Genomic DNA, 45,869 nt, shown 5'->3' with positions numbered 1-45,869 from the left:
GCCAATGTTCCAAGATTCCAGTTTACTGTACCTGAATCATTCATTCCTCCGTTGTCGGCTGAGACGAATGTGGTTCCTGCCGGAAGCATATCGCTTACCATCACATGAAGTGCGTCACTTGGGCCGTTATTGGATATAGTTATCGTGTAACTGATATTTTCACCCGCCAATACCGTAGCGCTTGTCGCTGTCTTGGTGATATTCAGGTCTGCTGCCGTCTCTACCGTTACATCCTCTGGATCGGATTCAATAGGTCCTCCTTCATTATTGGTACTTGAGGCTATCGCTGAATTTGAAATTATCGTTCCAGCAGTCAAATCAGGTAAAGTACTAAGTACTAATTCCAAAACTATCTCACCACCAACTTCCAAATTATCCAAATCCCAAGTGACTACCCCATTATCAAAAACACCTCCATTGCTTGCAGAAATAAAACCAGTACCGACTGGGATTTCATCTGTCACAACAAAGTTCTCGGCAAACATTAACCCTGAATTTGAAACAGTTATAGAATATGTGATGTTTTCTCCTGCAAGTACAGTTGGGCTAGAGGCTGTTTTTGTGATATTTAAAAACGATTCACAATTTTCCAATACGACAGTTACAGCCAATCTTTCTGAACTTTCACATCCAGAAACTTCATCTCTTTGACTAGCATAGTAAGTTTCCCCGTTTACTAGTGGTGTGTTTATAGGAAGAATATTTCCATTTTCAATCGCATCATACCAAACTATGTCATTTCCTACAACTTGAAGTTGAGCGATGGTTGGGTTGTCGGATACACAAAACTCCTGTACAGCCATGTCTGTGGTCGGAGGAACAATATCTCCCACAGAAACTGTCACTGCAGTTCTCTCCATACTTTCGCAACCATCCTCAATTGTTTGACTGGCATAATACGTTGCTCCATCAACTAAAGGCGTTGTTATTTCCAATAAATTACCATCTGTCGCAGCATCATACCATAAAATATTCTCTCCTTCAATATCAATAAAAGCTAAAGTAGGGTTATCTACTGCACAAAATGCTTGATCTGCATCTGCAACTGGAGGGTCTGTCGCGTCTATAATTATATGAAGTTCTCTCCTCTTTGAATCAACTTCACAACCATATCTCACTGATTGAACAAATACAACAACTTCAACAGGTCCTTTTATCAAAGCTATTTCTTCAGGAGTAATTTCTTCACTTCCATCTGCAGTAGTGTAGAATTTCACTTCTTCACAGTCCGAATCACTGATATCGATCAAATCACCCTCACAAATTTCCAATTTCCAGATTTCTTCATCTTCATCAAAAAACTCACCTGGAACTGGGCTATTGGTAATCAATTCAATTTCAAAAATCCTCAATTCTTCCAAAACACTTGCGAGACCACCATATAAAACCTGAATTCTATCAAATGGAACATCAGTTACCAATGACAGCATCCCTTCACTTCCTCCACCCAAAACTGTCAGAGACAGCAATGAAGATGAAATTGCGATTGGGTCGCCTATAGCTTCATTTCCCAAAAATCTTTGAATACTGAAACCTTCCAAGGCTGATAAATCCAAAAGTCCTGTTGGAATTCCAATTTTGACATTCAAACTGTCTCCAACAAAAGCAGGATAATTGTATGCGATTTCAAGTCGGGAAAAAATATTTACACCTACTGCATTTGAAAGAGTCGCAAAAGTATCAAAATCTCCATCAACTGCAAGTTCTGGATCAAATACACCAGTCAATCCACTGGCAACATCCAAGCCTCCTATCAATGACAAAAAGCCTGTCTGAATTTCGAATAAATTCGGTTCACAAACTGCTGCGGTGGTGCTTGTTTCATTAAAATATGCACCATAAACTCTGACGGTTTGGAGCGTATTCAAAAGTGGAAGTAAACCAACTTTTATAGCATCATAGGATATTGCCTGACCTGAAAAATTTGTAGGAGTATAGGTGAAGTTAAATTCATTGAAACCATTCAAAACAGAAACCAAGTTACCATCTGCCAATACCCTTGGTCCAACAGGTTCACCATTATCAAAGGCTTGCACATAAACACCAGCTGCCACTTGGGCAACTCCAGCAAGTTCTCTTCCAAGCTTAACTGTAACAGGATTACCAGCAGGCACCTGCACATTCCATTTAAGCATTTGGGAAGTTTCACCAGTCAATCCAAGAAGTGAAGTTCCAACAGTTTCTTCTAATAAAGAAAAAGTTGAAAGATCTCCGTCAACGGCATTAATAGGATTGGTGACGGTACCTAGTTGAATTCCCAACAAGGAACTTTCAGTAACCTCTTGACCATCGTTGGCAAATTGTGGGATAAACACCAATGGACAATCATCCAAATCAAGAACATTTACAACTATATCTACAAAATTCTCACAATTGTCACCCGTAGCGGAAGCCCTATATACAAACCTTCCTCCATTCGGGAAAGGCCCTGCCATGTCTGGTCCTGAAAAAGGAGCTCCTGACAGACCTTGATAACTAGTTGGTACCGCTGTATTATCTTCATTGAAAGCAAATGCTTCTGGCAATTGCAAACTTTCACCTACCATTACATTAAATACTTGTGATCCTTGAACAAAAACTTGTGGATTTGTATCAATATCAGCTGTAACGGCAACTCTTACAGATTCCTCTGGACAATCTGCCCTTGTAATACCTGCATAAAAAGTTGTTCTTCTACTTACATTTCCAACAAAATAATCATTGCCAGTAAATACACTTGTTCCTCCAATCGGCTGGGCGTACCAATTGACAATATCACCTGGCTGAGAAAGTACACTAAACGTAACCTCATCTGTATTGCATACCAACAAGTTGGCATCATCTTCATTTTCGAATGTTGGTCTTCCCGGAGTTTTTACAACATTATGAATTCTTATTGATTCTAAAACATCTAAGTTCAGAACTGTAGTCAACCTGATTTCAAATCTATCGAATTCACCCCCTGGCTGAATCGGTATATTTACTTGATTTCCATCTGATAATAGCCCCAATAAATCTAACTGAAGAATCCCAAGTAAATTTGTATTTAGATCACTCAACGTTTCGTTGAAAACTACATCAGAACCATTGTAGGCCACAAATCTGATATCACCCAAAAGATTGACATCCAAAAGAGAGGGGGTTCCACTGATAGTTACTTGGATTTCATCATTTGGAGCAGCATCACCCCCAAAATAAAAATACTGCGAGATTGTTCCACCAACACTCAACAGGCCAGGACTAATTGAAGAAAAAGTATTTAGGTTACCATCAATTGCATTTTCAGGATCGTTGACACCAGAACTACCCAATCCCAATAAATCAACATTTATACCTGTTGCATCGAAGGAAGTAAATTGGGCCTGACCACAAGGATCCTCCCCTTCTAAGGTGAATGCATTGTAAACATCAAGAGTAAATTCCTGAGATAAACCTATCAAAGAAATAGAATTATTGAATATTCTTATCCTATTATAGGATTGATTTGGCTTAACTGCCAAAAAGAATTCTCCATTTTGATTAGTTACCAGTCTGGCATTATCTGTATTAAACCCTCCTGCTTGAGAGCTGGTACGGGAAAGTACGATGGAATTTCCATTTCTAGCTTCTACCCTTATTTGTTGTCTTCCTAACAGTAAGGTACCTACAACATCCGCTAAAGCACCTCCCAAGCTTCCTCCAAGCAATGCACCAAGCAAATCAGAATCTCCATCAATCCTTATATAGGATGTGGTATTTGCTGCCAACATCTCTGAAAATTGAAGCTCTATCACTCCATCATAAGATCCCAGACCAAGTATAACACCCGGAGTAGCCAACAATCTTGCAAAACTCCCCGGAGTATCGTTGATTGCATTATTTGGGTTAAGAACTGTTGGTTGACCAACAGGTTTATTATTAGGACTAGTAAAAGTCACCTCGTCTGCAAGGGACTTTACGATCTGTGCATTCAGCGCATTTGAAAAAGCAAATACTGCAACAAAAAGAAATACATAGATTTTAAAATAGGGTATATTTTTAATCATATTAAAAGCGATTATTTTATGATACAGTATCAAAACTACCAAATGGGTGTAGAACAAAATATGGGCTGGGGTCTTTATGTAACCGTAAGGGATCTTTTTGTAACTTTATAAGTATTAAATTTTGCCTATATGATCATCGATCTTATGAAAAACACTCAAAAAACATATAGACATCTATATATCAGTGGTTTATTCGTTTTTCACAAAAAATTATTCTTGTAAATAGATTGCTAAAAGATGATCTTCAAAATCTTTACAAAAAAGTATAGCATAACGCAAATAATAGAACATCAGTAATAGACATAATTATTTTATATGATTATCCGCAATGACACCAGTAGGGAAATAAAGCAATTCGATCAAGCGGATAATCGTCGACTATTGACTGTCGACAGTTGACAGCATGATCTTGCCTGAATTCTAGGTGTGTACCTAATTAAATATGGATACTGGTGTGAAAGCGGATATACATATTATTTTAAATGCGTTAGTATCTATTCTATTAAAAGTAAGATTCCCATCATACAAAGAGAACAAAATCAACAAATCTAATGCACGCTTTACAACATTAATTTTGAATGATAGCGTGGCTTTTTCAATGCAGCTTTGATCTCCTTTTTGGAGCTTGTTAATTTAATAAACACATTTCAATTGTTTCATTTCAAAATTTTGAATGTAAACATTTGATTTTGATCAATTATTTGAAGAATATAAGCTCCTTTTGGTAAGTAAAAAAGATCTTCAACTACAAATTCCCTTCTTGAATCCCAATTATTTATTTTTTCGGATACAACTATTTTTCCATCAGCAGCGGTGATTTTAATAAGTACATCCGCTCCTAACTCAGCATTACTTAGGATGTGTAATTCACTCACAAAAGGGTTTGGAAAAACATTTATAACATTGTTATATTCTGCGATTTGAGATAGCTTCACCCTAAGTAAAGAAGAGTGGTATAAATGGTTCTGTTCAAAATCTTTATGGACTACCTTATAATAATTAACACTTTTAGGAAGAGAATCAATAAATTCATAACTGCTCCCTGTTGTAATGGGAAGCGTTGATATTGTATAAAAATTCAAATCCTCTTGGGCTCTAAGTAATTCAAAAAAACCATTCCCAACTTCAGAATTCCAAGAAATATGAACTTGGCTATTATTTTTGATTTGAGTCATGAAATTTGTAATTCCCTGAGGAAGAATAACAAAAACTGCTTCAAAATCAAAGGGTTTTACATCCAAACAACCTAATTCATTTGTGTAAGCCAAGAAAAACCTGTAAATATCAGGATCTCTAAAAATCCAATCATTAATGGTCAAAGCATTATTTTCATCTATTTTGTAAGTAGTCCCATCATAGTCTATCATTCCATCATAAATAGGGGTTGTCAATGCTTCATCTAAGTACCAAGAAAATTCACCTAATAAATTTGGATCATTGTAAACTGGACTTAACGTTATAGGATTTAATCCTTCATAATAGACAAAGTAATCGCCATCTCTTTTCGCTTCACCAGAAGGGTAAACATCAATCAATTCTTTATCAGGCACGTCAATCAAAGTTATAGAAATTGAAGATGCTTCAGTAGCATTAATGCATCCTTCTCTGTAGGTGTATAGCTCAATATGGTATTCTCCAGCCGGAAGATCGTTTGGTAAGCCAAAAGTTGCATCTTCACTTAGGATTTCATCTCCGATTTTCCATTCGTAGGAATCTCCTGAATAAATTACATCCTGCTGCAAAATCAAAGACTCTCCAACACAAAAAATATGACTATCTTCATCCACAATTTCAATATTTGCACTATGTTCAGTTTTAGAAATATCAAAAACTTGTAAACTTCCTAGTGCATTTAACAGCCCTGCTTCTAAGGATACTTCTATCCTATTGAAAGATCCAATTGTTGGGAAAGAAAGCTTATATACATCGGACTCACCCGGCAAGAGTGAAAGACTTAAAAAGCTTTCCAAAGAAATCATATTTTCGACTAAAGTATTATCCATAAAGGTCTTGATAGAAAACTGTTCAGTCAATAAAGAAAGATCTAATAATCCGGATGGATTTTTTAATACAACATGGATTGAATCTCCAGATCTGCTAGGATCATCAAAAAGTGCCGTCAAATGGGTTTTGTTTCCTACTGATAAAGCAGACAAAAGCTCTGCATATGTACTCAAATCTCCATCAAATGCCCGCTGAGGGTTAATTACAGGGTTCAACCCGCCCAGCAAGCCAGATGTACTTCCATAAAGATAATCCTTGACTGACTCACATACAGACAATTCATCAGATAAGTAGTATACGTCGAAAACATCGAAGCTTAGGCCTAAAGAAAGAAGTCCTGTCAGCCTAATCTCAATCCTATCATAGCTTACTGGAACTCCACTTGCATTCACAGGTGTAAAAATCACCTCAGAGATTTCTCGACCTGATAGCAAGCCTACGAGTGAACCCAAGTTAATAGATGTACTAACTACAGTCCCTCCAAGAAATGCTCTTATAGTGACACTTGAAGCTAAATCCAATAACCCTGGGGATTTTCCAACTTTTATTCTTACGGGAGTTCCTGCGACCACTGTATGATCAAAAATTGGAGCAATCCATACAGAATTTCCAAGCCCAAGACTCACATTTAAAGTTGCATATAAATTAGGATCAGAGTCGTGGGCTCTGGGCAAATTAGATACAGATCCGGCCAAAAAAGAGCTTCTTCCCCACGCTATATTTTCAGCATACACTCTTGCATTTTGGGCAAGAATTTCTCTCTGTGAAGCACATAGTGTTACAAAAATCAAGAACGTTAGATAATATTTGGAATCAATTATTTTCACAATCATCGAAGTTTGAAAAAGATCAAGCACTCGATGTCATAAATCTGCAAAATCAAACGCTTTCTACGAAGATCCTGATTTTGATCAATTAATTTTTAACAGTAAAAAACTAGAGGATTAAATCAAAACAAAAAACAAATTAATAGCCATAAAAAACAAATTAAATTGTTTAAAATAAAAATAAACAAAATTATATTTTTTTAATATAACATTTTTAGACTTTACGATAACGAAAAAACTGCTAAAGATGACAAATTTGGTAACTTAGAAGACCATTGTAACCAAAGTGCCCTCATTTTGAATCGAACTGATCATTATTTCTCCATTATTTAATAAAACAAATTTCTCTACTGTAACCAACCCAAGACCAAAACCTTCAGTATTTTGTACATTATAGGCTCTAAAAAATGGTTTAAATACATTATCAATCTCAGATTTTGGAATTCCTACTCCATGATCTTTTGTAACAAGGAAAAGTGTTTTTTGTTTACAAGTAGCTGTAAAAAAAACGGGTAAGTTTTTTCCGTATTTTAATGCATTGTCCAAAATATTCTCGATAGCCCTTTGCATTAAAACCCTATCCCACTTGATAGTGAAATCTTCTGGGATATTAGTATTATAAATCAAAGTGTTCCTAAATCTTGACTTATCTATAATTTCTTCTAAAAATTGTTTCACATTTACATCTATCAGATTGACAGGGAACTGGCCTTGATCTAACTTCTCAGATTCTAAAACCTTACCGACTAATTCATCAAGGTTTTGAACTTCATTCTCAATTTTTAAAAACTTATCCAATGTTATTTTTCTAGACTTCTGAGCATCCACATTGTTTTTTAAATAAAATTTACCCACATCAATACTCGATTTGATAATAGCCAGAGGAGTTTTAAACTCATGGGAAACAAGTGATATGAATTGAGATTTGAAGATATTGACCTCTTTTTCCTTTTTAAGCGCCTCCCTTAACTTTATTTCATGTTTAATCCTCGTTGTCGTATCTCTCCCAATAACAAAAATTTTATTTATTTCACCTTCATTGTTCATCAATAAATCTAAAGAAACATCTATCCATTTGTCCCCTAACTCCGATTTTAACATTTGTAAGCTTTGAAAATGAGATTTACCAACTTTAAACTTAGGCTGAAAAGTGTCTTCTACAAGCTTAAGAACCAATGAAAAAGTATCCTTGCCAAAAATTTTTTTTACAGAAGGTGACATATACTCAATAGATCGATCACCAGTCAAGATTAATACAATATCACTTGTTTTTTCAAGAATATTAGAAAACAAAAACTCTTTTTCTTCCTTCTGTTTTAAAATATTCTCTTTTTCATTTTTCTCCTGAATAGCTTGTACAATAACATTATAAAAAGAAATCAAGGGAGTCAACCTTTGAACTAAATCTTGCCCAAAACCATTTTTTCTATTTGCTAAACCTACCATTGCAATTGTTTGATCATCCTTGATTATCGGAATACCTAAAAAATTAAACAAGAAAGGATGTCCTGAAGGGCGGTTTATTTGTCCAAAAAGCGTTGATTCATTTATTATAATGACCTTTTTCCCCTTGATGCATTTATCAATAAAGTTGCCTGGATGGTCGAACAGAAAATTATTGGAACGATACTTCTCAAACAACTTTGAAGATTCAACAGAAATATTTGAAATTTCAGAGACTGCATCTAATTTGAGAAGAGGTTTCTCAGAATACCGACTTGTAATCTGTCCGATAAAGCCCAATTCCGCACCTGATGTTTTTAAAATAAACTCAAGTAACTTCTTGAGAGTTACTTCATCTTGTTCATTTATGAAGAAATCATTTTGGATTTGAACAAGTCCGCTTAATATTTCATTGCTTTTTTTAAGTTCATATTCAGCTCTCTTGATTAATTCAATGGGAAGTATATTAACCGATATACATTTTTTACTTTCAATTTCTATTTTTGAGAATTCAAGATCAAACCAATTTGGACTGTTTTCGCCAAGCAACATTTTTGCACGTAACTTAAATTCCCTTTCTGAACCTGAAAGCCATGCCTTCACACTCTCAAATTCCTCAAGACTATTAAAAAACATTTCCAATGGGAAATCATTGGTCATTTTTGAATAAGGAAAAGGGACCATTTCCAACAAACAGCCATTGGCTATCAATACATCTTGCAATTTATCATCGAAAACCACATAAGGATTTGTGATATTCTCAATAACTTCCAATATAGATGTATTTCTATATGCCAACTTTCTCCTACCAATTTTGAGAACAAGATAACCCTTGATCTGATTATTAACCCTATCAATCCAAAAAATGTCATTGACCTCCAGCTTTTCATTGTCTATCAAAACAAAGCATGCGTTTTTTACATCATCCCTTAAGCTTAATTGTGCCTTCTTTGAAGAAAACACATTTCCCTCTACTGTCAAAAGCTTACTTTCAAATACGCTTATGTTTGAAATAATGTCCAAAATTTCTTCACCAAAACTAAAAATCAGCCTCTGACTATACCCGATCAACTGGCCTGAATCATAATCAAAAACATAATCCTCATTTTTAAGTGAACTTGTTATTCCTTCTTCCATATTACTTTTTCGTATAAAAACTGAAAATAATGAAAATCATTTGAAATTTAATATTTACTATATTCAAGTGAAGTAAAAATAGTTTAACATTGTTAGAATTGGTATCTCTGGCACTAGGATGCAAAAATTTCACCTCAGAATTTAATTGAGCCGCGTAGTTTTTGCATTCTTCAAATCGAGTAGGAAGAGAGGGATTACTTCCCTATCTGTCCTCTCACACCACCGTACGTACCGTTCGGTATACGGCGGTTCTTTAAGTTTTGATTTTAACCTTTTGGTAGTAGTCTGACAAGAATACATACCCTGCCTGCCTAAGTCTATCTAAGGTAATTGTGGTAGCAAGAATAAAACTATTGGCAATGTGCCAATAGTTTTATTCTTGTGTTCGCCCACTCCCAAGCTTTGGATTTATTGACCCCAAGCTTGACTAGATTTAAAGGAATTTGACTTTGGATATGTACGCAACTAGGCTTTTGTCTCTGTTCACTTTCAATAACAGCTTATCCTCTATGAAACGGACAATAGAACCCACTACACGCTCCGCACTTCGCTTGCTCCTACACAAGATGACCATGTCATCTGCATAACGGACAAACTTATGACCTCTGCGCTCTAATTCCTTATCCAGTTCATTAAGCAAGATGTTTCTCTAGAGCGGGCTCAGTGGCCACCCTGTGGAATGCCAATTTCACTAGGCTCCAAGTTACCACCTACCTGCACTCCGGCATTGAGGTATTGGTGTATCAAGGATACTTACTACCCGGCCGTCTTTAATAGTGCGTGAGAGTACTTCTATCAGTTTGCTATGGTTTACCTTGTCGAAGAACTTCTCCAAGTCCAAGTCAACTGAATAACTATATCCTCACGTGATGTAATCTCTACACTTCTTGAGTGCTTGATGGGCGCTGCGATTTGGTCTGAACCCATAGCTATGGTCGCTAAACTGTGGCTCCTATAAAACTGTGAGTATTTGGGAAATGGCTTGTTGAACTACCCTATCTACTACAGCGGGTATACCTAATTGCCGTTTCTGACCGTTGTCCTTGGGTATCTCTACACTGCGAACTGGAGTGGGGCTGTATTTACCCCGCAATATGGATGTTATGAGCTCATCTTTATGAGTAACAAGATAATCCTTAAGAGATTCGACTTCCATCTTGTCAACACCTCCAGAATCTTTGTTGCGCTTAACTTGTAAGTAAGCCGCGTTTAGGTTTGATGGTGAAAGGATGTATTCTAACATGCCATAACCTAATTGATTAAAGTCCGTAACCTTGTTTTCAGTTATCCACATGAAAGTCTGCCCTCCCACAATACCTTCGGATGCCGTCCTATTCTTTTGTGGCCAGGTCTTTTCTTCAAAGATGTTCTGCTCTCTTCCTTTCATGCGGTAACATTCATTCAGTTCTCACTCCTTAAAGTTCAACCCTTCCCAAACATAGTCATTGTCTGGTACTGTGGCTTCGGCTGACTTCCCATGGCGAGCTTTACTCCGTATTTCTTACTCCGTATCCATACTTCCATGAGACCTCCCGTGGTAAGACAACTCACTTTCACTCCATGTACCCGCCTCATTTACATTCCAACGTCCGTGTAATCTTTGGATTTTGACTTGTTTTGTTGTCTTGTCCCATTCCCATTGGATATGCCTGATGAGATTCGTGTTCCTCAGGGCAGAGTTTTGCCGCCAGCTTCCTTCAGATTCCAATTCGCAGTGGACATCCTTGCTCTTGGCTAGTGGTTGGCGATTACAAACCCCCACAGTGGACTTTCATCACCTAGTTAGTTACCATGCACGGCACACAAAAAAATGCCGACTTCTCTCAAAGTCGGCATCATTGAAACACTTTTGTAAATTTAGAATCCTAAACCTACTGCCATCGCCGTAGCATTGATATTAAAATCTGAAATTTTTGTAGCTGCTCCAGTCGAAAGGTTAATAGAATAAACCCCAGTAGATGAGCCTACTTCCAATAGAGCAAAGGCCATATTAGAATCCCCACCGATGTCAAATCCATTGTCAGAAGTGAAATCAACTCCTAAGCTACCGATTGCTACCAAGCCACCATCGTTTGGAGGATCTTGTCTGTAAAGCATATTTGTTTCACTATCCAAAACAAAAAGGACAGTTGTCGTAGCATTTGCTACATTATTGGTATAAGCTGCACCATTAACCATTGGAGAACCTGGATTCAAATTACCATCTACTGCTACTACAGTTCCCAAGTCTGGATGTAACCTTAGATTTTGACCTGTATTACTTACCAATCTTATTCTATCAACAGTAGGATTAAAGTCAAATCCAAAGCTAGTTCCCATCAATAATGGTGTCAATGCTGTACCAACAGTCGCCAATTGACCGTTAGCAGTATTAACAGTCATGATTCTGCTAGCACTAGTGATTGCATACAACTGACCATTTGCAGGTCTAAAATCCAATCCTACAACAGTTTCTCCAGTCATTAATCCGCTAAAAGCAACTGCATTCATTTGTGGACTTGTAGGATCAAATCTGTAAAGCATATTATCCTCAGATGCAGCATAAGCTACAGGGTTAGTTTTGAAAGCCAAACCTATAACAGGCAAATTAAATGTCCCAACCCATTCTGCTCTCCCATTAGAAAGATTGATAGTGTAAAGTTTTGATTCATTTTCATGTCTTGTTACCGCCAAAGCTGTAGAGTTGTCAGCTATGATATCAAAATTACCCATACCCATAAAATCAACTCCCAAATCACCAATTTCCTCTAATCCACCATCATTCGGAGGATTTTGTAAATATAATTTGTTCTGTGAAAAATCGATATCAAACAATTGTGTAGAGCTTGCACCCGCCATACTATTTGTATATGCTACAGCTCCAATCATCGGATTCATGCCTCCGTTGATATCACCATCTGTAGCTACTACAGTACCCAATTCAGGATGTAACCTAAGGTTTTGTCCAGAAGCCGTTACCAATCTGATCCTGTCCACGGTTGGGTTAAAATCGATTGAAGCATTTTCTCCCATGATAGCAGGTGAAAAGGAAGATTCTCCCAATACAGTAGCATCTCCTGTATTTTCATTGATCACATACAGTCTGCTGGAAGAACCCAAAGCATAAAGCTGACCTGTAGCTGGTCTATAATCTATACTGATCAAGTTTTCACCACTTTCCAATCCATTTACACTCATCACATCCATAGGTGAATTCAATTCTCTCGCATCATACTTTGCAATTCTGTTATCAGAAATCAAAGCTGTGAATTCTACTTCAGGAGCCATTCCAGGTCCATCCATATCCGGCATTCTTTCATCGTCATTACAGCTAAAAATCACTGTAGTCATTGTCAAAATAGAGAGAACCCTTAGTCCTCTTGTAAAATTAAATTTTCGCATAATAGTTTTTGTTTGTTGGTTTATGAAAAAGACTTACGCAATCACTTTATTAATTGGATTACCTCGCAGAAAAAAATATTCAAACGATCATTCAATCGTTGTGAAAAATCACATGCAATGCTCAAATCATTGCATTATTCTTCTATTGTATGGTAAGTAATTGTTTTTTGTTTTTGTATAATTTGTATATCCGTTTTCATACCAGTAGAATCTAAATAATTGAATTAACTTGTGATTTCTAACCAATATCAATACATGTCCAATATCTATTAGTATCAGTTTGCCAAAAAACAATCGTTTAATTGATTAGTGGCATGATTGCGGATAATCATATTGTATAATTTGTATGCAAGACCTGTCAAGTTTTACTCTTTCAAGTACATTACTTGCCAATTAATATCCATGGAGTGCACTAATCGAAAACCTTACAGGTCTTTTCAATGCGACATTCATAGTTGGATATAAAAAAGTGGAAATGATTAACACATCCTGTTTTGTTGATTTGACACAGCTCAATAACCATTTTAAAAAAGTAACTTTGTGAACTTTATAAACAGGTTAAACTGTTTGATAATATTGAAATCCTCATGGACCTTGAATCCATGAAAATTGAATAAAAATGAATACAAGGAAAAGAGTAGTAGTCGGTCTTTCCGGCGGAGTGGATAGTTCTGTGGCGGCATATCTATTGAAAGAACAAGGGTATGAAGTCATTGGGATGTTTATGAAAAACTGGCACGACGAATCCGTCACCATTTCCAATGAATGTCCGTGGATGGAAGACAGCACAGATGCCATGCTAGTGGCAGAAAAACTTGGAATCCCCTTCCAAGCAATAGATCTAAGCGAAGAATATCGGGAAAGAATTGTAGATTATATGTTTGCCGAATACAAAGCTGGCAGAACACCTAATCCAGATATCCTTTGTAATAGGGAAATTAAATTTGACATCTTTTTGAAAGCAGCACAAAAACTAAAAGCGGATTTTGTCGCTACAGGGCATTATTGCCAAAAAGGAGAAATAGCAGTAGAAGGGCAGCCAGTCTATCAGTTGCTCGCAGGTGCCGACCCAAACAAAGACCAAAGCTATTTTCTTTGCCAACTGAGTCAAGAACAATTGGCAAAAGCTCTTTTCCCGATCGGCCATCTTCAAAAGCCTGATGTAAGGAAAATCGCCAAAGAACAAGATCTGATTACGGCAGACAAAAAAGATAGTCAAGGGCTGTGTTTCATAGGAAAAGTTAGGCTTCCAGATTTTCTCCAGCAACAACTAAAGCCTAAAAAAGGTGATATATTGGTAATTCCAGAGGATCTTCCCTTTTATGAAAAAAAGAAAATCCCTGCGGGAATTCCTGTAGAAGATTTCGATATGGAAACATTGAATGCTATCTGTCTTCCTGAAAATTACACTACTGAGCAAGGAACAAAGCTTGGAGAGCATCATGGTGCACATTATTTTACAGTAGGACAAAGGAAAGGACTTCAAGTTGGAGGGACTGGCAAGCCGCTTTTTGTCATTGCTACAGATACTAAGGAAAATGTAATCTACACAGGACTGGGAGAAACACATCCTGGCTTGCTTCGAAATGGTTTGTTTGTCCAATCGAAGGAAATCCATTGGATCCGAGAAGACTTGAAGTTGAAAGTAGGCGAATCGGCAAAATATATGGCCAGGATCCGATACAGGCAACCATTGAGTCCAGCGACATTGCTGATGAAAGAAAATGGACTGTATGTGATATTTGATGTTCCACAAAAAGGTGTCGCTTCAGGTCAATTTGTAGCTTGGTATCAAGGTGAGGAAAGTATAGGTTCAGGCACAATATCTTAATCAATGCTGCTAGAAATCCTTTTTGAAGACGATCATTTCATCGCCATCAATAAGCCAACAGGCCTATTGGTCCACAAGACAAAACTGGCAAAAGACGAAATCCCTGTGTTTGCCATGCAACTACTCAGGGATCAAATCGGACAGTGGGTCTATCCATTACATAGAATCGATAGACCTACTTCCGGAGTCTTGCTATTTTCCAAGTCACCAGAGGCTGCAGCTTTGTTGCAACCCCTTTTCCCCACTTCAGAAATCGAAAAACACTATTTGACTGTGGTGAGGGGAATTCCAGCGGAAGAAAACTGGATCATCGAGCATCCACTAAAAAAAGACCTAGATGGGGAATTGCAAGAATGCAAGACAGAATTCTGGAAATTGGCAGAAACAGAGATCCCCTACTCTTCCACCCCGCGCTATCCAACTAGCCGCTACTCACTACTGCAAGCCTATCCCCATACGGGAAGGATGCATCAGATCAGAAGACATCTGGCACATGCGCGGCACTATATCATAGGAGACAGTACACATGGAGAAACTCGACAAAACAGGTTTTTCAGGGAAAACCTCGACTCTCACAAACTCCTACTCCATGCTTGGAAACTTAATTTCAAACATCCAATCAGTCAGGAATTGATTGAAATCAAAGCACCACTTCCAGAGTATTTTGTTGAAACATTAGGGAAGTTAGGAATCGATTTCAGTTGAAATCACAGAGGATCAAGTCATTGTTTCATCTTTCAACTTAGAATCCTTTTAATACAGCAAATCAAGAATTATCATTTAAGTCAAGTTTTAGGTTATTCTAAGACAATTTTGGGAATTTTTATTGAAATTTAATATCGGATAATTTTTCTTAAATTTATATATTGAATAAAAAGTCAAAAAATGGAAAAAGATGTGATCCTAAGAGTTAATTTCGACTCATTAAAAAAATCCATAATAGCTCTTTCTTCTTCAGAAAAGAAAGAATTACTCATGTTGCTTGAAGAAAATCTTTTCGAGTCCGAATTAAATGAACCTATGGGCGAATATTTGCTTTCTGAAAGTTCGTTGAAAAAAGACTGGGATAAAAAAGAAGAAGATGAAGCATGGAAGGATTTATAAAAGGTGATATCGTAGTAATTCCATTTCCGTTCAGCGACCTTTCCAATACAAAACGACGCCCGGCGTTAGTTCTGGCAAGTACTACACAAAATGATTTAATACTTTGCCAAATCACATCTCAATTCAATTTTGACACTTTTTCAGTTGAAATCACAGAGGATCAAGTCATTGGAGGAATACTTGCAAAAAAAAGTTACATTAGGCCGAACAAATTATTTACTGCTGATCAAAAATTAATTTTATATAAAATAGCTTCAGTTGATAAATCAACCCAAAAACAAGTAGTGGATAAAGTCATTAAACTAATATCAAATTGAATGATTTTCCATTCTATTTAATTAGCAATTTTAGAATGTTATCTTTTTCAAAAGTTAATGAGAACAACTCCAAAATAAGATGAAACCACTTAAGAATTCCTATTAAGTTCCCTCTCAATCGTACTCAAGTAAATCTTATCCATGGGATTTTGATAGACATCATGCATTTTTAAGTTGTTTTAAAAAATCAACTCCAATACTTTCGCGAGACATAATTTCACTTCAGCCATGTCATCTTCGTTTAAGACTCCAATTTTTAGTTTCCTCTTCATAAAAAGCATTGACTTCTGATTGGGCAGCTTGCCTTTCCATTTCTATGTAAATGGCCGTTTTGTTTTTTCTGGCTTCTTCCATCTTGGCCTGAAACAGGGATTTCTTTGCAGGCTTGATGATGATTCCATCACTGTGATCCTCAATAATCACCTCAGAGAGATCATATTTATCAATCAAGGATTTAGGTAAAATAATCCCACTACTATTTCCAATTTTTCTGATTTTGGTTTCCATGCTTAAAGTTAAAAATATCTAAAATGATTAAACGCTTCTTTGCCAGTAGCTTTAATTTCAAGGTTGATTGCTTGCTTATGTTCAATATCTACGAATATCTAATATCAATTAATATCGGATCTAAGCTAAATCAAGCTTTTTTTTTAGTTAGTGGCAAAGTTCCGTACATCCATAATATCTAATGCGAATTTATCATTTCAACCTTCTTATAATAAGAGAAAAACCTAAACCCTTTTTCAAATTTATCATTTAAAACATGTTAAATAAAACAATATATTTTTGAAGGAAATCCGAACACTTGAAACCATGCAAAACCCAAATATAAAGACCAAGATGTTTGAAGGGATTGGACACTTTTTCAAAGAAGACCCTGTAAAAATCATGGAGGCATATGATATAAACGAAGAACCAAAAAAATTCATCACAAACTGGGTAAAGGATTTGGTACTTTGATCGTTAAAAAAGCAAATCATATCCTGATACTTTCCTCAACTTTTTATCTAAAGTCCAAACTTGGAGATCATTTTTTTTAGCTGCTTTCAAGATCACTGCATCTATCAATCCCACGCCATCATTGATGTAATTATTTTTTTGTGACATCAATCCCGACTCAATAATCAAGTAAGGTTCATCCAGAGTAGGAACTAGCGAAGCATAAGCCAAAATCGTATCAATTTCTCTATTTCCTTTTGCCCCTTGAAGTAATTCAGCAAAAATCAGTTCCAGCCCAAAGACTCTGTCATTTTCCAAAAGTTCTTGACAAGTGTCAAAGAATTTTGGATTACCTTTCAAAAATTCAATCCAGATTGAAGTATCAAATACAACTCCTTTCATTTTCGGTTTAAATCACGTAATTCCTGAGAAGAATATTTGAATTCCAAAGGCTCATTAAAAACCATAGTCCCAAGCTCTTTTAGTTTTTGAGATCTAATATAAGTTATCAAAGCTATTTTCAAAGTATCTGTGACCGTACCTGACTTAGAAAGCTCCATAGCTTCAGCTATCAAATCATCAGGAATTATTGCTGTAACTTTCATAATATTAATTTTTTACAAAAATACGATGTTTCATCGTATAAAGAAATAAAGAGATAAATTAATGAAGGTGAAATCTTGACCGAAGAAGAAGCAAATTCAGAAATCGACTCATTGTTAAACGGGTAATTTGGTCAAAAAAAGCCCAAGCCAAAAGGCTTGAAATATTGGAATACTGGAAAAACAGAACAAAGTCTATCCTAGTTTTTAATAAAACTACTCTTTCATTCCTAGAAAGCTTCTAAAAAACTGGCAAAACTAAACACTTCAAATCCCATCAAATCTTCCTGATTATCTGAATTATCAGGGTTATTAGTCGAAAGATAAAGTCCTTTCTGCCCAACAAAAGCATTCATGGGAAGATATTTCCCTCCTTCAAAATAAGTCTCTCCCAAAATATTCAAATCTCCGTCAAAAACCATCACCACAAACGGCCCTGGATTACTCCTCAACGCCCTTACCTCTTCCTCTGATTCCACTTCCAAATCCGGAAAAGCAAATCGATAAAAAACATCCTTGAATGGATCATAAATCAAGTTATCGTATCGAGAAGAAGCAAAACTGTACTTCTGTGATTCAATGGGAACTCCTTCTTTCGGCAACAAAGGTAATCTTTCATTCAAAAATTCACTTCTTCCATCTACAGCTTTCAAAGGAGTATCAAAATCATCCGCCCAATACAAATTATGATCCCCGAAAAAGGAGTAAACGACCTTACTTTTGCCTTGAGCTCTGCTATTTTCAAATCTCCTAAGCCCATTTTCCAAATATCCCTTTGGGTATCGATGGGGTAATAAATCAAGCTCCAATGATCCCATATCCAACTTAAAACCTAAACTTGAAGTGGATAAAAGTTCATCTGTCATTTCAAGGTAATTACTCACTACTGCCGGCCTAGTCTTAAAAAATATCTCCTTGCCTCGGATTATTGGTGGTGTCACATAGCTTACATTGTGGACAAATGCATTTGTATGATTTTTTGGAACTTCATATCTGAATCTTTCTTTGATACTCCCTGCTGTGTCAACAAGGACAAAGGAATCCCCATGTTGTGTAAAGAGAAAAATACTGTCAAGCGTATGAATATGAAAACCCATCAATCCACCGATTCCCTGATCTCCTTCTTTTTCAAAAACCATAGTTTTTACCAAATTCCCATGCGGTAACTCATACATTTGAAGAGAATTTGTATTCCAATTGATATTAAAAACCCACTCCTGATCTCCATCAGCAAAGTACTGCAAACCCATGCTGAAATTTGGGGTAGTTTCATCGATCTTTAATGCAATATTATCTATTGATTCTAATCCGTAGTTTTTGTTTTCTTCAACATTTTGCTGACCACAGGCACAAAAAAACAATAAAGAAATCAATATTAAAGAATTCACATTTTTCATTTTCAAAACATTAGTTCATTTCAAACCTAAGATATTAATTTAAAAAATCAAACTCCTAAGGACATTGAAACCAAAAGTTAAAAACTAACTGCTGAAATATTTCAATCCTATTTCCATTTTAACTTGCGAACTTGTCTATCTTGGATAGAGCATATTTCGAATAATATCTATCAATATCGCTAAGTTAAAATTAACCTCCTTGGTTTGTGTCCTCACAGACCAATTCAAATAAATTAAACAGCCCACAAGATAATTCTCGCTTAGAAATTGAAAATAGAGATTTCCCTGATTCTATATCACAACAACCCCAAAACCTTAGATAAGGCGGGATTTCTATTTCCCTTTTTCCAAACTGCAAAAAGCTCTGTTTTTTGTTTGATATTTTTCAGCTCAATAAAATTCACTTTCAGATCATAGCCTTCTTTGAGCGATGTCGGAACTATCGCCACTCCCAAACCTGCCTCCACCAATTTGAAAATGGTCAAAGCATGGACAGACTTGTGCGTGATTCGAGGAGAAAAACCCTGGTCTTCACAAATAGACATAATCTTATCAAAATAGATCGATGAATAATCATGGGAAAAGAGAATGAAATCCTCTTCTTTAAGTTGCCCAACATTTTTGAATCCACCATTTGACAAAGGATGCCCCATTGGCAATACAACAGAAAAAGTATCAATATGCACCACTTGCATTTGCAATGGGTTCGGAACCCTTGCCAGACGGACAAATCCAAGGTCCAACCTATCTTTTTCCAGCATTTCCACTTGCATGGCATTGCTGAGTTCTTCCAAACTTGATTGGATACCTGGGAATTCGCGTGAAATCTTCACCAAAAAATCAGGCAATACCGTATGTGCAGCAGAACCCAGAAAGCCTATTCTCAATTCACCAACATTCCCTTTGGCAATTTCTTTCAGTTGGGTTTTGGTTAATTCCAAATGATTGAAAATATAATCCACTTCCGATCTCAAAAAATGGCCTGCTGCTGTCAATTCCACTCTTCTTTTTGTCCTTTCAAAAAGCTGCACGCCTAAGATTTCCTCCATCTGCTTGATCTGTCGACTAAGACCTGGCTGAGAGATAAATAACCGCTCCGCTGCCCTACCGAAGTTCAGTTCTTCTGCTACAGCACGGAAATATTCAAGATGTCGGAGTTCTATTGTCATTTGCCGAATAAATTCAAATTTCTCGATTTAATATAAAATTTAGTAGATACTAATTGATATTGAGATAGTTATTGATATTCTCTATCCTATTAACTAAGATTTCTTAAAACCGATTTCTTTACGTTCTGTCAAAGACGGCCTTACCAACTCTTCAATAATCTGATAAATATTTCTAATATGCTCATTATGCTCGCTTTGATTTTGACTGAGCTCATCAATTCTTTTGATCAATCCTTGATAATTTGCTGACCATTCCCGCATTTTCACAAAAACCCTCATAATAGAGATATTGACTTGAATGGCAGTTTTACTATTGAGCACAGAAGATAGCATAGCTACTCCTTACTCAGTAAATACATTCGGAAGATATTTCCTGTGCCGTCCACGATCATTCTTTAAGGTCACAATTTGTGACCTTAAAGAATGATCTTCATTTTGCTCTTCAATCCTCGCTTGCAAATCCTTCCACTCTTCATTGGAAAGCTTGAACATAAAGTCTTCCGGGAATCGGTCCAAATTTCTTTTTACAGCTTGATTAAGCGCTTTGGTTTCTACTCCATACATTTCAGCTAAATCGCTATCCATCATTACTTTTTGATTTCTAACAAAATAAATCGATCTCGTAATGCGCTCTTGAATAATTAGATCTGAGGAATTTTTCATACAATTTATGTTTAAAAAAACTAATCTTACTTAATGTGAAAACCGAATACAATTTAAACATCGTGAGTCGGATAATCAAATAGAAAGAGTTAGATAAACGTTTAAATTTAATAACTTATAGTTATTAATAGTTGATAAAAATGGTATTTATATTTATCAGAAACTCTATTTAATTTTGTTCTACATACCTTTTGCGCACTTTGTGCCTTCGCGCCTTTGTGGCAAAAATCTTAAAAAAATGAAAAACACTTTCCAATACGGCCAACAACACCTCACTGCATCCATTGCACTTAGCATTTCCAAAGGTGAAATCCTGGGAGTCCTCTCTGATGAAACCAAGGAGAAAATTAGAACTAGTGCTTCTGCGGTAGAAAAAATAGTTGCCAATGGTAAGCCGGTCTATGGAATCAATACTGGTTTCGGACCGCTTTGTACTACCATGATTTCCCCTGACCAAACCCGTAAACTGCAAGAAAATATCCTAAAAAGCCATGCCGTCGGTGTTGGTGAACCAATACCAATTGATGTATCAAAAGTGATGTTGATCCTCAAAATCCATGCATTGGCAAAAGGTTTCTCTGGAATTCAGGAAGACACATTGGACAGAATGCTGTGGCACATACAGCATGATGCCATCCCGGTAGTTCCCAAACAAGGTTCAGTTGGTGCATCGGGTGATTTGGCTCCTTTATCACATTTATTTCTGCCTTTGATTGGTTTGGGAAGAGTGCATTATAAAGGTGAAATCATTCCTACTTCAAAATTATTTAAGGAATATCAACTTGAACCTATACACTTGGGGCCAAAAGAAGGTTTGGCACTGATTAATGGAACGCAATTTATTGCAGCTTTTGGGGTAAAAGTATTGGAAAGGTTTTACAATATTCTTGCCCACGCAGATATCACAGGGGCCATGATGCTAGAAGGACTTTTGGGATCTGTCAAACCTTTTTCTGCCGAACTGCATCAACTCCGACCATACGCCGGAAACCAACATGTAGCCCAAACCATCCTCAATCTGCTTCATGAATCCGAAATTGTGCATTCGCATGCAACCTGTGCAAGGGTGCAAGACCCATATTCTCTAAGATGTATGCCGCAAGTCCATGGTGCTTCCCGAAATGCATGGCTTCACCTAAAGCAAACCTTAGAAATAGAAATCAATTCAGTCACCGACAACCCTGTCGTATTTGATGAAAACCATACTATCAGTGGTGGCAATTTCCACGGCCAACCAATAGCAATGCCCTTGGATTATGCTTGCTTGGCAGCATCAGAAATTGGTAACATTTCGGATAGAAGGATTTATCTTTCATTGGAAGGAGACACCCCGGGAGTTCCAAAACTACTACTAAAAGAAACTGGTTTAAACTCTGGATTTATGATTCCCCAATATACTACTGCAGCTTTGGCAAGTGAGAATAAGGGGCTTTGCTTTCCTTCTTCTGCTGATAGCATCCCGACTTCTTTGGGTCAGGAAGACCATGTGAGTATGGGAAGTATTGGAGCAAGAAAAGCTTTGCAAGTGATAGAAAATGTAGAAAAGATTCTCGGTGTAGAACTCTTTTGTGCAGCTCAAGCGGTTGATTTTCATTCTCCTTTGAAATCAGGAAAAATTATGACAGCTCTTTATGATCATGTGCGAACAAAAATCAAGCATGTCACAGAAGACCAGATCATGTACGAAGATATGGAGACTGCTATCTCCATCATTCAAAGTGGGGAATTGCTTACCTTAGCCAGAGAAGTCGCTGACAAAGAAGGATTACAGCTTGAGACAGGTTGGTCGAAGGAGTTTGATAGGTTTTAAAAAACCTTTATGTACGCCGCGGTGCACATGAAAGTTTAAAGCCCAGAAAGAGATTTTTGGTTAATTAATCCACATCTTAAAGGCTCTTAAAATTTAATATTATAACCAGAAAACCTTCGAGGTTTTAAAAACCTCAAAGGTTAAATCACAAAAATATGCAAACCATCAAATACACATTCATCGGACCTATCCGCCAAGCCGTCACCATGGCAAGACTTCCGCTGAAGGGAGCACTGAAAGACGAGCAGCTGCATGTAGTCCAAGAAGCAGGGATTTTGATTAAGAATGAAGAAATTTATGAAATAGGCCCATATTGGGATCTTTATCCTGAAGCACAATCTATTGGTGCAGAAATGGTCAATCTAAAAGGTGATTTTGTGGCACTTCCTGGTTTGATCGATTGTCATACACATATTTGCTTTGGAGGTAGCAGAGCCAAAGATTACGCCATGCGCAACGCTGGTATATCTTATCTTGAAATTGCAAAAGCAGGCGGTGGGATCTGGGACACAGTGACCCAAACCCGCAAAGCCAGCCTAGAAAAGCTTGCCCAACTGACGGTAAACAGGTCAAATAGACATTTAAAAGACGGAATCACCACTATTGAAGTCAAAAGTGGGTATGGTTTATCTGTTGAAGAGGAACTCAAAATGCTCAGAGCAATCAAATTGGCCAATGAAAATACTTCAGCTGATTTAATTACTAGTTGCTTGGCCGCCCATATTCCCCCAAAGGATTTTCAAGGAACACAAAAGGATTACCTAAAGAAAATTTCTGAAGAAGTTTTCCCTATCCTCCAAGAAGAAGATTTGGCCAACCGAATTGATGCATTTATTGAGGAAACAGCATTTACTTCCGAGGATATTCAGTCCTATTTTCAAAAGGCAAAGGAAATGGGTTTTGACATCACTGTTCATGCTGATCAGTTCCGCACAGGAGGCTCAAAAGTGGCTGTAGATTTTGCTGCTATATCTGCAGATCATTTGGAAGCAAGTTCGGAAAAAGAAATCCAATTATTAGCTGAATCAAATACAATTGCTGTGGCGTTACCAGGTGCCTCTATGGGTTTGGGTGTAGCATATACTCCCGCAAGGAAACTGTTGGATGCAGGAGCTTCCTTAGCTATAGCCTCCGATTGGAATCCCGGATCGGCTCCTATGGGAGATTTGTTGACTCAAGCATCTATTTTGGGAACATTCGAAAAACTCACCAATGCAGAAGTGCTTGCCGGAATTACCTTTAGAGCTGCTGCTGCACTCAATCTTGCAGATCGTGGTCAACTCAAACACGGATACATAGCAGATCTGATCTTCTTCCCTACAGATGATTATAGAGAAATTACTTATCAGCAGGGGAGATTAAAACCATCTATAATTTATAAGAATGGAATTGAAATAAAGTAGCTATATAGTTGAAATAGATTGGAAATAAAATCTTAAATTAAACTTATGAAAACAGCAAACCTACCAGAATCAGCAATTCGCAATCTTTGTGAAAAATATAATGTAGAAGAATTGTATGTTTTTGGTTCTGCCGCAGTCGGAGAAATGACAGAAAAATCTGACATTGATTTTTTAGTAAAATTCAAAAATATCGATCTCCACGACTATTTTCTGAATTACTTAGAATTCAAATTTTCTTTAGAAAAAATTACAGGAAAGGAAGTGGATCTTATCGAAAAGCAAACGCTAAAAAACCCCATCCTTATTCAATCCATAGAAAGGTCAAAAGAACTCTTATATGGATGAAAAAATAGTAAAATGGTTATTTGACATTCTCCTAGCAGGTACCGAAATTCAAGATTTTCTAGAACAATATAAAATTGAGTCTGCAATAGATTACAGCCAGAATTTAATTCTAAAAAAAGCGATAGAGAGAAATTTGGAAATAATCGGAGAAGCAGTCAATAGAATCGTTAGAAGAGACAATACATTTTTGGATACTCTGCCTGAATCGAGATCAATCATAGGGCTAAGAAACATTATAATTCATGCTTATGACGGAATTTCTGATGAGATGATTTGGTCAGTAGTTATTCAGCACCTTCCAGTTCTTATGAAACAAGTAGATCAAATCTTGGAAAATTGAAATAAATAAGTTTCAGAAGACATACAACAGTAACATCGACTTCCTAACTCAAATAAAATCTGGAGGTTATTTATAAAGACTTGTTTTTAAAACTAAAGAACCCTTACCTGATTTCAGGTTAATTTATTTTCCACAATATTTCACGAAGCAAAACTTGTCTGTCGCAACGTATTACTACCTCATTTTACTAAGTTTATTTCATTCAACAATATTTCTACTGTAATCGGCTAATCTTATTCCTATCACATTCAAGTGAAAAGTATCTAAAACTTTTAAGAATCCAATAAATTCCAAATATCAAAATTATGAATTTCCAAGACCAAATAACTCAAGGCATCCCTTCTATCCTACCTTTCAAAAAGAAACCTGATCCTAATTTTTCACACGCTCCAAAGCGCAAGGATATTTTGAGTTTGGAAGAGAAAAAGCTAGCTGTTCGAAACGCTTTACGCTATTTCCCCAAAGCTTGGCATGCAGAACTGGTGAGGGAATTTTATGAAGAACTCCAGGAATATGGAAGGATTTACATGTACAGATTTATGCCGGATAATGATATCTATGCAAGGCCAATTTCGGAATATCCTGCGCAAAGTCAGCAAGCAGCAGCTATCATGCTGATGATCCAAAACAATCTGGATCCTGCCGTTGCACAACATCCGCAAGAATTGATCACCTATGGAGGCAATGGTGCCGTGTTTCAAAACTGGGCTCAATATCTACTCACTATGCAGTACCTCTCAGAAATGTCTGATGAACAAACACTGCATATCTATTCGGGTCATCCTATGGGTCTTTTCCCTTCTTCCAAAGACGCTCCTCGCCTAGTAGTCACTAATGGAATGATGATCCCTAATTATTCTAAACCTGATGATTGGGAGAAATTCAATGCACTAGGCGTCACCCAATATGGACAGATGACTGCGGGTTCTTATATGTACATTGGCCCACAAGGTATCGTACATGGCACAACCATCACTGTGATGAATGCTTTTAGAAAAAAACTTGGGGCAAAAGTAAATCCTAAAGGCAAAGTATTTCTTACTGCTGGATTGGGCGGAATGTCAGGTGCTCAATCGAAGGCAGGGAATATTGCTGGTTGTATCACAGTATGTGCAGAAGTAAATCCCAAAGCTGCCTACAAAAGACACGAACAGGGTTGGGTGGATGAACTGATAGAAGATCTGGAAGATCTGGCAGATAGAGTGAGAAGTGCTCAAGAAAAACAAGAAGTGATTTCAATCGCCTATTTAGGCAATGTAGTGGATGTGTGGGAAAAATTTGATGAAGAAAATATCATTGTAGAACTTGGATCTGATCAAACTTCACTTCACAATCCTTGGGCTGGTGGATACTATCCTGTTGGTTTGAGTTTCGAGGAATCCAATGACATGATGGCAAATGAGCCTGAAAAATTCAAAACCAAAGTGAAGGAATCGCTCATTAGACAAGCTGCCGCTATCAATAATCATGTGGCAAAAGGGACTTACTTTTTTGACTATGGAAATGCTTTTCTTTTGGAAGCTTCACGTGCTGGTGCAGCAGTGATGGCTGAGAATGGAATTGATTTCAGATACCCTTCCTATGTTCAGGACATTTTGGGGCCAATGTGTTTCGATTATGGTTTTGGACCTTTTAGATGGGTTTGTACTTCGGGAAAACCAGAAGACTTGGAAAAAACCGACCAAATTGCGGCGCAGGTTCTCAAAGAAATCATGGCTTCCTCACCTAAAGAAATCCAACAACAGATGCTGGACAACATCAAATGGATAGAAGAGGCTGGAAAAAATAAAATGGTAGTAGGGTCTCAAGCCAGAATACTCTATGCTGATGCTGAAGGAAGGAGCAAAATCGCACTAGCCTTCAATCATTCTGTTCAATCAGGAGAACTGTCGTCTCCCGTAGTCTTGGGGAGAGATCATCATGATGTAAGCGGGACAGATTCACCCTACCGTGAGACAAGCAATATCTATGATGGGAGCAAATTCACAGCTGACATGGCGATTCATAATGTGATTGGAGATAGTTTTCGAGGCGCTACTTGGGTTTCTATTCACAATGGAGGAGGCGTAGGCTGGGGAGAGGTGATAAATGGAGGCTTTGGTATGGTACTCGATGGCACAGCAGAAGCCGAAAGAAAATTGAAATCTATGCTCTTCTACGATGTAAACAATGGTATTTCCAGAAGAGCCTGGGCAAGAAATGATGAAGCATTATTTGCTATAAAGAGAGAAATGGAAAGGACTCCTGGTCTGAAAGTGACTGTGCCGGTAATGGTAGATGATGATTTATTGCAATTTTAAGAATCTAGTTGAAAAACAAACCACATAGACACATAGAGCCACAGAGAAAAAAACTATGTGTAGCTATGTGCCTATATGGTTCAAAAGAAAATGGAATTTACTTTCTCATAGCCTTATAAGCATTGATCAAGCCGTTAGTAGATCCATCATGAGATGAAACATTTTCATCCCCATGAAGCTCTGGCAAGATAGCATTTGCCAATACTTTTCCCAATTCAACTCCCCATTGATCAAAACTCAATATATTCCAAATAACTCCCTGTACGAAAATCTTATGTTCGTACATAGCTACTAACTGACCGAGCGTATAAGGATTGAGTTCTTTTACCAAGATTGAGTTGGTAGGTCTATTACCTTCGAAAACCCTATGGAGAGCTATTTTCTCAATTTCTTCTTTTGATTTTCCTGCTTTTTGCATTTCTGCTATCACTTCTTCGTAAGACTTCCCGTTCATCAAAGCTTCTGTCTGTGCAAAGAAATTAGAAAGCAATTTGACATGATGATCACCTATAGGATTATGCGAGTTGGCTGGTGCGATGAAGTCACAAGGAATCAAATGCGTGCCCTGATGAATTAATTGATAGAATGCATGCTGACCATTCGTTCCTGGTTCACCCCAGATAATCGGTCCGGTAGGATAATCGACTTTTTCCCCTGATCTACTTACATACTTTCCATTTGATTCCATATTGCCCTGCTGGAAATATGCAGCAAAACGATGAAGATATTGATCATAAGGCAAAATCGCCTCTGAAGTTGCGCCTAAGAAGTTGGTGTTCCACAAGCCAATAAGTGCCAATATCACTGGGATATTTTCTTCAAACCTAGCACTTCTAAAATGCTTATCCATGCTATGAGCACCAGCGAGAAGTTTCTCGAAATTGTCAAAACCAATCACACACGCAATAGGTAAACCAATCGCTGACCACAAGGAATACCTTCCTCCTACCCAATCCCAAAATGCAAACATATTTTTGGTGTCTATCCCAAACTCCTCAACGGACTTGGCATTAGTCGAAAGCGCTACGAAATGTTTAGCTACAGCAGTTTCATCTTTTGCTGTTTTCAAAAACCAAGATCTAGCTGTATGCGCATTGGTCATCGTCTCTTGTGTTGTAAAAGTCTTAGAGGCAATAAAGAAAAGGGTAGTCTCAGGATCTACTTTTTTCAAGGTTTCAGCCATATGTGTACCATCTACATTGGACACAAAAAAGATCTCCAAGCTTGGATTTTGAAAAGGTTTCAGCGCTTCTGTGACCATCACAGGACCAAGATCAGAACCCCCAATACCTATATTTACAAGAGATTTTATTGGCTTACCGGTATACCCAAGCCATTTGCCTTCCTGCACTTGATCTGCAAATGATTTCATCTGCTTCAGTACCGAGTTGATATCAGGCATGACATCATTTCCTTCAAAATAAACTGGGCTATTTGACCTGTTTCTCAAAGCTGTATGCAATACAGCCCTATTTTCAGTCAAATTGATTTTTTCTCCTGTAAACATCGACTCAATGGCAGATTTCAAATTCACTTCTTCTGCCAAGTCGAATAAGGAAGCCTTTATAGAATCATCAATTCTGTTCTTTGAATAATCTAAAAGAATATCTTCCAGTTGAATAGAATATTTCTCAAATCTCTTGTTTTCAGAAAAAAGTGACTTAATGGTTAGGGCTTTCTTCTCTTTTGCTTGTTCTGAAAGTCTTGCCCATGATTTGGTTTGAGTAGGATTAATATTTTTCATTTAAGAAATTGATTTGATATATACCATAAAAGTAATATTAATATTTGGAGGTAAAAAAGGAAATGAAAAATCGTAAAACACCTTGGGCTCCTAAACAATTATTTTTGCAGATTTTTATAAAAAATACCAACTACTTGGTATAGGAAACGTAATAATTTATTGTAAAATTTGCACAATATATTAGATTTAATAGGCATTTTATCTTTTAAATCTTTGCTTTTTATAAAACTAAATTTAAATTTTATATATTAAATTTTATGACTAATATAAACGAGTTTGAATCTATACTTTTGATTGATGATGACCCTGTAATCAATATATTGAACTCTAAATTTTTACGTAGAGCGGGATATCTTCACAAAATATGGAAGTTTGAAGATGGACTGGAAGCTTTTCATTATCTTAACCAGATAGTTGAAGTCCAAAAACATATTGTCAACAAAAATCCAGTTTTAATACTATTGGATTTGAATATGCCAGTATTCAGTGGTTGGGATTTTATTGAAAAGTATAACTTATTAGATTCCCATATCAAGAGAAACTTTAGGATAGTAGTATTATCAAGTTCGACGATTAAAGAAGATATAGATAGAATTAATTCGAATTTAGATGTATATGGATATATAATTAAACCTTTTTCGATTGAGTCGATCGATGCAATCGAAAAATTCTTTAATTACTCCAAATGACTAAAAAAGCTCTAAATCCCCTAATTTATAATCCCAGTTAGCCTTCTCAAAAATGACAGATTTCATTCCTTTTAAATTTAAATCCTTGATAGTCAAAATAGGTCCAATTTGAACTTTTGAAATAGTAAAAACACCTTTCATTTTTACTTCGAACTCAGATCCAATTATTGTGGTATAGTTAACCTGATGTGTAGTTTGAATTGATTGAATCCTTTTGAAAATTTCTTTAAGATCTAATTCTACCATTTCTTTAAGGAAAAACAATTCAACAATTCTCATTTCTTTCCAAGTAGATTTCCTCTTCAATCTATAAACAAACATGAAAAATTCTCCATCAGTATAAAAACGATAATCGTGTACTGGACAATCTAGATATCTCCATTTAAGAAAATTGTGATCAATTTTTTTCCTAATCCCATTTGTAGAAAACTTGATCTTTTTTATTGTATCTATAAATAAATTTTCATCAATATCTAAAAGCTCATTTTGTTTTTTTCCTACAAAAAAACTATTAAACTGAATGGTAACTGGAATTCGTCCACTTTTTACCCAGCCCATTTTACAATATCCTACTAAACTTTTTTTGTTTGGGGTATTGAATATAAAATCATACCCATCAAGCTTGGCTTTTTCAACTAGCATTCTGGTAAGTTTTGTAAATAATCCTTTACCTTGATACAATGGGTGTACTGCTGTGTCAACTGCTCTCAAAGCCTTAAAGGTTCTACTCTGATAAATCCATTCCCATTTCATGAATGCTCTTACAGCTACTATTTCCCCTTTATCTTCCGCTACCAAAGACAATGATTCTCCAAAAGGATTTTCAATATGCTTCCACATCCAAAAAGCTTCTGATTTAGGTATCATTTGCTCTCCCAATGACAATTTCAACAAAGAAACTATTTTAGGGATATCTGCCAAAGTAGCTGTTCTTATATACATTTATTTAGACTTTAGCTCAAACACTTTTGCCTTTGATTCTCTACCAAACCTATCAATGAAGCTAACAACAATATATTGAAAATCAGACGTTTTTGAATCCAATACAAATCCATACCTATTTTTGTCACTTAGGTAAACTTGCTGTCTACTAACATATCCCTTTTTAGCAGCAATATCCTGAAGGTCATTACCAGAATATACAATAGCAAATCTATAATTTGGATCTACTGAATTTGGCATAAACAATTGCAGACCATTTACTCTTGAAATCAGTTCTATCTGTGTTGATCGGATGGGAGTTTCAATTGAAGCTTTATCAAAGCTTGGTGTCAATACCTTTGATTTATAATGTAGGTCGAGAAGCATCTGTGCGACATCAGTGTTTTTTGCATATAGCGAACGTGCAGAAAAGTATGCATTACCTTCAATACCACTTGTTGATTTTGCCAGAGAAACTTGCTTTGATAATTCATTAGGATCATTCCAAGCGAGATCTGAATTGTCTCGGATTTTATAAGGTCCATTTCCCACATATATCTTAGTATTATGGCTGTTTTTTGACCACCACATCACTAGCTCTTTATGTGATGCTAATTTATAATCCATACTCCAATAAAGCTGTGGAATCAAATAATCAACCCATTTATTTTTCATCCAAGCGATAGGGTCCGCATACAAATCATCGTAGTTTGTCACGCCTCCTTTTGTATTTGACCCATTTGGATCCTTGTCACTATTCCTCCATACTCCAAAGGGACTTATTCCAAATTGAACCCATGGCTTAGTGATTTTTATTTTTTGATGTACTTCTTTTATCAAAAGATTTACATTCTCCCTTCGCCAATCATCTAAACTCTTTCCAATTCCATATTTCCTGTAGGCACTTTCATCACTAAACACTTGATTTTCAATTTTGTAAGGATAAAAATAATCATCAAAATGAATGGCATCAATATCATAATTTTTCACTACTTCTTCGATAATATTCAAAAGATGCGATCTAACTTCAGGGATTCCTGGGTTATAATAAAATTTTGAGCCATACTGAATCATCCAATCACGATGCAAAAAAAAATCATGTTCTATGCTCAACCTTGAAACATTCAAGTCAAATGTAGCGCGATATGGATTGAGCCAAGCATGAAACTCAAAACCTCGGAGGTGAGCTTGCAATATCATCCAGGACAGCGGGTCTTCAAGTGTTTTTGGCTTTACACCTTCTTGCCCCGTCAAATATCTAGACCATGGCGCGTATCTAGATGGGTAAAACGCATCTCCAGCAGCCCTTATCTGCACAATGACAGCATTGAAGTTCAATCCTTGATAATAGTCTAATAGTGCTAAGAAATCTGCTTTTTGTTTATCCCAAGTATCTGTACCCAATTTAGGCCAATCGATGTTGGCCACAGTTGCTATCCAAACCCCTCTAAACTCACGGTTTTCTTGGTTCAAATCAATTTCTGAAACGGTATAAAAGCTTTCCTTATTTCCTTCAGGTAAAGTACCGTTTTGCTTAGGAAGCATAACAGGTAAATGCTTTTTTGGCCGAGAATCTGTGTGTTTTACAAACTTTTTTGAGGTTCCGCATGAAAATAATAGAAATACAAAAAGCAAAAACACAAGAACTTTAATAGATACATATTTAAATAATGTGGGGCATTTCATCCTTCTTAATATTTTAAAATATAAATCTGAGAATTTTTTACGATTTTTAATGCATTATCAATACGATCATGATAGAAATAAAAAAAATTGTCCCAAATCTTCTCCTTGCAGTTCTACTTTTATTTTCATGTAAAGAAACAGAAAACAATTCTAACAATGAACTGTATTTTCCTCCAATAGGTCCTGATGAATGGGAAACTATAAGCCCAGCATCGCTAAATTGGAAGACTGAAGAATTGGATGATCTGTTTGAAGTATTGGAAGAAGGTAACACGCGAGGTTTCATAATTTTGAAAGATGGTAAGATTGTCATTGAAAAATATTTTGGAAACAGGTTAATTGGAAGTCAAAGTTTTGACAAAAATTCAAGTTGGTATTGGGCTTCTGCTGGAAAGATATTGACTGCAACACTCGTCGGGATAGCACAAGAGGAAGAATTATTATCCATTCTAGATCCAAGTTCAAAATACCTGGGTGATGCTTGGACCTCTTTAAATCCTGATCAAGAAAAAAAAATTACTATTTGGCATCAATTGACTATGACTTCTGGGTTGGATGAATCAGTTAATGGAAGTGACGATTATTCCCCAGAAAAGTTACTTTTTAAAGCAGAACCTGGCACACGTTGGGCTTACCATAATGCTCCTTATACAATACTTGATCAAGTGATTGAAAAAGCAAGTGGCAAATCTTTTGATTCATATTTTGATTCCAAAATTGCTTCAAAAATTGGGATGAGAGGTTCTTGGCAAAGGATTGGGGTTAATAATGTTTATTTTAGTGATACAAGATCTGCAGCAAGGTTTGGATTATTGGTTTTAGCCGATGGCAAATGGAAAGGAGAATCAATAATAGATGATAAAGATTTTTTGAACCAAATGACAACAACTTCGCAAACGATCAATGAAAGCTATGGGTACTTATGGTGGCTTAATGGCAAAAGAAGTTACATGATCCCTTCTCTACAGATTATTTTACCTGGGCCCATACTACCCAATGCTCCAGAAGATATGATATCAGGATTGGGTAAAGATGGTCAATTCGTTTGCGTAGTACCTTCTAAAAACTTGGTTCTTATTAGGTTTGGCATGGATGCTGACAACTCGTTGGTCTCTTTCCAATTTCTTGATTTGATTTGGGAAAAAATCAACAATATCACAGGAAACTAAAAATTTTAGTTAGTTGATAATGAGATTTTAACAGAATATTTCTATAGATTTCAATTTTCTTCTAATGACTTGATTTAAATGATTCGTAACTTAGGGATATAACCAAAAATAACAATTTTTATGAGTAAGCAGAAAGACTATAGTTTATTTCAGGATGTTTGTGGTTTCGTAGATGATGCTGCAAAATATATGAATCTAAATCCTGGACTTATTGAACAGATTAAGCAATGCAATAGCATTTATAAGTTTAATTTTCCACTCAGAAATGATGATGGTACTTATGAAACGTTGACGGGCTATAGAGTGCAACACTCCCATCACAAATTGCCAGTAAAAGGTGGTATCAGATATAGTGAGCATGTCAACGAGGATGAAGTAAAAGGTCTTGCCGCTTTGATGACTTACAAGTGTGCATTGGTAAATGTTCCTTTTGGAGGTGCCAAAGGTGGTGTGAGAATCAATCCACTGGAGTACAATGTCAATCAATTGGAAAAAATAACAAGACGTTATACTTCCGAATTGATCAAGAAAAAATTTATAGGTCCCGCGATAGATGTTCCTGCACCTGATTATGGTACAAGTGCACGTGAAATGGCGTGGATTGTTGATACTTATGAAGCCTTCAATCCCGAACTGATCAATGCAAAAGGTTGCGTAACCGGAAAACCATTATCACAACATGGTATCGATGGACGAACAGAGGCTACAGGGCAAGGCGTCTTTTTTGGAATCAGAGAAGCTGTGAATGTCGAAGAAGACATGGCTGCACTTGGGCTCAAGCCAGGTATGAAAGATAAAACTGTCATTATCCAAGGTTTGGGAAATGTAGGGTATTACTCAGCCAAGTATATCCAAGAGGCTGGAGCAAAAATAGTAGCAGTTGCTGAATGGAATGGAGGTATATATGACCCATCAGGAATAGACATAGAAGCCCTCAAGTCTTATCAACTCAAAAACAAAGGATTCAAAGGTTATCCAAAGGGTGAATTCATAAAGAACAGTCTAGAATTATTGACATATGAATGCGATATTTTGGTACCGGCAGCACTTGAAAATCAAATTACCTTGGAAAATGCTGACAAAATCAAAGCAAAAATAATCGGAGAAGCTGCAAATGGCCCTGTGACCCAGGAAGCTGAGAGAATATTGCTAGAAAAAAATATCTTGGTAATACCAGATATGTACCTCAATGCAGGTGGTGTTACAGTTTCATATTTTGAGTGGCTCAAGAATCTCTCAAGAGTATCTTTCGGGAAATTGGAAAAGCGATATGACATGGAGAAATACAGAAAGCTCCTTGGAACTATAGAAAATGCTACGGGTGAAGAATTTACAGATATGGAAAAAGATGGTCTTATCAAAGGAGCATCAGAAAGAGACCTCGTACTTTCAGGACTTGAAGAAACGATGGTAGAGGCATATCACGCAATGAACTCTACTAGAAAAAGTAAAAACATACCGAGTCTTCGAACTGCAGCCTTCATACTTGCAATAGAAAGGATTGCAATCAGCTACACTGACCTAGGTATTTTCCCTTAAAAAAGTTGAATTTAATAGAATACAAAAAAAGCTCTTTCAGGTCCAAGACTTGAAAGAGCTTTTTTGTTTATAAAAAGCGAAAGGCTAAAAAAATAGCCTTTCAAAGTTATCGAGTTTGGCTAATGCCAAAGAAAAATTGTTTAATCACCCGAGACAAATGTAACTATATATTTTATTTCAAAAAATACCAACTACAGGGTATTTTACTATTTTTTTCATTGAATTATTTTAATTTATATTGTAATAAATCAAGATATTTAAATAACAAATCGCAACAATACGCAAAAACACTCAGTTTACGAGGCTAAAAAAAACCGCTACACTGTTTCCAATATAGCGGCTAATTATTTTTGAGAGACAATTCTATTCTTTGATTTCCAAAATATCGAATACAAATGCGTATTCTCGAGCCAGCTCTTTTAGGCTCTCAAATCGACCACTTGCACCTCCATGTCCTGCATCCATATTTGTGTAGAGAAACAGTTTGTTGTCATCCGTTTTTAGAGTTCTCAGTTTCGCTACCCACTTAGCAGGCTCCCAGTACTGAACTTGGGAGTCATGAAGACCTGTGGTCGCCAAGATATGCGGATAATTCTTCGCTTCCACATTGTCATATGGAGAATATGAAAGCATATACTCATACTGCTCTTGAATATTTGGATTTCCCCATTCCAACCATTCGAAAGTAGTCAACGGAATGGTTTCGTCCATCATTGTGGTTACTACATCTACAAAAGCTACCGCAGAGATAACTCCTTTATAAACTTCAGGTGCCATATTCAAGACAGCACCCATCAATAAACCCCCAGCGCTTCCTCCAGATGCAAACAATTTGTCTTTGGCAACATAATTATTCTCCTGCAACCATTTGGAACAATCTATGAAATCATAGAAGGTATTCTTTTTGTTCATCATTTTGCCATCCTCATACCAATCTCCACCCATCTCTTGGCCTCCTCTGATATGTGCTATTGCATAGACAAAGCCTCTATCCAATAAGCTCAGCCTTGTACTACTGAATGATGCATCCATCGAATAGCCATACGAACCATAAGCATATACCCAACCTGGCATACTACCGTCCTTTTTGAATTTATCTTTGCGATAGACAAGTGACATTGGTATTTTTTTACCGTCCCTTGCAGTCACCATCACTCTTTCTGTTTGGTAATTTTCTTTGTTGAAGTCACCCAATACAGGTTGTTCTTTCATCAATATTTTATCTCTATTCTGCATATTGTAATCATATACAGAATTTGGGGTAGTCATCGATGTGTATGAATATCTAACCACTTCTGTATCAAAAGCAGGATTGTATCCTAAACTAGCTGTGTAAGCAGGCTCACCAAATTCCAGTTCATGTTCTGACTTGTCTTGATATTTGATAATCCTGATTTTTGCAAGACCTTCTTTTGTCTCTTGGACAGCCATAAAACTCTTAAAGTAATCCACATTCTCCAAGAAAATATCTGAACGATTTGGGATCACATCCTTCCAATTTGATGGTGATGGATTCGATACTGGTGCCTCTACAAGTTTGTAATTTACAGCATCTTGATTGGTATATATATAAAATTTATCCCCACCAGCATGATCCACATCATATTGAACATTGTCCTTGAGTGGTGCAATAAGCTTTGGATCACCCGGTTTGTCAGCTTCCAAAAACATCGCATAAGAAGCATCTGTCCTACCTGAACCGATGATGATGTATTCCTTTGATTTTGTTTTACCAACGCCACAGCTTAGAGTCTGATCCTTTTCCTCAAAAATTATTTCATCCTTAGAAGAATCTTCTCCAAGAATGTGTCGCTTTACTTGAAAATTCCTTAAAGTAACAGGGTCAGGAATCGAATAATAGAATGATTTATTGTCATTTGCCCAAACGGCACTACTCCTGATGTTTTCAATTTTGTCTGGCAACATTTCACCTGTACGAAGGTCTTTGATTCCCACTGTATAAAAATTCCTGCCTACAGTATCCATGATGATCGCTGCAAGATTATGATCTTCACTTACTGACGTGAAGAAATTCAAGTATGACTTTCCCTTCCCAAGTTCATTACCATCCATGACAATCTCCTCTTTGGCGTCTAAAGATTCTTTTTTGCGTGCATAGATTGGGTATTCACCACCTTCAACATATCTGGAGTAGTAATAATAATCACCCAATTTATAAGGAACTGAAGAATCATCCTCTTTTATTCTGCTCCGCATTTCTTTGAAAAGATCCTCTTGAAATCCTTTTGTATGAGCCATCATTGTATCGAGATATGCATTTTCTGCATTCAAATAATCGATCACTTCTTGGTCTTCTCTTTGATTGAGCCAATAGTAATTATCCACTCTTTTGTGCCCATGTTTTGCCGTAATCTCGAAAGGTTTTACGGCAGCCACTGGAGGCTTAACATCAGGAAGCTTAAATTCCGGTTCTTGTTGAGAACATGCTATACTCATTCCTATACTTATTGTTAAAAGGTTTTGAATTAATTTATTCATGGCGTAAGGGGTTAAGATTGTAAATATAAAAAAAAGAAAAGTCAGATTTTTAATAAGATTTTGGCTCACTTGATTAATGACAATCTAAACTTAGGTGGCTACATAAATCATCGGAAAAAATTGTGCTGAAAAAATAATAGATCTTGCTGAAAATTTAATATTGTGTATATCAGCTTTCACACCAGTATCCACATTAAATTAGGTACACACTTAGAATTCATGCTGACAACTGTCGACTGTCAATAGTCGACGATTAACCGCTTGATCGAATTGCTTTATTCCCCTACTGGTGTCATTGAGGATAATCATATTTAATATTTTAAAAATTCATTTTATAATAAAAAAATAGCTGGCGCCCCAAAAACTAACATAGTTTCTGAAAACACCAGCTATATTTCCGTTACCTTTCCCAGAAAGATGGAGGCTCTACCCCTAAAGATCTCAAATAAACATATCCTTGCCCTCTGTGGTGGATTTCATTGTCAATAAAATACAAAAGTGTACAAAAGCCCTTGTCTTTATATTGCCCAAAAGCCAAAAGCTCTTCCTGAAATCTCTCTAATGGTATCTGAGACCACCAATAATTGATATCTTCAGTAGCTTGATCCCAATGGTACAAAATCTCTGCTTTACTTTTTCCCAAATCTATTTCTTCATTCAGTTTTTCCCAAACATTTGTCGCCAAGCCCTTTGCGCCTGGAACAGCAATGGCTAGTAATTCTTTAACCATCTCTGAAAATGGACGCATTCCACCAATTTGGAAGCCAAACAATTTTTCCTCTGGAAATGCCTCAATGACTCTCCTTGTCAATGCACGATGACCTTGCCAATGTGCCAATAATTGTTCACGGTCTATCACCGCTTTTGAACCTTTTGTAACTGCTTCTGAATTTTTAATTTCCATAATTTGATTAATTTTAACTGTTAGAAATTTAATGATTGATTGTTATTCTGATCTCTCAAATACCATATTCATCCAATCTCTTAATTGTATTCATGAATCTTGAAGTCTATTTGTGACGATTGGATAACACAAATAAAAGTCACCAATATGACAGCCCTATGTCAGTAGGGTTTTGAACAATTTAAATTTTATCAAATATTTACAATCAGCATACATCCTTTTCTTCTAGAATGAATATCAGCCAATGAACAGATTAAAGAGACTAACAGCTATATTGACCCAATTGCAATCAAAAAACATCATTACTGCCCAATCAATTGCTGACAGATTCGAAATCAGTCTAAGGACTGTTTACAGAGACATTAGGGCTTTGGAAGAGTCTGGAGTGCCAATTTCCTCCGAAGCAGGAATTGGCTATAAATTGGTAGAAGGCTATAGGCTGCCTCCACTGATGTTTACAAAAGAAGAAGCGCTTTCATTTTTGGTAGCTGAGAAAATCTACGAAAAAATCACAGAAAAAGGGATGAACAATGACTTCCAATCTGGAATGATCAAGATCAAAGCTGTACTTCGACATGCCGAAAAATCTACACTTGAAGAACTTTCCCATCAAATCGAGGTTATGCAAAATCTTGATTTCAACCAAATTGAAAATAAAGGCAAGGGTCTTCAAGAAATCTTGAATAGTTTAGTAAAGAAATGCGTTCTAAATATTGACTACATTTCATTTGAAAAGGAAGAGAAAAGTACACGGGAAATCGAACCTATTGGGATCTACTATGCATTTGACAAATGGTATTTGATTGCTTGGTGTAGATTAAGAAAGGCTTACAGGACATTTAGGGTTGATAGAATACAAAAAATCAGTTCCAAAGAAGAAACTTTCCCTGATCGACACCCTAGCCTGAAAGCCTATTTGGCAAAGATCCAAAAACAAGAATCTTTAATAAAGGTTGTCATACTTATCCCAAAAAATATAATTAAATATCTCCAAGGACAGAAATTTAACTATGGATTTGTCATGCAAAAAGAGATAGGGGAAAATGTAGAAATGACATTTATGACCGTAGCTCTTGAAAATATTCTTAGATGGTTGATCATATTTGCAGATCAATTCACTGTAGTAGAGCCACCTGAATTCAAAATTATGATTGGGGATTTATTGAGAGAAATGATGAAAAAACAGCTCCCAAATCATTAAATAATCGCTTTAATTGCTAATTCTCTCTAAATAAGCTTTTAATTTGCAAAGCTCAATAAGCCTGAAAAAGCAATTGGTTTACATAAATTAGTTAGAATCATCATTAATCTTGAATTGGAATCAAACCATCGTATGAATTTAGAGAGCAATAAATGATCAGTAAAGGATAATTCATGCTCCTAATATGATTTCACCCATTGGCAGATGTACCTTTAGGTGTAGTTATTATATTTCTGATAAGATTATTGATTCAAGGCTTTCTATTCAAATGACACTAATAGATGAAAAAGAAAGTTTTCTAACAAACTTATTTGATTAGATAAATCAAAAAATAAGATCAAGAAATGGGAAGCCATAATGATAAAAAATTTACTCTAAAGCATTGAATATCTAATTTCTAACTCCATAGATTTTAGATTATGATTAAGAAAAAAAAGTAAAACATGATAAACATCACACATAAATCATCAACTTTAAGAATCGCCACAGCTCAAGCAGTTGTTGAAGTAAGCCATGAGGATGTTATAAAAGCTGTAGTTGAAAAAAAAGTACCTAAAGGTGATGTTTTTGAAATGGCTAAAGTAGCAGGTCTATTTGCAGCCAAAAAGACATCAGACATGATTCCTGATTGCCATCCCCTGCCCATAGAATACACATTAATTACTTTCGAAATCATTGACTTACTGATTCACATTCGGGTAGAAATCCATACTATATACAAAACAGGTGTAGAAGTAGAGGCTATGCATGCCGCTTCAGTAGTTGCTCTCACCATATATGACATGTTAAAGCCCTTAGATAAAAACATCACAATCCAACAGATCAAGCTGATTGAAAAAAAAGGTGGGAAAAGTTCCTTTAAATTCCATAATCAATCTCTTCGCGCAGCAGTAATTGTGTGTTCTGACTCTATTTCTTCTGGAGAAAAAGAAGATAAAGCTGGCTTAGCAATATCAAAAAAACTAAATGCTTACAACATCGAAACTGTCGAATATATCATAGTTCCTGATGAAATTGATGAGATCCAAGAAAAATTAATTTCATTTTCAAGCCAACAAATCGATTTGATTATCTATACAGGTGGTACAGGCCTTTCTCCTAGAGATGTTACTCCTGAGGCCATAAAACCACTTTTGGAGAAAGAAATTTATGGAATAGAAGAAGCTATCAGAAGTTATGGACAAATGAGAACTCCATATTCAATGTTATCAAGAAGTGTTGCCGGTATAATTGGTGAAAGTGTTGTTCTTGCCTTGCCTGGGTCTACCAAAGGAGCTGAAGAATCAATGGATGCAATTTTTCCTGCCATTTTGCATACCTTCCAAGTAATCAAAGGATCAAGGCATGATTGACTAAGAGTGAAATAAATGTATAGAAAGAGGTAAAACAAAGTTTTATAAAATATGATTACCGCTTTCTTATCAAAAGCCAACCTCATTGAGGTAGTTTAAATCAATCGATTATCTAAGCACAAATAACTAATCGACTAATAATTTTATCCGCATGATTTTAAGGGAACACCCAACTATTGCTGTCATTGCAAATAATCACGTTTTGAAATTAATTATATGTACCGCGAAGAGGAAATCTAACTATCCTTCCCTTTTTAATTAAAAATCACTTAGACCGGTCTACAACTGTTGCACTTATTCTTCTCCCTAAGCCAACAGCCTTTTTAAGAAAAATATCCTGAATTTCTCCCCCATCAAAATCACCTTCCCCTGTAATCGCCGAAGCCCCAAAAGCTGATTCTACCGAATCTCCTCCTACTATGATCAAACCATGAATCATCATAGATCGAATCATGCTCATCATTACAGCTTCTTCGCCAATCGAAAAACCACCACCTGTAACGAAGACAGCTCCGATTTTATCTTTCAGTGGTCTCCCTTCGAAAGGCCAAGAATTGATGAATTCTTGAATCTCAGGAGCTACATTCCCATTGTACACAGGCGAACCCAGGATAATTGCAGATGCATTTAAAACCTCATCGATCTTGACTTCAGAGATTGGTTTTAGGATAAAATCCACTTTTTCAATTTCATCAACTCCCTTAGCGACAGCCTCAGCCATGGATTGGGTTTTACCGGATTCAGAATAGTAGGCAATAAGGATAGTAGGCGAAGATTGGCCAAAAGACAATTCTATAGAAGTCAATAGAACGATAAAAAATACAAATACTTTTAGTTTGCTATACTTCATCACTTCTCAAATTTTCCAAATCATCTAAATCCTTAAATCTTCCTGATGCTTTTTTTGTCATTATAAGATCTACAATACTTAAAAGCCTCACATCAATTCCCTGAAATTAACAACATACGGGTTTTGATTTGCATCCTTAAACTCTACTCCATGAATTGCAGTAATTATGTCAATTGCCAAAAGCAAGATAGCAATTAAAAATGTGTTAAACATACAAGTTGATACGTCAATTTGAAGTGTAAAGACTGAATGGTAAACATGCAAAAATAGGTTGTGTTAATCAATGACTTAATCAATTAACACAACCCATCCAAACAGGGATAATGGGACTTAAACTTTTTGATCTTCTAATTTTCAGAAAGCTGATTACTGTCTGGTCTTTAAAGCCTCTTTCTAAAAACAAATCACCCTAATTTTAACCATACAAACATTTCCAAAATAGTCAAGTCCACAAAAAATTGTATCAGTTAGGCATATCACACAAGTGATTTTGTATATAGATCATACATTGTACCCATTAGGCCAGGGCTTGGCAATGGCCCATTCACGAATATCACCAATTCATAATCTTCAGGTAAAAATGCAGCAACACATTGCTCTGTTCCTACACTTATATTTGTCCAGCGGCCATTTTTGGAGTACCATTTTCCAGCCATGGTTTCAACATTCCAATCAAGTCCCAATTTTTGTTCTAGCAAATAATTGGCTCTAATTTTTGATAGAATGGTACCTTTTCTTCTCAAATGATTCATAACATCCAATACCTCATTGATAGAAAGCCTCCATGATGCCCCTCCACTCATGGATTTCAAATCACCTGAATCCCAGCCCTTCTTATTGATCGGAGTCAAATTATAGGCTAAAGCACCAATAAAGGGCATAGGCACAAATCCTGCTGGCTTCACTCCTGCTGGATTGAAAACTTTTGATTGCACATATTTTTGATAAGCCGAAATCGTGACGGAATCCCAAATTGAATCTTCCATCGCTGCCCCAAAAGGCAGAAGATTGAATCGTGTGTTCTTGTTGATATCTGAATTGATAATGGGAATCAGGATCCTGCATAATCCAAAATTCATGTTTGCATATTTTCCTTTTCCCAAAGCTACAGTTCCAGTAAGTGATACACCTGCACTGACTCTGGATTTCATCGTGCTGAAATCAGATTTGGAATCTCCTGTGTCAAACCCTGAGGTATGATTCAGGAGATTTCTAAAGGTGATTTTGTCCACATTGTTCCCTTTTTTCCAATATGTAGGAAGGTAATTGATAATGGCAGCGTCAAGAGAAATTTTCTTTTCGGAAAGCAACTTATACATTGCGATACCTGTGATCATTTTACTTACACTTGCGACATGCATTCTCGTATCCAATGTCCAACCTTTCCCTCCATCTACAGGTCTCCTAGCCCAATCCCATATCAGAGTTTGATTAGGCAGCCCTCCTTTTCTCAATTGAAAAGCATATCCTGGTACTTTTCCTTTGAAATAATCATGAATGCTATTTACAAACTTATTTGAATCCAGTTTCGGCTTACTTTTTCTACGTGTAAAAGTTGCCAATCGAGGAGCTTTGACTTCTTCAAATCCTGTATCTGTCTGAATGTTTCTAATATTCTCAGGATTGATTTGGTGGTTTTTGATTTCACTATCCGAAACCTTAAGGTTCGCCATGATATCTGTTAGATTTGTTAATTTTCTTGACATTTTTTTTGTGATTAGTTTTTTTTTATTCCGATCATAAAAAGATTCGGTTTAATAACTTTACATTTCCCAACACTTAAAACCGTGTCAGCCCAGAAATTCTCTTTAGCTCAAAACTTTATAAAAACTATTTTTTTTGACCTACTCAAAGATACATCTCATTGAAATAGAGAGAAATACCATAATGATGTGATAAAAAAATAGTTTTGATATCTTGAAAAAACTGACTATGTTTAACTACTCAACTCCAGCCTTCAAAATTGAAAAAACAGGATTTACCTGAATGCAGTGCTTTTGATTCTACTTATTTTTACAGTCTTTATTTAGCTTTTTCATATCAAATAGATAGGCAATTGCGCCATTTGCAAATGCCTTGGCTGATCGAAAAAAGGTCGCAGATAAAACCTAGGACCAAAGCCTAACAACACCAATAGCAGAAGCAGGATGGTGATAATCAAGTAAAAGCGGGAGTTTAGGTATTTCATATAAACCTATTCTATTGATCATCAAAACTCTCCAAAAATGCATTTATATTCATATCCCTACCCATAAAGTTTTTGAATAACTCCCTTGGATGAACAGTACCGCCTTTCGACAATATCTCCTTTTCCAGTCTTTTGGCTATGGCTGGATCGAAAATGCCATTCTTTCTAAACTCATTGAAAATATCCCAAGACATCATGTCTGACCAAGTATAGGTGTAATAACCGGAAGCATACCCATTGGAAAATATGTGACGAAATGATGGGATATAGCATGCGTCTTCTACCGAAGGAAACAAGGAATAGTTTTGGGTAAAGTCCCTTTCCCAACCGCAAAGATCACCTTCAAAAGGCATATTCATATCGTGAAGGGCAATATCGAGGGCAGCATCAGCAATAGTTAACCGCATTTCTGAAAGTGCCCTGCCTTCCTTTTCATTGCGTATGATTTTATCAATCATTTCTTGTGGGAGCGCTTCACCTGTTTGGTAATGCCTGCCCACCCTTGCCAGAAAATCCGGTTCATAAGCCCACTTTTCCAGCAACATGGAAGGAACCTCTACAAAATCACTGTACTTTAAGTTTGTACCAGATAGGTTTCTATAGGTTACATCTGACAATATATAATGCAAGGCATGTCCCAATTCATGCAGAAAAGTACTGAGTTCACCTAAGCTCAAAAATGCCTCATTATCTATGGAAGGATTTCTAAAGTTACACACAAGGCCTATCAAAGGAATTTCATTTTGCCCGCTTTCTTTATTTTGTGCACGGATTGCCCCGGCAAATGCTCCACCTACTTTTCCTGCTCTCTCATAAAGGTCAAGATATAATACCGCTTTTACGTCACCGTTTGCGTCAAACACCTCGTATGGAAGCATTTGGGGATGCATTTTTGGCAAGCTTTGGTTTTCCCTGAACTCCAGCCCCCACATTTCAGATACCATAGAAAAAGTTTCCTCGATGGCATGTCCCACAGGCAACCAAGGCTTAACCTCGTCGGTGTTAAATTCAAAAATCCCCTCCCTGTATTTCCTGTTGAAATAAGCAAAATCCCAATGTCGGATCACATCATCAAAGCCTTGAGAAATGGCAAATGCATGCAGATTTTCTATTTCCTTTTCTGCTATGGGTTTTACCTTGTCCTTGAATGTGTCAAGAAAAGTCATTACTTGCTCTGGCGTTTCTGCCATTCTTTCTTCAAGCTCATATTCGGCAAAAGAGTTGTAACCTAGCAGTTGGGCCATTTCAAGACGAAGGTTCAATAGCTCTTTGGCAATTTCAAGATTATTGAATTCATTGGGGTTGTTTCCGATTTGCCACGATAACTTCAAAAGCTTTTCTCTTGATGTTCTGTTATCTGCGTACCTCATGAAGTCTCCTGTTGAAGGGCCTGAAATTGGGAAAGCCCATCCATCAGTATTTTTACTCTTCGCATATTCTGCAGCTGAAGCAATTATCCTTTCGGGCAATCCGGCCAGGTCTTCTTCCTGTGTAAGGTGGAAAAATGTGCGGTCCCTGTCCTGTATAGCATTCTGACCAAAGATAGTGCTCAATTCACTCAGGCGGCCCCTGACCTCTTTCAGACGCTCTTTATCCTTACCTGAAAGATCATTGCCATTACGGGCAAACCAGAGGTAATAGTTCTCCAACAGGGTCAATTCCTCCGAAGTCAATGACAAGCTTTCCTTTTGTAGATAAACCTCCTTTACCCTCTCGAAAAGTTTTTCATTGAAAAGCAATTCATTAGAAAAGGCGCTGCTTAGGTGGCTGACCATGCCTACCGTCTGATATATCTCGGGATTGCCATTGACAGCAGCCATTGCATTTGCATAGCCTGATATCATGCCTGTATTTCTCCCAATCTTCGCATATGCGGCGATGGTATTGTTGAATGTTGCGGTCTCTGAGTTATCAATAATGGCCTGTACCTGCTTCCTGTCTTCTTCCAAGGCAACATTAAAGGCAGGTAAAATATGCTCCGCCTCAACCTTTTCCAAAGGAATGATCCCGTGAGGGGTGTTGAAGGTTTCAAGTAAGGGGTTTTGAGCGAGTGAAGGTTTTATGATTAGCAATAGCCCAAAAATAAGAAATGTAAATTTTGTGTTCATTTT

General features: G+C 36.6%; 38 protein-coding genes. 15 read left to right on the top strand and 23 right to left on the bottom strand.

All coding sequences use genetic code 11. The features are described 5' to 3' along the window. The 7 genes from MM213_RS16050 to MM213_RS16020 form a co-directional block, all read right to left on the bottom strand. The coding region (locus MM213_RS16050) for an Ig-like domain-containing protein (RefSeq protein WP_241413878.1) at positions 1-4,004 on the bottom strand (4,004 nt) is incomplete at its 3' end. A 656-nt stretch (positions 4,005-4,660) separates the two neighbouring features. Then, entirely contained in the window at positions 4,661-6,835 is a 2,175-nt protein-coding gene (locus tag MM213_RS20995; RefSeq protein ID WP_241413877.1) for a T9SS type A sorting domain-containing protein, read from the bottom strand. A gap of 264 nt (positions 6,836-7,099) precedes the next feature. Further along, positions 7,100-8,938 (bottom strand): sensor histidine kinase, encoded by a 1,839-nt coding sequence (locus MM213_RS16040; RefSeq protein WP_241413876.1) that lies wholly within the window; start codon positions 8,936-8,938, stop codon positions 7,100-7,102. A 910-nt stretch (positions 8,939-9,848) separates the two neighbouring features. Beyond that, a complete protein-coding gene (locus tag MM213_RS16035) occupies positions 9,849-10,055 on the bottom strand; it encodes a reverse transcriptase domain-containing protein (protein ID WP_241413875.1) in 207 nt (68 codons plus the stop codon). 312 nt (positions 10,056-10,367) lie between these two features. Further along, positions 10,368-10,802, bottom strand: coding sequence for a reverse transcriptase family protein (locus tag MM213_RS16030; protein ID WP_241413874.1), 435 nt, complete (start codon positions 10,800-10,802; stop codon positions 10,368-10,370). 114 nt (positions 10,803-10,916) lie between these two features. Beyond that, on the bottom strand, positions 10,917-11,177 hold the full coding sequence (locus MM213_RS16025) for a hypothetical protein (RefSeq protein WP_241413872.1): 261 nt from the start codon (positions 11,175-11,177) through the stop codon (positions 10,917-10,919). A gap of 95 nt (positions 11,178-11,272) precedes the next feature. Continuing rightward, on the bottom strand, positions 11,273-12,796 hold the full coding sequence (locus tag MM213_RS16020; RefSeq protein WP_241413871.1) for a DUF4394 domain-containing protein: 1,524 nt from the start codon (positions 12,794-12,796) through the stop codon (positions 11,273-11,275). 619 nt (positions 12,797-13,415) lie between these two features. On the opposite strand from MM213_RS16020, the gene mnmA reads away from it, so the two are divergent. From mnmA to MM213_RS16000, 4 genes are all read left to right on the top strand, one after another. Continuing rightward, positions 13,416-14,627, top strand: a complete 1,212-nt coding sequence (gene mnmA, locus MM213_RS16015) for a tRNA 2-thiouridine(34) synthase MnmA (protein WP_241413869.1) — start codon at positions 13,416-13,418, stop codon at positions 14,625-14,627. Positions 14,628-14,630: 3 nt separating this feature from the next. Further along, on the top strand, positions 14,631-15,332 hold the full coding sequence (locus tag MM213_RS16010; protein WP_241413867.1) for a pseudouridine synthase: 702 nt from the start codon (positions 14,631-14,633) through the stop codon (positions 15,330-15,332). Between the two features lie 180 nt (positions 15,333-15,512). Beyond that, positions 15,513-15,731, top strand: coding sequence for a hypothetical protein (locus tag MM213_RS16005; RefSeq protein WP_241413865.1), 219 nt, complete (start codon positions 15,513-15,515; stop codon positions 15,729-15,731). After that, on the top strand, positions 15,716-16,048 hold the full coding sequence (locus MM213_RS16000) for a type II toxin-antitoxin system PemK/MazF family toxin (RefSeq protein WP_241413863.1): 333 nt from the start codon (positions 15,716-15,718) through the stop codon (positions 16,046-16,048). The genes MM213_RS16005 and MM213_RS16000 overlap by 16 nt, the downstream gene beginning before the upstream one ends. Positions 16,049-16,279: 231 nt before the next feature. On the opposite strand, the gene MM213_RS15995 is transcribed toward MM213_RS16000, so the two are convergent. Then, the gene (locus MM213_RS15995; protein ID WP_241413862.1) at positions 16,280-16,555 is read right to left on the bottom strand and encodes an AbrB/MazE/SpoVT family DNA-binding domain-containing protein; all 276 of its coding nucleotides are present in this window, start codon (positions 16,553-16,555) and stop codon (positions 16,280-16,282) included. Between the two features lie 279 nt (positions 16,556-16,834). On the opposite strand from MM213_RS15995, the gene MM213_RS15990 reads away from it, so the two are divergent. Beyond that, a complete protein-coding gene (locus MM213_RS15990) occupies positions 16,835-17,008 on the top strand; it encodes a hypothetical protein (protein WP_241413860.1) in 174 nt (57 codons plus the stop codon). 3 nt (positions 17,009-17,011) lie between these two features. Here the strand turns inward: MM213_RS15990 and MM213_RS15985 are convergent, their stop codons facing one another. The 6 genes from MM213_RS15985 to MM213_RS15960 form a co-directional block, all read right to left on the bottom strand. Next, on the bottom strand, positions 17,012-17,389 hold the full coding sequence (locus tag MM213_RS15985; RefSeq protein ID WP_241413858.1) for a PIN domain-containing protein: 378 nt from the start codon (positions 17,387-17,389) through the stop codon (positions 17,012-17,014). Beyond that, entirely contained in the window at positions 17,386-17,592 is a 207-nt protein-coding gene (locus MM213_RS15980) for a type II toxin-antitoxin system VapB family antitoxin (protein ID WP_241273180.1), read from the bottom strand. Before MM213_RS15980 ends, MM213_RS15985 begins: the two co-directional genes overlap by 4 nt. 227 nt (positions 17,593-17,819) lie before the next feature. Continuing rightward, complete coding sequence (locus tag MM213_RS15975; protein ID WP_241413856.1) at positions 17,820-18,977, bottom strand: DUF4221 family protein; 1,158 nt, start codon at positions 18,975-18,977, stop codon at positions 17,820-17,822. Positions 18,978-19,282: 305 nt separating this feature from the next. Beyond that, entirely contained in the window at positions 19,283-20,155 is an 873-nt protein-coding gene (locus MM213_RS15970; protein ID WP_241413855.1) for a LysR family transcriptional regulator, read from the bottom strand. Positions 20,156-20,248: 93 nt separating this feature from the next. Next, positions 20,249-20,434 carry a hypothetical protein gene (locus MM213_RS15965; RefSeq protein WP_241413854.1) on the bottom strand — a complete coding sequence of 62 codons (186 nt, stop codon included), beginning with the start codon at positions 20,432-20,434 and terminating at the stop codon, positions 20,249-20,251. Positions 20,435-20,497: 63 nt separating this feature from the next. Then, positions 20,498-20,818, bottom strand: coding sequence for an ORF6N domain-containing protein (locus MM213_RS15960; RefSeq protein WP_241413852.1), 321 nt, complete (start codon positions 20,816-20,818; stop codon positions 20,498-20,500). 238 nt (positions 20,819-21,056) lie between these two features. Here MM213_RS15960 and hutH point away from each other — a divergent pair, with 238 nt between their 5' ends. The 5 genes from hutH to hutU all read left to right on the top strand — a co-directional run bounded on the left by hutH (position 21,057) and on the right by hutU (position 27,016). After that, positions 21,057-22,628, top strand: coding sequence for a histidine ammonia-lyase (gene hutH, locus MM213_RS15955; RefSeq protein WP_241413851.1), 1,572 nt, complete (start codon positions 21,057-21,059; stop codon positions 22,626-22,628). A gap of 155 nt (positions 22,629-22,783) precedes the next feature. Next, the gene (hutI, locus tag MM213_RS15950; RefSeq protein WP_241413849.1) at positions 22,784-24,031 is read left to right on the top strand and encodes an imidazolonepropionase; all 1,248 of its coding nucleotides are present in this window, start codon (positions 22,784-22,786) and stop codon (positions 24,029-24,031) included. Positions 24,032-24,076: 45 nt separating this feature from the next. Next, positions 24,077-24,376, top strand: a complete 300-nt coding sequence (locus MM213_RS15945; protein WP_241413847.1) for a nucleotidyltransferase family protein — start codon at positions 24,077-24,079, stop codon at positions 24,374-24,376. Beyond that, positions 24,369-24,716, top strand: a complete 348-nt coding sequence (locus tag MM213_RS15940) for a HepT-like ribonuclease domain-containing protein (RefSeq protein ID WP_241413845.1) — start codon at positions 24,369-24,371, stop codon at positions 24,714-24,716. The genes MM213_RS15945 and MM213_RS15940 overlap by 8 nt, the downstream gene beginning before the upstream one ends. Before the next feature lie 305 nt (positions 24,717-25,021). Continuing rightward, on the top strand, positions 25,022-27,016 hold the full coding sequence (gene hutU / locus MM213_RS15935) for a urocanate hydratase (protein ID WP_241413838.1): 1,995 nt from the start codon (positions 25,022-25,024) through the stop codon (positions 27,014-27,016). A gap of 97 nt (positions 27,017-27,113) precedes the next feature. Here hutU and pgi read toward each other — a convergent pair whose 3' ends face one another. After that, entirely contained in the window at positions 27,114-28,760 is a 1,647-nt protein-coding gene (gene pgi / locus MM213_RS15930) for a glucose-6-phosphate isomerase (protein WP_241413836.1), read from the bottom strand. 257 nt (positions 28,761-29,017) lie between these two features. Here pgi and MM213_RS15925 point away from each other — a divergent pair, with 257 nt between their 5' ends. Next, entirely contained in the window at positions 29,018-29,449 is a 432-nt protein-coding gene (locus tag MM213_RS15925) for a response regulator (protein ID WP_241413834.1), read from the top strand. On the opposite strand, the gene MM213_RS15920 is transcribed toward MM213_RS15925, so the two are convergent. Together MM213_RS15920 and MM213_RS15915 are read right to left on the bottom strand one after the other, a co-directional pair. Further along, positions 29,450-30,391 carry a GNAT family N-acetyltransferase gene (locus tag MM213_RS15920; protein ID WP_241413832.1) on the bottom strand — a complete coding sequence of 314 codons (942 nt, stop codon included), beginning with the start codon at positions 30,389-30,391 and terminating at the stop codon, positions 29,450-29,452. Further along, positions 30,392-31,915 (bottom strand): glycoside hydrolase family 10-like protein, encoded by a 1,524-nt coding sequence (locus MM213_RS15915; protein ID WP_241413830.1) that lies wholly within the window; start codon positions 31,913-31,915, stop codon positions 30,392-30,394. Positions 31,916-32,124: 209 nt separating this feature from the next. On the opposite strand from MM213_RS15915, the gene MM213_RS15910 reads away from it, so the two are divergent. Both MM213_RS15910 and MM213_RS15905 read left to right on the top strand, forming a co-directional pair. Further along, a complete protein-coding gene (locus tag MM213_RS15910) occupies positions 32,125-33,225 on the top strand; it encodes a serine hydrolase domain-containing protein (RefSeq protein ID WP_241413829.1) in 1,101 nt (366 codons plus the stop codon). Positions 33,226-33,345: 120 nt separating this feature from the next. Then, complete coding sequence (locus MM213_RS15905; RefSeq protein WP_241413828.1) at positions 33,346-34,764, top strand: Glu/Leu/Phe/Val family dehydrogenase; 1,419 nt, start codon at positions 33,346-33,348, stop codon at positions 34,762-34,764. A 363-nt stretch (positions 34,765-35,127) separates the two neighbouring features. Here the strand turns inward: MM213_RS15905 and MM213_RS15900 are convergent, their stop codons facing one another. After that, complete coding sequence (locus tag MM213_RS15900; RefSeq protein WP_241413827.1) at positions 35,128-37,263, bottom strand: S9 family peptidase; 2,136 nt, start codon at positions 37,261-37,263, stop codon at positions 35,128-35,130. A gap of 400 nt (positions 37,264-37,663) precedes the next feature. Next, on the bottom strand, positions 37,664-38,167 hold the full coding sequence (locus MM213_RS15895) for a DinB family protein (RefSeq protein ID WP_241413826.1): 504 nt from the start codon (positions 38,165-38,167) through the stop codon (positions 37,664-37,666). Between the two features lie 244 nt (positions 38,168-38,411). On the opposite strand from MM213_RS15895, the gene MM213_RS15890 reads away from it, so the two are divergent. Next, positions 38,412-39,368: a helix-turn-helix transcriptional regulator gene (locus tag MM213_RS15890; RefSeq protein ID WP_241413825.1), complete on the top strand. Its 957-nt coding sequence runs from the start codon at positions 38,412-38,414 to the stop codon at positions 39,366-39,368. 443 nt (positions 39,369-39,811) lie between these two features. Beyond that, on the top strand, positions 39,812-40,720 hold the full coding sequence (moaCB, locus tag MM213_RS15885; RefSeq protein WP_241413823.1) for a bifunctional molybdenum cofactor biosynthesis protein MoaC/MoaB: 909 nt from the start codon (positions 39,812-39,814) through the stop codon (positions 40,718-40,720). 265 nt (positions 40,721-40,985) lie between these two features. Here moaCB and MM213_RS15880 read toward each other — a convergent pair whose 3' ends face one another. From MM213_RS15880 to MM213_RS15870, 4 genes are all read right to left on the bottom strand, one after another. Further along, a complete protein-coding gene (locus MM213_RS15880) occupies positions 40,986-41,570 on the bottom strand; it encodes a flavodoxin family protein (protein WP_241413821.1) in 585 nt (194 codons plus the stop codon). Between the two features lie 87 nt (positions 41,571-41,657). Next, entirely contained in the window at positions 41,658-41,783 is a 126-nt protein-coding gene (locus MM213_RS20895; RefSeq protein WP_255806987.1) for a hypothetical protein, read from the bottom strand. Between the two features lie 263 nt (positions 41,784-42,046). After that, positions 42,047-43,276, bottom strand: a complete 1,230-nt coding sequence (locus MM213_RS15875) for a serine hydrolase domain-containing protein (protein WP_241413819.1) — start codon at positions 43,274-43,276, stop codon at positions 42,047-42,049. A 493-nt stretch (positions 43,277-43,769) separates the two neighbouring features. Beyond that, positions 43,770-45,866: a M3 family metallopeptidase gene (locus tag MM213_RS15870; RefSeq protein ID WP_241413817.1), complete on the bottom strand. Its 2,097-nt coding sequence runs from the start codon at positions 45,864-45,866 to the stop codon at positions 43,770-43,772. Positions 45,867-45,869: the final 3 nt, after the last annotated feature.

The organism is Belliella alkalica (assembly GCF_022549785.1).
Taxonomy (GTDB): Bacteria; Bacteroidota; Bacteroidia; order Cytophagales; family Cyclobacteriaceae; genus Belliella; species Belliella alkalica.
Note: the sequence above shows the minus strand (reverse complement) of the source record. Positions and strands in the feature narration are given on the sequence as shown.

Coding starts and splice junctions, on each gene's coding strand:
- MM213_RS15960 (WP_241413852.1), bottom strand. CDS start 20,818: ATGAAAAATTCCTCAGATCTAATTATTCAAGAGCGCATTACGAGATCG.
- hutU (WP_241413838.1), top strand. CDS start 25,022: ATGAATTTCCAAGACCAAATAACTCAAGGCATCCCTTCTATCCTACCT.
- MM213_RS15940 (WP_241413845.1), top strand. CDS start 24,369: ATGGATGAAAAAATAGTAAAATGGTTATTTGACATTCTCCTAGCAGGT.
- MM213_RS16000 (WP_241413863.1), top strand. CDS start 15,716: ATGGAAGGATTTATAAAAGGTGATATCGTAGTAATTCCATTTCCGTTC.
- hutH (WP_241413851.1), top strand. CDS start 21,057: ATGAAAAACACTTTCCAATACGGCCAACAACACCTCACTGCATCCATT.
- MM213_RS20895 (WP_255806987.1), bottom strand. CDS start 41,783: ATGTTTAACACATTTTTAATTGCTATCTTGCTTTTGGCAATTGACATA.
- MM213_RS15880 (WP_241413821.1), bottom strand. CDS start 41,570: ATGAAGTATAGCAAACTAAAAGTATTTGTATTTTTTATCGTTCTATTG.
- MM213_RS16030 (WP_241413874.1), bottom strand. CDS start 10,802: ATGAAAGGAAGAGAGCAGAACATCTTTGAAGAAAAGACCTGGCCACAA.
- MM213_RS16040 (WP_241413876.1), bottom strand. CDS start 8,938: ATGACCAATGATTTCCCATTGGAAATGTTTTTTAATAGTCTTGAGGAA.
- MM213_RS16010 (WP_241413867.1), top strand. CDS start 14,631: ATGCTGCTAGAAATCCTTTTTGAAGACGATCATTTCATCGCCATCAAT.
- MM213_RS15980 (WP_241273180.1), bottom strand. CDS start 17,592: ATGAAAGTTACAGCAATAATTCCTGATGATTTGATAGCTGAAGCTATG.
- MM213_RS15925 (WP_241413834.1), top strand. CDS start 29,018: ATGACTAATATAAACGAGTTTGAATCTATACTTTTGATTGATGATGAC.
- MM213_RS15920 (WP_241413832.1), bottom strand. CDS start 30,391: ATGTATATAAGAACAGCTACTTTGGCAGATATCCCTAAAATAGTTTCT.
- MM213_RS15965 (WP_241413854.1), bottom strand. CDS start 20,434: ATGAGGGTTTTTGTGAAAATGCGGGAATGGTCAGCAAATTATCAAGGA.
- MM213_RS15890 (WP_241413825.1), top strand. CDS start 38,412: ATGAACAGATTAAAGAGACTAACAGCTATATTGACCCAATTGCAATCA.
- MM213_RS15915 (WP_241413830.1), bottom strand. CDS start 31,915: ATGCTTCCTAAGCAAAACGGTACTTTACCTGAAGGAAATAAGGAAAGC.
- MM213_RS15970 (WP_241413855.1), bottom strand. CDS start 20,155: ATGACAATAGAACTCCGACATCTTGAATATTTCCGTGCTGTAGCAGAA.
- MM213_RS15910 (WP_241413829.1), top strand. CDS start 32,125: ATGATAGAAATAAAAAAAATTGTCCCAAATCTTCTCCTTGCAGTTCTA.
- MM213_RS15985 (WP_241413858.1), bottom strand. CDS start 17,389: ATGAAAGGAGTTGTATTTGATACTTCAATCTGGATTGAATTTTTGAAA.
- MM213_RS15875 (WP_241413819.1), bottom strand. CDS start 43,276: ATGTCAAGAAAATTAACAAATCTAACAGATATCATGGCGAACCTTAAG.
- MM213_RS15900 (WP_241413827.1), bottom strand. CDS start 37,263: ATGAATAAATTAATTCAAAACCTTTTAACAATAAGTATAGGAATGAGT.
- MM213_RS15870 (WP_241413817.1), bottom strand. CDS start 45,866: ATGAACACAAAATTTACATTTCTTATTTTTGGGCTATTGCTAATCATA.
- mnmA (WP_241413869.1), top strand. CDS start 13,416: ATGAATACAAGGAAAAGAGTAGTAGTCGGTCTTTCCGGCGGAGTGGAT.
- MM213_RS16020 (WP_241413871.1), bottom strand. CDS start 12,796: ATGCGAAAATTTAATTTTACAAGAGGACTAAGGGTTCTCTCTATTTTG.
- moaCB (WP_241413823.1), top strand. CDS start 39,812: ATGATAAACATCACACATAAATCATCAACTTTAAGAATCGCCACAGCT.
- MM213_RS15945 (WP_241413847.1), top strand. CDS start 24,077: ATGAAAACAGCAAACCTACCAGAATCAGCAATTCGCAATCTTTGTGAA.
- MM213_RS16005 (WP_241413865.1), top strand. CDS start 15,513: ATGGAAAAAGATGTGATCCTAAGAGTTAATTTCGACTCATTAAAAAAA.
- hutI (WP_241413849.1), top strand. CDS start 22,784: ATGCAAACCATCAAATACACATTCATCGGACCTATCCGCCAAGCCGTC.
- MM213_RS15905 (WP_241413828.1), top strand. CDS start 33,346: ATGAGTAAGCAGAAAGACTATAGTTTATTTCAGGATGTTTGTGGTTTC.
- MM213_RS15895 (WP_241413826.1), bottom strand. CDS start 38,167: ATGGAAATTAAAAATTCAGAAGCAGTTACAAAAGGTTCAAAAGCGGTG.
- MM213_RS15995 (WP_241413862.1), bottom strand. CDS start 16,555: ATGGAAACCAAAATCAGAAAAATTGGAAATAGTAGTGGGATTATTTTA.
- pgi (WP_241413836.1), bottom strand. CDS start 28,760: ATGAAAAATATTAATCCTACTCAAACCAAATCATGGGCAAGACTTTCA.